This is a genomic window from Pseudoalteromonas mucoides, from assembly GCF_049257175.1.
GTDB lineage: Bacteria > Pseudomonadota > Gammaproteobacteria > Enterobacterales > Alteromonadaceae > Pseudoalteromonas.
Genome location: NZ_JBMMUC010000010.1, coordinates 115,343 through 173,013 on the forward strand (window position 1 = coordinate 115,343; position 57,671 = coordinate 173,013).

At 39.3% G+C, this 57,671-nt stretch carries 55 protein-coding genes and 1 riboswitch (2 of these 56 running past the window's edge); of the genes, 19 read left to right on the plus strand and 36 right to left on the minus strand.

Annotated elements, in window-relative coordinates:
- Together AAEU30_RS12550 and AAEU30_RS12555 are read left to right on the plus strand one after the other, a co-directional pair.
- Positions 1-1,559, plus strand: partial view of an AbgT family transporter gene (locus AAEU30_RS12550; RefSeq protein ID WP_421960793.1) — the 3' portion only. 40 nt of this gene lie to the left of the window's left edge; the window shows 1,559 of its 1,599 coding nt (coding positions 41-1,599); its start codon lies off the left edge, out of view; the stop codon is at positions 1,557-1,559.
- 188 nt (positions 1,560-1,747) lie between these two features.
- Positions 1,748-2,536, plus strand: a complete 789-nt coding sequence (locus tag AAEU30_RS12555) for a hypothetical protein (RefSeq protein ID WP_421960794.1) — start codon at positions 1,748-1,750, stop codon at positions 2,534-2,536.
- Positions 2,537-2,602: 66 nt separating this feature from the next.
- Here the strand turns inward: AAEU30_RS12555 and AAEU30_RS12560 are convergent, their stop codons facing one another.
- From AAEU30_RS12560 to AAEU30_RS12580, 5 genes are all read right to left on the minus strand, one after another.
- Positions 2,603-2,854, minus strand: a complete 252-nt coding sequence (locus AAEU30_RS12560) for a hypothetical protein (protein WP_421960795.1) — start codon at positions 2,852-2,854, stop codon at positions 2,603-2,605.
- Between the two features lie 44 nt (positions 2,855-2,898).
- Positions 2,899-3,303, minus strand: coding sequence for a DUF1761 domain-containing protein (locus AAEU30_RS12565; RefSeq protein ID WP_421960796.1), 405 nt, complete (start codon positions 3,301-3,303; stop codon positions 2,899-2,901).
- A gap of 119 nt (positions 3,304-3,422) precedes the next feature.
- Positions 3,423-3,953, minus strand: coding sequence for a response regulator transcription factor (locus tag AAEU30_RS12570; protein ID WP_421960797.1), 531 nt, complete (start codon positions 3,951-3,953; stop codon positions 3,423-3,425).
- Positions 3,953-5,176: a sensor histidine kinase gene (locus tag AAEU30_RS12575; RefSeq protein WP_421960833.1), complete on the minus strand. Its 1,224-nt coding sequence runs from the start codon at positions 5,174-5,176 to the stop codon at positions 3,953-3,955. The genes AAEU30_RS12570 and AAEU30_RS12575 overlap by 1 nt, the downstream gene beginning before the upstream one ends.
- Positions 5,177-5,212: 36 nt before the next feature.
- Complete coding sequence (locus AAEU30_RS12580; protein ID WP_421960798.1) at positions 5,213-5,617, minus strand: nuclear transport factor 2 family protein; 405 nt, start codon at positions 5,615-5,617, stop codon at positions 5,213-5,215.
- Between the two features lie 232 nt (positions 5,618-5,849).
- Here AAEU30_RS12580 and AAEU30_RS12585 point away from each other — a divergent pair, with 232 nt between their 5' ends.
- Positions 5,850-6,923: a ketoacyl-ACP synthase III gene (locus tag AAEU30_RS12585; protein ID WP_421960799.1), complete on the plus strand. Its 1,074-nt coding sequence runs from the start codon at positions 5,850-5,852 to the stop codon at positions 6,921-6,923.
- Positions 6,924-6,971: 48 nt separating this feature from the next.
- The gene (gloA2, locus tag AAEU30_RS12590) at positions 6,972-7,358 is read left to right on the plus strand and encodes an SMU1112c/YaeR family gloxylase I-like metalloprotein (RefSeq protein WP_421960800.1); all 387 of its coding nucleotides are present in this window, start codon (positions 6,972-6,974) and stop codon (positions 7,356-7,358) included.
- Here gloA2 and AAEU30_RS12595 read toward each other — a convergent pair.
- Positions 7,355-8,716, minus strand: coding sequence for a leucyl aminopeptidase family protein (locus tag AAEU30_RS12595; RefSeq protein WP_421960801.1), 1,362 nt, complete (start codon positions 8,714-8,716; stop codon positions 7,355-7,357). The genes gloA2 and AAEU30_RS12595 overlap by 4 nt on opposite strands.
- Before the next feature lie 95 nt (positions 8,717-8,811).
- Positions 8,812-9,237: a hypothetical protein gene (locus tag AAEU30_RS12600; protein ID WP_421960802.1), complete on the minus strand. Its 426-nt coding sequence runs from the start codon at positions 9,235-9,237 to the stop codon at positions 8,812-8,814.
- 94 nt (positions 9,238-9,331) lie between these two features.
- Between AAEU30_RS12600 and AAEU30_RS12605 the strand changes: the two genes are divergently transcribed.
- The 3 genes from AAEU30_RS12605 to AAEU30_RS12615 all read left to right on the plus strand — a co-directional run bounded on the left by AAEU30_RS12605 (position 9,332) and on the right by AAEU30_RS12615 (position 14,030).
- Positions 9,332-9,505: an oxidoreductase-like domain-containing protein gene (locus tag AAEU30_RS12605; protein WP_421960803.1), complete on the plus strand. Its 174-nt coding sequence runs from the start codon at positions 9,332-9,334 to the stop codon at positions 9,503-9,505.
- Positions 9,506-9,820: 315 nt separating this feature from the next.
- Positions 9,821-12,487: a TonB-dependent receptor plug domain-containing protein gene (locus tag AAEU30_RS12610; protein WP_421960804.1), complete on the plus strand. Its 2,667-nt coding sequence runs from the start codon at positions 9,821-9,823 to the stop codon at positions 12,485-12,487.
- A 100-nt stretch (positions 12,488-12,587) separates the two neighbouring features.
- Positions 12,588-14,030 carry a tetratricopeptide repeat-containing sulfotransferase family protein gene (locus tag AAEU30_RS12615; protein ID WP_421960805.1) on the plus strand — a complete coding sequence of 481 codons (1,443 nt, stop codon included), beginning with the start codon at positions 12,588-12,590 and terminating at the stop codon, positions 14,028-14,030.
- On the opposite strand, the gene AAEU30_RS12620 is transcribed toward AAEU30_RS12615, so the two are convergent.
- The gene (locus AAEU30_RS12620) at positions 14,008-14,907 is read right to left on the minus strand and encodes an alpha/beta fold hydrolase (protein WP_421960806.1); all 900 of its coding nucleotides are present in this window, start codon (positions 14,905-14,907) and stop codon (positions 14,008-14,010) included. The genes AAEU30_RS12615 and AAEU30_RS12620 overlap by 23 nt on opposite strands.
- Before the next feature lie 137 nt (positions 14,908-15,044).
- Between AAEU30_RS12620 and rlmF the strand changes: the two genes are divergently transcribed.
- Together rlmF and ltaE are read left to right on the plus strand one after the other, a co-directional pair.
- The gene (gene rlmF / locus AAEU30_RS12625; protein WP_421960807.1) at positions 15,045-15,980 is read left to right on the plus strand and encodes a 23S rRNA (adenine(1618)-N(6))-methyltransferase RlmF; all 936 of its coding nucleotides are present in this window, start codon (positions 15,045-15,047) and stop codon (positions 15,978-15,980) included.
- 9 nt (positions 15,981-15,989) lie between these two features.
- A complete protein-coding gene (ltaE, locus tag AAEU30_RS12630; protein WP_421960808.1) occupies positions 15,990-16,997 on the plus strand; it encodes a low-specificity L-threonine aldolase in 1,008 nt (335 codons plus the stop codon).
- Here ltaE and AAEU30_RS12635 read toward each other — a convergent pair.
- From AAEU30_RS12635 to AAEU30_RS12685, 11 genes are all read right to left on the minus strand, one after another.
- On the minus strand, positions 16,980-17,564 hold the full coding sequence (locus AAEU30_RS12635; RefSeq protein ID WP_421960809.1) for a thymidine kinase: 585 nt from the start codon (positions 17,562-17,564) through the stop codon (positions 16,980-16,982). The genes ltaE and AAEU30_RS12635 overlap by 18 nt on opposite strands.
- Before the next feature lie 166 nt (positions 17,565-17,730).
- The gene (locus tag AAEU30_RS12640; RefSeq protein ID WP_421960810.1) at positions 17,731-18,552 is read right to left on the minus strand and encodes a type 2 periplasmic-binding domain-containing protein; all 822 of its coding nucleotides are present in this window, start codon (positions 18,550-18,552) and stop codon (positions 17,731-17,733) included.
- A gap of 70 nt (positions 18,553-18,622) precedes the next feature.
- Complete coding sequence (locus tag AAEU30_RS12645; protein WP_421960811.1) at positions 18,623-19,108, minus strand: methylated-DNA--[protein]-cysteine S-methyltransferase; 486 nt, start codon at positions 19,106-19,108, stop codon at positions 18,623-18,625.
- Positions 19,105-20,466 carry a DNA-3-methyladenine glycosylase 2 family protein gene (locus AAEU30_RS12650; RefSeq protein WP_421960812.1) on the minus strand — a complete coding sequence of 454 codons (1,362 nt, stop codon included), beginning with the start codon at positions 20,464-20,466 and terminating at the stop codon, positions 19,105-19,107. The genes AAEU30_RS12645 and AAEU30_RS12650 overlap by 4 nt, the downstream gene beginning before the upstream one ends.
- A gap of 76 nt (positions 20,467-20,542) precedes the next feature.
- Positions 20,543-21,154 (minus strand): superoxide dismutase, encoded by a 612-nt coding sequence (locus AAEU30_RS12655; RefSeq protein WP_421960813.1) that lies wholly within the window; start codon positions 21,152-21,154, stop codon positions 20,543-20,545.
- 31 nt (positions 21,155-21,185) lie between these two features.
- A complete protein-coding gene (locus AAEU30_RS12660) occupies positions 21,186-21,692 on the minus strand; it encodes a DUF2753 family protein (RefSeq protein WP_421960814.1) in 507 nt (168 codons plus the stop codon).
- Between the two features lie 87 nt (positions 21,693-21,779).
- A complete protein-coding gene (locus AAEU30_RS12665; protein WP_421960815.1) occupies positions 21,780-22,271 on the minus strand; it encodes a GNAT family N-acetyltransferase in 492 nt (163 codons plus the stop codon).
- Positions 22,272-26,996, minus strand: coding sequence for a PAS domain-containing protein (locus tag AAEU30_RS12670; RefSeq protein WP_421960816.1), 4,725 nt, complete (start codon positions 26,994-26,996; stop codon positions 22,272-22,274). It abuts the gene before it with no gap.
- 109 nt (positions 26,997-27,105) lie between these two features.
- A complete protein-coding gene (locus tag AAEU30_RS12675; RefSeq protein WP_421960817.1) occupies positions 27,106-30,249 on the minus strand; it encodes an efflux RND transporter permease subunit in 3,144 nt (1,047 codons plus the stop codon).
- An 11-nt stretch (positions 30,250-30,260) separates the two neighbouring features.
- Positions 30,261-31,415, minus strand: a complete 1,155-nt coding sequence (locus tag AAEU30_RS12680; RefSeq protein ID WP_421960818.1) for an efflux RND transporter periplasmic adaptor subunit — start codon at positions 31,413-31,415, stop codon at positions 30,261-30,263.
- A gap of 186 nt (positions 31,416-31,601) precedes the next feature.
- Positions 31,602-31,970, minus strand: a complete 369-nt coding sequence (locus AAEU30_RS12685) for a hypothetical protein (RefSeq protein WP_421960819.1) — start codon at positions 31,968-31,970, stop codon at positions 31,602-31,604.
- A gap of 231 nt (positions 31,971-32,201) precedes the next feature.
- Here AAEU30_RS12685 and AAEU30_RS12690 point away from each other — a divergent pair, with 231 nt between their 5' ends.
- The gene (locus AAEU30_RS12690; RefSeq protein ID WP_421960820.1) at positions 32,202-33,272 is read left to right on the plus strand and encodes a PepSY-associated TM helix domain-containing protein; all 1,071 of its coding nucleotides are present in this window, start codon (positions 32,202-32,204) and stop codon (positions 33,270-33,272) included.
- Positions 33,273-33,294: 22 nt separating this feature from the next.
- Here AAEU30_RS12690 and AAEU30_RS12695 read toward each other — a convergent pair whose 3' ends face one another.
- Positions 33,295-33,822 (minus strand): hypothetical protein, encoded by a 528-nt coding sequence (locus AAEU30_RS12695; RefSeq protein WP_421960821.1) that lies wholly within the window; start codon positions 33,820-33,822, stop codon positions 33,295-33,297.
- A 463-nt stretch (positions 33,823-34,285) separates the two neighbouring features.
- Here AAEU30_RS12695 and AAEU30_RS12700 point away from each other — a divergent pair, with 463 nt between their 5' ends.
- The 3 genes from AAEU30_RS12700 (at position 34,286) to bfr (AAEU30_RS12710) (ending at position 37,602) form a co-directional block, all read left to right on the plus strand.
- Positions 34,286-36,424, plus strand: coding sequence for a TonB-dependent receptor (locus AAEU30_RS12700; RefSeq protein WP_421960822.1), 2,139 nt, complete (start codon positions 34,286-34,288; stop codon positions 36,422-36,424).
- A 229-nt stretch (positions 36,425-36,653) separates the two neighbouring features.
- Entirely contained in the window at positions 36,654-37,127 is a 474-nt protein-coding gene (gene bfr / locus AAEU30_RS12705) for a bacterioferritin (protein ID WP_087531591.1), read from the plus strand.
- A gap of 10 nt (positions 37,128-37,137) precedes the next feature.
- Positions 37,138-37,602: a bacterioferritin gene (gene bfr, locus AAEU30_RS12710; RefSeq protein WP_421960823.1), complete on the plus strand. Its 465-nt coding sequence runs from the start codon at positions 37,138-37,140 to the stop codon at positions 37,600-37,602.
- Positions 37,603-37,680: 78 nt separating this feature from the next.
- Here bfr (AAEU30_RS12710) and AAEU30_RS12715 read toward each other — a convergent pair whose 3' ends face one another.
- Positions 37,681-37,875: a (2Fe-2S)-binding protein gene (locus AAEU30_RS12715; RefSeq protein ID WP_087531593.1), complete on the minus strand. Its 195-nt coding sequence runs from the start codon at positions 37,873-37,875 to the stop codon at positions 37,681-37,683.
- A gap of 487 nt (positions 37,876-38,362) precedes the next feature.
- Positions 38,363-38,465: riboswitch (yybP-ykoY riboswitch) on the plus strand.
- 85 nt (positions 38,466-38,550) lie between these two features.
- Here AAEU30_RS12715 and AAEU30_RS12720 point away from each other — a divergent pair.
- Positions 38,551-39,111 carry a TMEM165/GDT1 family protein gene (locus AAEU30_RS12720; protein ID WP_004588795.1) on the plus strand — a complete coding sequence of 187 codons (561 nt, stop codon included), beginning with the start codon at positions 38,551-38,553 and terminating at the stop codon, positions 39,109-39,111.
- 995 nt (positions 39,112-40,106) lie between these two features.
- On the opposite strand, the gene AAEU30_RS12725 is transcribed toward AAEU30_RS12720, so the two are convergent.
- The 7 genes from AAEU30_RS12725 to AAEU30_RS12755 form a co-directional block, all read right to left on the minus strand.
- On the minus strand, positions 40,107-43,307 hold the full coding sequence (locus tag AAEU30_RS12725; protein WP_004588883.1) for an efflux RND transporter permease subunit: 3,201 nt from the start codon (positions 43,305-43,307) through the stop codon (positions 40,107-40,109).
- Between the two features lie 11 nt (positions 43,308-43,318).
- The gene (locus tag AAEU30_RS12730; RefSeq protein ID WP_002962258.1) at positions 43,319-44,575 is read right to left on the minus strand and encodes an efflux RND transporter periplasmic adaptor subunit; all 1,257 of its coding nucleotides are present in this window, start codon (positions 44,573-44,575) and stop codon (positions 43,319-43,321) included.
- A 64-nt stretch (positions 44,576-44,639) separates the two neighbouring features.
- Positions 44,640-45,857 (minus strand): TolC family protein, encoded by a 1,218-nt coding sequence (locus tag AAEU30_RS12735; RefSeq protein ID WP_008468875.1) that lies wholly within the window; start codon positions 45,855-45,857, stop codon positions 44,640-44,642.
- Positions 45,858-45,940: 83 nt separating this feature from the next.
- On the minus strand, positions 45,941-46,291 hold the full coding sequence (locus tag AAEU30_RS12740) for a hypothetical protein (protein WP_004588885.1): 351 nt from the start codon (positions 46,289-46,291) through the stop codon (positions 45,941-45,943).
- 55 nt (positions 46,292-46,346) lie between these two features.
- Positions 46,347-47,249, minus strand: coding sequence for a cation diffusion facilitator family transporter (locus tag AAEU30_RS12745; RefSeq protein ID WP_004588886.1), 903 nt, complete (start codon positions 47,247-47,249; stop codon positions 46,347-46,349).
- Positions 47,236-47,967, minus strand: a complete 732-nt coding sequence (locus AAEU30_RS12750; protein WP_004588887.1) for a transglutaminase-like domain-containing protein — start codon at positions 47,965-47,967, stop codon at positions 47,236-47,238. Before AAEU30_RS12750 ends, AAEU30_RS12745 begins: the two co-directional genes overlap by 14 nt.
- A gap of 55 nt (positions 47,968-48,022) precedes the next feature.
- Positions 48,023-48,637 (minus strand): cation efflux transmembrane domain-containing protein, encoded by a 615-nt coding sequence (locus AAEU30_RS12755; RefSeq protein WP_004588888.1) that lies wholly within the window; start codon positions 48,635-48,637, stop codon positions 48,023-48,025.
- Between the two features lie 77 nt (positions 48,638-48,714).
- Here AAEU30_RS12755 and AAEU30_RS12760 point away from each other — a divergent pair, with 77 nt between their 5' ends.
- From AAEU30_RS12760 to AAEU30_RS12780, 5 genes are all read left to right on the plus strand, one after another.
- Positions 48,715-49,104 (plus strand): Cd(II)/Pb(II)-responsive transcriptional regulator, encoded by a 390-nt coding sequence (locus tag AAEU30_RS12760; protein WP_004588889.1) that lies wholly within the window; start codon positions 48,715-48,717, stop codon positions 49,102-49,104.
- A 42-nt stretch (positions 49,105-49,146) separates the two neighbouring features.
- Positions 49,147-49,524, plus strand: coding sequence for a MerR family transcriptional regulator (locus AAEU30_RS12765; protein WP_004588890.1), 378 nt, complete (start codon positions 49,147-49,149; stop codon positions 49,522-49,524).
- Between the two features lie 102 nt (positions 49,525-49,626).
- Complete coding sequence (locus AAEU30_RS12770; RefSeq protein WP_235575552.1) at positions 49,627-50,043, plus strand: MerC family mercury resistance protein; 417 nt, start codon at positions 49,627-49,629, stop codon at positions 50,041-50,043.
- A 576-nt stretch (positions 50,044-50,619) separates the two neighbouring features.
- On the plus strand, positions 50,620-51,108 hold the full coding sequence (locus tag AAEU30_RS12775) for a hypothetical protein (protein WP_055011428.1): 489 nt from the start codon (positions 50,620-50,622) through the stop codon (positions 51,106-51,108).
- Positions 51,109-51,129: 21 nt separating this feature from the next.
- Entirely contained in the window at positions 51,130-51,687 is a 558-nt protein-coding gene (locus AAEU30_RS12780) for a YfbU family protein (protein WP_421960824.1), read from the plus strand.
- A gap of 259 nt (positions 51,688-51,946) precedes the next feature.
- Here the strand turns inward: AAEU30_RS12780 and AAEU30_RS12785 are convergent, their stop codons facing one another.
- From AAEU30_RS12785 to AAEU30_RS12820, 8 genes are all read right to left on the minus strand, one after another.
- The gene (locus AAEU30_RS12785) at positions 51,947-52,678 is read right to left on the minus strand and encodes a MauE/DoxX family redox-associated membrane protein (RefSeq protein ID WP_273605393.1); all 732 of its coding nucleotides are present in this window, start codon (positions 52,676-52,678) and stop codon (positions 51,947-51,949) included.
- A gap of 33 nt (positions 52,679-52,711) precedes the next feature.
- Positions 52,712-53,221, minus strand: a complete 510-nt coding sequence (locus AAEU30_RS12790) for a DUF305 domain-containing protein (RefSeq protein ID WP_024032683.1) — start codon at positions 53,219-53,221, stop codon at positions 52,712-52,714.
- 156 nt (positions 53,222-53,377) lie between these two features.
- On the minus strand, positions 53,378-53,896 hold the full coding sequence (locus AAEU30_RS12795; RefSeq protein ID WP_064387012.1) for a DUF411 domain-containing protein: 519 nt from the start codon (positions 53,894-53,896) through the stop codon (positions 53,378-53,380).
- 10 nt (positions 53,897-53,906) lie between these two features.
- Positions 53,907-54,395: a YybH family protein gene (locus tag AAEU30_RS12800; protein WP_008109928.1), complete on the minus strand. Its 489-nt coding sequence runs from the start codon at positions 54,393-54,395 to the stop codon at positions 53,907-53,909.
- Positions 54,396-54,417: 22 nt separating this feature from the next.
- Positions 54,418-55,326 carry a CopD family protein gene (locus AAEU30_RS12805; RefSeq protein ID WP_064387014.1) on the minus strand — a complete coding sequence of 303 codons (909 nt, stop codon included), beginning with the start codon at positions 55,324-55,326 and terminating at the stop codon, positions 54,418-54,420.
- 11 nt (positions 55,327-55,337) lie between these two features.
- Positions 55,338-55,745 (minus strand): copper resistance CopC family protein, encoded by a 408-nt coding sequence (locus AAEU30_RS12810; protein WP_004588802.1) that lies wholly within the window; start codon positions 55,743-55,745, stop codon positions 55,338-55,340.
- 22 nt (positions 55,746-55,767) lie between these two features.
- Complete coding sequence (locus tag AAEU30_RS12815; protein WP_069439208.1) at positions 55,768-56,631, minus strand: copper resistance protein B; 864 nt, start codon at positions 56,629-56,631, stop codon at positions 55,768-55,770.
- A protein-coding gene (locus AAEU30_RS12820) for a copper resistance system multicopper oxidase (protein WP_069439209.1) crosses the window boundary here: on the minus strand, positions 56,628-57,671 show its 3' portion. Its footprint extends 780 nt past the window's final position; 1,044 of the gene's 1,824 nt are visible here — the last part of the coding sequence; its start codon lies beyond the right edge, outside the window; the stop codon is at positions 56,628-56,630. Before AAEU30_RS12820 ends, AAEU30_RS12815 begins: the two co-directional genes overlap by 4 nt.

Consider the following 57,671-nt stretch of genomic DNA (forward strand, 5'->3'; position numbering starts at 1 on the left):
AAAAACAATCAGGTTTATTTAATCGTTTTTTGGCAACAGTTGAGTTTTTGGGGAATATGTTACCCCACCCTATTACGTTATTTGCCATATTCTGTGTGGCTATCATTGTTTTCAGCGGCATCGCTGACTGGTTTGGTTTAAGTGCCATAGACCCACGACCTGTTGGTTCTGCAGGTCGCGATCCTGATGGTGTAATTGAAGTTGTCAGCCTTTTAAGTGCAGAGGGCTTACAGCGTATTGTTACAGGCCTAGTAACTAATTTTACCGGCTTTGCCCCTCTAGGCACTGTTTTAGTTGCCTTATTAGGTGTGAGTGTTGCAGAGCATTCAGGTTTATTATCAGCAGCCATGCGCGGCATGGTGATGGGAGCATCAAAACGTTTAGTAACATTCATGGTGGTGTTTGCTGCTATTTTGTCAAATACCGCATCTGAACTGGGTTACGTAGTGTTGATACCATTGGCAGCAATGATTTTCCACAGCCTAGGTCGTCACCCTTTAGCGGGGTTAGCAGCTGCTTTTGCCGGTGTGTCAGGTGGTTACAGTGCAAACCTACTGTTAGGCACGATTGACCCTTTACTGGCGGGTATCACCACACCAGCTGCACAAATGATTGACCCCACCTACCAAGTAGGCGCAGAAGCTAACTGGTATTTTATGATGATATCAGTATTACTTATCGCTTTATTAGGCACATTCGTAACTGAAAAAATTGTTGAACCACGCTTAGGAGAATATAACCCTGATGAAGCCAGTTCGGACCTTGCAGATAATAATATCCAAGGACTAACTGAGATTGAAAAGTCAGGCTTAAAGTGGGCTGGTGTTTCTTTACTTGTTGTATCTTTATTACTTGCTTGGACTATCGTGCCCGCAGATGGCATTTTACGTAACCCAGAGACTGGCTTAGTGGCTCACTCGCCATTTTTGAAAGGTATCGTGGTTTTTATATTTGTAACTTTTGGTATTCCTGGTTTTGTCTATGGTCGCGTTGTGGGCACCATGAAAAACGATAAAGATGTCATCGATGCCATGAGTAAAAGTATGAGCTCTATGGGTATGTATATCGTGCTGGTATTTTTTGCAGCCCAGTTTGTGGCATTTTTTAAATGGACAAATTTAGGCACCATCTTAGCTATCAATGGTGCTGCAATGCTACAAGCACTGAGCCTTACAGGCCCTGAAGTATTTGTGTTATTTATATTTATGTGTGCTTTAGTTAACTTAAGTTTAGGCTCATCATCAGCGCAATGGGCTGTTACTGCCCCTATATTTGTCCCTATGTTAATGCTAATAGGCTATGCCCCTGAAACGATTCAAGCCGCCTACAGAATTGGCGACTCAGTTACTAATCTGATCACCCCGATGATGAGTTATTTTGGCCTAATACTCGCAGTAGCAACTAAATACAAAAAAGACATGGGAATAGGCACGCTCGTTGCGACCATGCTGCCTTACAGTATGTTCTTCTTTGTTGGCTGGGTCGCATTATTTTACTTATGGGTCTTTGTATTTGGTTTACCTGTAGGGCCTGAATCGCCAATCTATTACACACCTTAATCATTAATAAAAAATACCAGCTTAGGCTGGTATTTTTTTAGATATAAAGCAATTTAACTGTTCTCAATTTTTTGATTTTCAACACTCATCATTATTTATTTTAATGAAATTTAAACAAGGCCAGCGTATTCTTTTTATAAACAAGGATTGCTACAATAATAGATAAATTATTCTAAAAGGATTTGTTTATGAAAAAACTACTTATTTTTCTCACTTTACTCTGTAACACTGCATTTGCGTTAGAGTTTCAAAAGTACCCTGTCGTTCTTGAGTCATCACGTGGTGAGCAAGTCATCATCGTTGAAACCCTCGACAAAACTCAAGCATTGATCAAAGTTGTCGGCGTAAATCACCCTATCGATGAGGTTGTTTTTCTCACCGACCTATTACCCCATGGAAGTATTAAAGCATATAAATACATTTTCGATGGCCAACAACGTGCTCTAGTTACTCGCGAACAAGGTTATGCCTGTTGCAGCTACGCTTTGTATTTACCCGACACTCGTAAAGCCATTTATTTATCTGAGCAAAAAGGCAAACGTAATAAAGCAATATCTGAAGATACCTATGCCCAATACAAAGCTCAGCTAGCTGATAATATTCAAGCCGACTTCGCAAAATTTAACCGAGAAAAAGCAATTGCAAATTCGCTTGAAGCATTAGACAAAGCGCAGCAAAGGTTTACAAAACAGTGTGGCGGCAAAATTGAAACAACTATAAATTGGCAAGAAATCGACGACAGCTTATTACAAACCTATGCCATCGGCGCATATTGCGGACAAGTCGCTAACTCTCTTGCAAAACAATGTGAAAACTCAAGCGAATTCAAACCCGTTGCACAACAGTTTGGCAAAGTAGAATGTGAATTTACTGATGAATTAAAATTGCGTCATACAGATTCATTAATTCACTTCAAAACAGCGCCTAAAGCACCTAACCAAGCTCAGTTTGTTGAAGCCTATTTGCGCAATTTATAGCACGATAATTTTTAAGTTACTGATTGTGAAAAACATTCGTTTAAGCTAATTCATTACATCGGTATATTATTTAAAGGTAACTTTGCCACCAATCATTTTATACGCTGGGGCGCCTCGAATGAGGGTTTCGCGGGCGAAGGGGCGCTCGCATTGCGGGCAAATACAAGGGGTTGTGGTGAAGTCTTGGTTGATACGCTCTTTAAAGCATTTAACTAAAGCACCTTTCCCGCCTTTGCGGTATTTGAATAACTGGGTTTTACATTGACTGCAAAAAATATCGACGGTTTTAGTGGGGCCTTTTTTATTTGGTTTTGCCATTTTAACTACTTCTTTTACTACAAATACCTCTGTAGGGTAACAGGTTATGGCCAAAGCCCCAAAACCAGCCCCATCAGGGTGAATTGCAAAATATGATAACCACTATTAACCATAAATAGTTTTAACGGGCGTTGCTCAAACAAATAAGTGATACCATAGGCACTGCTGACCCAACAAACTCCAATAATGAATGCTGCTCCAACACTCACTCCCAGACTTGGCGCTGGCCCAACGAACAATGATAAACTAAGCGCAATAAAGAACGAGAGTAAAAAGCTGCCAATGAATACTCTTTTTGGATTAATAGTCTTTAAATCAAGCTCTGTTAATCCACACGCCTCCATCCAAATTCGTTGAAATAGTAAAGGCGAATACCAAATCCCGCCCAAGGCAAAAGAGGATAAGGCAGCAATAAACACCGCGAAAAAATTTACTTGGGAAAAATCCATATACGGCTCAATTAGGATGGTAAATTAAAGGGATATCTTTACTTTAGTAAATGAATGCTATTACGGCAAACCTCCATTGTAGCAAAAATTACAACAACCAAATTTTTATCCATCACTTTTCATTGCTTAACAGGCTTTTTTTGGAGCTTTCGCTGTAAGGTGCGTCTATGCATATTAAGTTGCCTAGCTGTTTCTGAGATATTACCTTGATTAAAGTGAAGAACTTGCTGAATATGTTCCCACTCTACCCGTTCAGCTGACATAACAGTAGTGGGGGTAGCTGTAATTTCGGCTGTTAGTTGATTATTTATATCTAAGGCTTTGACTAAAGTTGGCATATCAACGGGTTTTGTTAAGTAATCGTTGGCACCAATTCGCATTGCTTCTACAGCAGTCGCTATACTGGCAAAACCCGTCAGCAAGACTATATGGCAGCTCGGCAATAATTCCTTTATTGGTTTTATTAATAACAGCCCATTGTCATCACCTAGCTTCATATCTAACAACACATGGCTTGGTTTATATTGTTTTACAAGTTGCAATGCTTGCGCACTATTATGTGCCACTTCGCAAGTAAAACCATGTTTAGTTAAACGTCTTGCTAACGTATTCGCTAAATTTATATCATCTTCAATTATAAGCAATTTCATTATTTTTCTTCATTTAATACTGCAAGCTGTACCTTAGCAACAGCGCCCCCTTCGGGGTGATTGTAAAGTGTTAAAGAGCCTTGTAGCCGTTCAAGTGTTACGTTAGATAGCAACACTGCTAGCCCCATACCTGACTTACTAGCCATTATGTGCCCGCCTAGTTGAGTTAATTGTTCACTAGTAAAGCCCATCCCATGATCACGAATCAACAAGCTCACTTCATTATCACTTGCTTGCCAACTCAAAGCTAACTGTACTTGCTTATTTTGCAGATTTGCTGTGGCTGAGTTTTGCAATAAGTTAAGAATGGCAGGTAACAGCATTGCGTCACCTTTTACATTGACAGCTGGAGCATCACTTTGCCATATCAGTTGTTGATCCGGGTATTGTAAAAGCATACTGTCTTGGATCTGCTGCGCTAGCGCGGGCAATTCAATGTAGCCAATGTCACTGTGAGTTCTTAATTGCGCTGATAAATCTCTAAAGTTATTTAGTTGTGTTGCGCACTGCATAAGCGGTTTATGCATTTCATTAATGAGCACATTGCTAGGTTGCTCTTCTTGTAGCTCTTCAAAAAGCAATTGTAAATTTGCTATTGGGCTGGCAAGTTGATGAGTAATTTGAGCTGCTGCACCATCAAGTGTAACTAACTGCTCTGAGCGTAATTGTTTCTCGCGTACCTTTGCAATAGTACGCTCTCTAGAGTGCAATGCCCGATTCATAGTGCCAATCACCAAGGCAATCACGCTGGCACTGATGACAAAATTAACCCACATGCCAACAAAATGACTGGTCATATCCATATGATGCATACTGTGTTGTGGCATTTTGTACAGTAATAAGCTGTAAGCCGATATTGCCAGCACCGCAATATATGCCAGCCCTTTTGCACTTACGCTCACAGCAGCAATCATAATAGGTAACAGTAACAATGAGACAAATGCGTTGGTTGCGCCACCACTTAGCGACAATAAAACACTTAAAAATAAAACATCCGCGGTGAGTTGCATCAACATACCCATCTCTTTTGCTTTACTCACATTGCGATAAGCAACCACACTTAATATTTGAAATACAGCCTCTAGGGAAATAACAAGCAGTAATTCATAGAGTGGGATCTGGTGTTCCAATAAAAAATAAACCGCGATCACCGCTAAGAGTTGTATTGCAATCGCGCCGCTTCGCAGCATCAATAAGCGGCTAATTGCAGGATCTGTTTGCATTAAAAATGCCATTTACGTTATACCTAAAGCTAAGAGTTAATCTTCATCCATTGATATATTAAATACGGCGCAAGGTGTGCCTTGATGAAATACCATTTTCCACGACGCTTCACTATATCGCCAAAGCGACATCCGTAATGAATAATTAAATTCAGCACGCGCCGAACGCCTGTAAGCGGCTTGATAGCTCAATTGTACAATATCGTCACTGAGCATACGTCCTTTAAAATTTTGATTATAAAACTGCGGTACAACCTCTGTAGGCAGACGTGTTAACACTTGGTATTTATTAAACACCGTGCCATTACCAGCGATTTCTATAAACTCGTCATCCAGTAACGCGTCTAATGCTTGCTCTGACTGGCGGATCTCCGGTTCAAGTAGCTGACGTTCGGCATCAATAAGATGATTAAACAGTGATGCCTTTATTTTGCTATGCATAGCAGCCCTTACGTTTTTTCATAGCCATATTCCACCTACCTTATCAATGTAAAGATTATATAAGCATTTATTATTTTTCATGCTAGCCTTTTTTCTACTACCATTAACGTAAATTACGTTTAATTACCACTATTTACGATATAAACAAAGCTATCAACTAGTCTTATAACGGGATTTTTGGTATAAAACACGCATTGATGACAGATGTCTGACCACTATAAGAGAACCCACTATGTCTTACGCACATATAACAGGTTGGGGAAAATGCATTCCACCAGCCCGCATTAGCAACGATGAAATTAGCCAACTTGTTGATACCAATGACGAGTGGATCACTACCCGTACGGGTATCAAAGCGCGCAGAGTAAGCCACGTAAGCACAGCTGAATTAGCAACGGTTGCAGCAAAACATGCCATTGCTTGTGCCGGAGTTGATGCTAAAGACATAGATTTAGTTTTATTAGCCACTTGTACACCTTCAACCATGGTGGCAAATACTGCCTCATTGGTACAAAAAAATATCGGTGCAGTCGGTGCTGCGGCAATGGATACAAACGCGGCCTGTTCTGGCTTTTTGTATGCATTACAAGCTGCAACTGCACAAATTCAAGCTGGAATGATCAAAAAAGCAGTGGTTATTGCCGCAGAGCGAATGACTTGGTATGTAAACTGGGATCGTCGTGACAGCGCAGTACTATTTGGCGATGGTGCTGGTGCCGTTGTACTTGAAGCCGCCGATACCCCATCAGGCTTAATGGCAACTAAAACAGGTTGTGACAGCGAAGACCGTGATATTTTACACATTACCAACTTTGGTAGTGATATTGATAAGTACAGTCCAGCAGGCCCATCAGATTTATTGTTTGAGGGTCGTGAAATATTCAAACGTGCGGTAAAAGGCATGAGCGAGGCCTGTGACGATGTGCTCTCACAAGCTGACTTAAGCTTAGATGAAATCGACGTTCTGGTCCCGCATCAAGCAAACTTACGTATTATCCAAGCTATTCAACAGCGCCTTAAGGTTGCTGATGAGAAAGTAATGGTAAATATTGGCGAATATGGCAACACATCGGCCGCCACTATCGCTATCGCACTATGTGAAGCGGTTGAGCAAGGTTTAATAAAGCCTCACTCTAATATTATGTCGGCCGCTTTTGGTGCCGGATTAACGTGGGCTGCAAGTTACATAAAATGGGGCGAACGAGTGACGCCTATTAACACTAGTGATGCTACTTTACCGGCATGTGATAAAACTGGCCTAGAGCTTGTTTCAGCTGCCGTAGCTGCATGTAAAAACACTGATTAATTGCTATAGAATAAAGCGCGATTTTCGCGCTTTTTTTATTGGACAGATATGGAACTACTCGCTATTCATCACATTGCTATTATTTGTAGCGACTACCAACGGGCTAAGCATTTTTATACTCAAATACTCAAGCTACCCATAATTCATGAACAATATCGTGCTGAACGCAACTCTTATAAATTAGATTTGGCATTGCCCAATGGCAGCCAAATAGAACTATTTTCATTTTCTGGGGCGCCAAAAAGACCGAGTTACCCAGAGGCACAAGGATTAAGACACTTAGCTTTTGCAGTAAAAGATATTAGCCAAGCTAAAACTTATTTAGAAAAAAATAATGTAACAGTGGAACAAATAAGAGTGGATGAAATCACCGGGAAGCGGTTTACTTTTTTTGCCGATCCCGATGATTTACCACTAGAGCTTTATGAAGTTTAGTTAAAACGACTTGCTAAGTAATTAAATACAGCGCGAACTCCTAAAGCTTCACCACCAGCCGGGCGACCTGGTAATGAACGTAAGTTCCAAGCCATAACATCAAAATGAACCCAATCGGTGGTAGGCGCAACAAACTCTTTTAGATATAAAGCGGCTGTAATAGCACCACCGAAGGGTGTGCTCGCACAATTAGCCATATCTGCAACATCACTTTTTAGAAAACTCGTATATTGCTCAAATAAAGGAAGTTGCCATACAGGATCGCTCACATCCATACCTGAATCAACAATACCATTAGCCACATCGCGACTTGTTGAGAAAAAACCTGGTAACTCAGTGCCTAAGGCTACACGGCACGCCCCTGTAAGTGTTGCAAAATCAATCAGCAATTCAGGTTCATCGTTTTGAGCTTCAGTTAAAGCATCACACAAAACTAAACGCCCTTCTGCGTCTGTGTTATCTATTTCAACCATGATGCCTTTGCGTGTTTTAATTACATCACCGGGTCTGAATGCATTACGTGATACAGCATTTTCTACCGCAGGTACAAGCACTCGTAAACGCACAGGTAACTTGGCAGCCATTATTAATTGTGCTAAACCAATAACATGTGCTGCGCCGCCCATGTCTTTTTTCATGTTACGCATGCCTGAACTTGGTTTTAAATCTAAACCGCCTGAATCAAAACATACGCCTTTACCAACTAGGGTAATTAATGGAGCTTTTTCATCACCCCATTTTAAATCCAGTAACCGTGGTTTATTTTCACTGGCGCGCCCAACCATGTGGATTGTTGGGTAGTTTTGCTCAAGCAATTCATCGCCAACCCATTCACTAAACTCACCTTTATAAGTGATTGCTAAGTCGGCCATCACTTGTGATAAATGCTGAGGCATCATATCGGCCGCTGGCGTGTTAACCAAATCGCGTACCAAATTAATTGCACTAGCTTGCTGATCCAAGCGCTCAAACATGGCTTTATCTGCAATAGCTAATTGCGCTTTCGCAGCCCCTTTTGCCTTATATTCGCTAAACTCATAGCCACCTAACATAAACCCTAGTGCAACTTGCTCTAGCGTGTCTTCTAAGCCTTGAATCTGATAGCAACCAGCAGGGAGTTTAGTAGCCAACTCGCCGGCTAACCAAAAGTCATCAAGGCTATTAACCAAACAATATGCGTGTGCCAATGCCCCTGATTTTTCATCAACTACCAAGGCCAAGCCTTGCTTTTTAAAGTCACAACTTTGCAGCCAGTTTTGTAAGAAAATAGATTGTTGTTCCAACCAGTTAGCTAAGTCACTTTTGGTAATAAAAGATAAAGGAATTCCTGAAGAAGTATGATGAATTAATGCACTCATTAAATGACTCATTTTTTAAATAATTAGAGCTTTAGCATACCAATATCCCCAGTCAAAAGGTATAGCTAAGGCAGAGCTACTAATACAAAGTGGCATTATTTTTTTACAGATGTAACTGAAGGCTGCTGTTTCTTTTCATCTTCGGCTATTTTTTGATCTATTTCTTTTAGTGGCTTGTTAATATTAAAAGAGCTAGGTAATACCTCTACACCAACATAGCGCCCTAACTTAACAACTAAAGGGATGGTTATTGGGGCAAAAGGAAGCACCGCAAAAACACCTAAACCCAAGCCTTTGAGTATATCGACAAATTGCGCATTAGCTTTGCTTAAATCTTCTTTACTCACTTCGCCAAGCGTATAACGACGGTAGATTGTGAGCATTTCTTTTGTTTCTTGTTTTTCTTGAGCAAGTGCGATTTTTAATGCCACCATAGAACGCTTAAAACGCAACTGTTGGCGTCTTTTGCTGATTTTGGCAACCCGAAAAGGCGCGCGGTGAATTACTTTATATAGTCGCATAAGGGTATTTTCACATAGCTGGTCCCGTTAACAAAGCAGTATTTATATTTGCTGTGATATACTCGCTGTTACTCCACTGGAAATAATTACGACTATGCAGACTGACAACACTATAATAGCCTCGACAGATCAAAAAGATAAACCACAAAGACCAAGCACAGATGAATGCTGTGGCGGTGGAAGCTGTTGCCCATGTGTATGGGACGAATACCGCGAAGCATTAAAAACATGGCGGGATAAAAACGCGCAATCACCAACACAGAAGTAATAACCAAACCGGTTATACTTTGGTCTAAATCCCCCTTTTTAAAAATAAGTTACAACAATCAGTAAATTTTTTTCATTTATAAAATAGCTCTTTATGGGTAAAAAGCAGCCTTCTGCTTAAATCCACTTCAATAAAATCGTTAATTATCAAGTGGGTTAATCACATTTCATTTTCCTCTATATTAACTATATAAAAAACCAATATTTTTAACACCTTGAACAACCCATTAACAATATGTATAAATAAATAACACCATGCAATTATTAGTATTAAATTGGTGTGATTATTACAACAATTCTAACTGGGGAAATTAGAATGAATCTTAAAAACAACCTATTAAATCAAGCTGTAAAACTTGCCTTAGCAACAACAACTGCAGGCTTATTTATGTCTGGTAGTGTGTTAGCTGAGGAAGCAGAAAAAACACAAGTAAATAAACACGTCGAAAAAATTGCAGTGGTAGGTACTCGCTCTGCACCGCGCTCAATTGGCGATTCACCGGTGCCTATCGATATCATTGGTGGCGAAGAGTTAGGTAAATCAGGTAATACTGATATGCTCGAACTTTTAAAAGGCTCTGTTCCTTCATTTAATGTACATCAAAATCCAATTAGCGATGCAGCATCATTGGTTCGCCCAGCTAACTTACGGGGTCTGCCCTCTGATAGCACTCTGGTATTATTAAATGGTAAACGTCGCCATCGTGCGTCTGTTATTGCTTTTCTAGGTGGCGGTATAAACGATGGTGCACAAGGTGCTGATATTTCGGTGATCCCAAGTATTGCTTTAAAACAAGTCGAAGTCCTGCGTGATGGTGCAGCCGCACAATACGGCTCTGATGCTATCGCTGGTGTAATGAATTTTGTTTTAAAGGATGCCTCAGAAGGCGGAAGCTTTGAAGTTCGCCAAGGTGAATACTACGAAGGGGATGGTGATACCACACAAATCTCAGGCAATATTGGCTTACCCTTTACTGATAACGGCTTTGCTAATTTAAGCTTTCAATATAAAACAGCCGATGCAACTAGTCGTTCTGTACAGCGAGCTGATGCAGCTGCGCTTGCCGAGGCGGGTGTGCCTGATGTTTCACCATTAGCGCAAGTATGGGGGGCTCCCGAAGTTAATGACGATATTTCAATATTTGGTAATATTGGTTTAGAGCTAACCAACGACTCCGAGTTCTATATGTTCGGTAATTACTCTGAACGTGACGTACGTGGTGGCTTTTATTATCGTAATCCAAATACACGCCCAGGGGTTTACGGTGTTCAATTATATGAACTTGACGGCACAGGTTCACCAGTACTAGATGCAAATGGTGATCAAGTACCACTAACCGATGCAAACGGTGCTAATCGATTTGATCGCTTAGTCGCAGACATGACCGGAGACTTTTCCGGCAACTGCCCTATTACTGATGACATGAATCAGGGAGGCCTTGATATTAATGACACACAAGGCTTGCAAGATGTCATAAATAACCCTGATTGCTTTGTATTTAACGAAATGCTACCAGGTGGGTTCACACCTAACTTTGGTGGAAATATTACTGATACATCACTTACAATAGGTACTAAGGGTGAATTCACCGGTGGCTACCTAAAAGGTGCATTTTATGACTTAAGCGGTACTGTTGGTTTAAATGAATCCCGCTATTTTATCTACGACACAATCAACGCCTCTCTTGGTGCAGAAAGTCCACGAGACTTTAGTCCTGGTAAATATTCACAACTTGAGAAAAACTTCAATTTTGATTTATCAAAAGGCTTTGACTGGGGTTTAGCGTACGATGTGAATATAGCAGGTGGCCTCGAATGGCATGAAGAAACCTTTACTGTGACTTCTGGTGATGAAGCTTCATTTATTGCAGGACCACTAACCGAGCAAGGTTTCAGTATTGGCTCAAATGGCTTCCCAGGTTTTAAACCTTCGGATGCAGGGGAATATACCCGTCGTAACTATGCAGCCTATGTTGATGTTGAAGCTCCATTTACTGAAGACTTTTTGATGGGCTTAGCGCTTCGCTTTGAGGATTATGATTCATTTGGTTCAACCACTAATTATAAGTTAACGGGTCAATATCACGTAACGGAAGATCTCAATATTCGTGGCTCAATCAGCACCGGGTTTAGAGCTCCTACCGTAGGCCAAGCAAATGTTAGTAATGTACAAACTAACTTAAGTAGTGGTGTATTAGTCGATTCTGCATTATTACCACCAACCAACCCAATTGCTGTGCAGTTAGGTGGTACAGAGCTTGAGCCAGAAGAGTCACAAAGTTATACCTTTGGTGCGGTATACACGATTGGCGATTTATTCTTAACGATTGACTACTATAATATTCAAGTAGAAGACCGTATCAGTCAGTCAGATAAAATTGAGCTCAGCCAAGCAGACAAAGATACTCTGGATGCGGCGGGTGTACCGAATGTACAAAGTCTAGCGCAAGTCAGCTTTTTCACCAATGACTTTGATACTACAACCCAAGGTGTAGACTTAGTTGCGAATTATGCGGCTGATTTACTCGGTGGTAGCTCTACTTTTAGTTTTGCGTATAACTGGAATGACACTGAAGTAACCCGCTCAAGTGATATTACGGGCGCGTTCAAAGTAAGTCGATTGGAAAACGATTTACCAAACCATCGTGCAACTTTAAGTTGGGCACAGCAATGGGAAAGCTTTTCAGCGTTTACCCGCTTAAATTACTATGGTGAATATCAAGGTGTGCACGTAGATTACGATGCGACTGCAAAAACCGCTGATGCCGCAGTGACATTAGATGCTGAAATTACTTACTTCTTAAATGAAGAGATCAGTTTCTCGGTCGGCGCGCAAAACTTGCTAGACCAAGATGCTGAAGAATTAGACTTTTTTGATAGCACAGATATTCCTAATAACAATTGGGGTGGTAAATACTACGAAACATCACCTTACGGCATAAACGGTGGTTTTTACTATGTAAAAGCAACGTATACGTTTTAAGCGTCGCTAAGCAATAAAAAGATAGGCGAAATGCTCAAGACATTTCGCCTTTTTCGTTTTATATTAACTTAACTGAGATAGCTAAAAAATACAGTGACGTATGCTACTTGAAAAAGCCAATCAATTACTTGCTCAAAACCACTTAAAAGAAGCAGAATTTCATTTTAAAACTCTGCTCAAAGCAGATCCTAACAACGGCCATGCACTTTTTGGCTTAGGCAGAATTGCACTACGACTAGAGCGATTCGATGCAGCAGTTTATTTATTGCAACGAGCCTGTGAATTTTTACCTAATATGTTAGAGCCATTGCATGCTCTGGCTGATGCATTCAATGGGGTAAATTCACCAGAAGATGCACTTACTGTGCTGGAATACGCTAAATCACTGGCGAGTAATAACCCTGAGCCTCACTACTACCTCGCGCAGCATTATCTGACTCATGGAGAGCTTGATAAAGCACATACTACGTTTGCTCAAGCTTTAAGTATCGGACTTTATCCAGTCACAGCTTATATTCTTTACGAGCTAGTACAATTAGGCCGATTTGATGAGCAACATAATTACCTAAGCAATTTGCACCACTTGCTAACCCAAACCAATAATTTACGTTTAAAAATGGTTTGCTACTATGCCTTAGCCAAAAGCTATGATCAACTTAACGATATCGAGCAAGCAAGTGACTATTATATTTTAGCGAACAAATTACAATTGCAGTTAACTGATTTTAAAACAGTTCAACTTACTGATTTTTACTCAAAATTAAAGAAGTATAACTCTCCAGAGTTACTCTCAAAGAGCCAACAAGGCTTTAATAGTACAGTTACGCCATTATTTATTATTGGTATGCCGCGTAGTGGCTCAACCCTACTAGAACAAATACTGGCCAGCCATAGCAACTGTGCAACGATTGGCGAAGATAATACTATAAGTCGCGATATAGTCCCTTTTATTGAACATAAAACTAAACTTCCCTACCCTGAGTGCTTAACTGCCTTAACACCCCAACTTATAACCCAAGCACGCGAGATATACACCCACAGACTCAAACAAGCTAAGCCGGTTCGCCCGTTTATGGTAAATAAATTACCAGCTAATTATCAATCAATGGGGCTTATCAAACTACTTTATCCCAACGCCAAGTTTATCGATATGCAGCGTAATTTTGATGCCACAGCCTGGTCGGTCTTTACCAATTATTTTGCTGAAAATGAGCCATACTTTTGCTCATTGCCTGAATTTAAAACGTATTACAACTTATACAAAAACCTAATGCAGCATTGGCATGCGGTATTGTCAGGCTCAATTTTCACATTACAATACGAGCAACTAGTAGACCAGCCTAAAGAAACCCTACAACAAGTATTTCAGTTTCTAGGGTGTGAATATGAAGCAGGTTGCTTAGATTTTTATTCATCGAAAAAACCTGTTGCTACGCTCAGTAAAGGGGCTGTTCGAAAGCCGGTAAACACGGATGCAACAGAGCGTTATAAACGATTTGAAGCAACATTACGTAAATTAGTTAATGAGTCGCAAACCAATTAACTAGATCAGTAAATTGGTCAAGCTTTGCACTTGGGTGAGTCAGCATATTAATATGGTCGTAGTCATATTGATGACCATGTTTGCGACCATAAACTTGTAACTTTTGTATGCCTTTACCTGATTCATCGATAAATTTTTGTATATCAATAGGCTGAGCAAGCGCTTTATCTTTCACTCCCGCAATATGCAGCGTTGGCGGTAACTGTAAATTTTGCACCATTTTAGCGTAATCAAAACCATCATCAGAGTCTAGCCAAGGCCGCCTTTTTGCCCACTCCATACTTTGGTAATGCGATTTTTGTGTTTCATCATCACTGCCCCACTTTAGACGCTTTGCCGGTAAGTAGCCGTGCTTTCTCGCTAAAATAGGCGCTAAGAAATACCAAATAATATTACCTTGCAGATATTTTTTAGGGTGATGGTTGTACAATGAACGTTTAGTTCCAAAATAAGCACAGGCTTTAACATCATTAATATAGTCTGGGTAGCGAGCAAATACACTATTCATTAATACGCCCCCCCAAGAATGAGCGACCCAATATTCAGGAGCTTTGCCTTCCAGCTCTGTAATCTTGGTTATAAATGCCGGAATATCTTCAACAATTGCCTCTGTTTGACCATATTTCGAGTGTTTTGAAATAGCTGGTTTGCTATCGCCGCGACCGCGTAAATCAGCAACGTAACATACATAACCTTGTTCGGCTAAATACGGGGCCAAGCCTTTATTACTATGAGTGTAAAAAATTTTGCCATTTTCAACAGCACCATGTAAAAATAAAACCGCAGGGCCACTTTTTTCATTGTTATAAATGCGACGTAAATGCAATGTTTGTTGCTCGCTCAGCTGAATATAGATGGATTCTTGCTTAATTTTCATAATATAGCTCGTTATTATTATTTTCGTTACCTCACTCATCCTACCAGTAACTTATATAATATGGCAGTTTAAAATTACCCTGTGTTTATTAATCTGTTAAACTAACGGCTTATATGCTTAGCACGTCGTAATCAATAATGAAATCCTCGCCAAACAAATCAAAATTGCACCCTCGTAATCGCCATAATCAAGGCTATGACTTTACGCTTTTAACTACTAAAGAGCCCGCATTATCTGCTTATTTAGTCGAAACACCTGCAAAACAACAAAGTATCGATTTTAGTGATAACAAAGCAGTAAAAACGCTTAATCAAGCACTACTTAAAACATATTACGACGTTGATTTTTGGGATTTACCCGAACATAACTTATGCCCCCCTATTCCTGGGCGCGTTGATTATATTCATTATCTAGCTGATTTATTAAGTGCTGATAATCAAGACAATATTCCCACTGGAAAACAAGTAAAGGTGCTAGATATCGGCACCGGAGCGAGCTTAGTGTATCCACTTACAGGCAGTGCAGAATATAACTGGGCATTTACGGGAAGTGATATTGACCCTGCATCTGTGAAACTTGCCAAACAATTAGCACAATTTAATAATCGAAAAATAAGCATAAAGTTACAAAAGCAACCGCAGCAAATATTTCACGGGATTATTACCGCTAAAGATTTATTTCACCTCACTTTATGCAACCCTCCTTTTCATGCCAGCGCAGAAGCGGCATCACAAGGCAGTGAGCGCAAATGGCGCAATTTAGGTAAAGCACCTAAGTCAGATTTAAATTTTGGTGGCCAAAATAATGAGCTGTGGTGTGAGGGAGGTGAAGCCCAATTTATTTCCACCATGATCAAAGAAAGTGCCGACTTTGCAGAGCAATGTTTGTGGTTTACATCCCTCGTATCAAAAAAAGAAACCTTACCTTTTTTAAAGCAAGAGCTGAGTAAATACCCAGTAGCAGAGGTTAAAGTAATCGACATGGCACAAGGTCAAAAGATCAGTCGTTTCATCGCTTGGAGCTATTTTGATCAAGCCACACGTGAAGAAATTTGCCAAGAGTTTAATAAATAGGGGCACACCATGATTGATTTTCGCTCGGATACCGTAACCCAACCATGTATAGCTATGCGCGAGGTGATGCACAACGCACCGCTAGGAGATGATGTGTATGGCGATGATCCTAGCATTAATGCGCTCGAACAATTTGCAGCAAAGCGCCATGACTTTGCCAGCGCCTTGTTTTGTAGCTCAGGTACGCAAGCCAACTTACTTGCCCTGATGGCCCATTGCGAGCGAGGTGACGAGTATATTTGCGGTCAACGTGCCCATAATTACCAATTTGAAGGAGGTGGAGCAGCCGTTCTCGGTTCAATCCAACCCCAGCCGATTGAAAATGAAAAAGATGGAAGCCTTTGCTTATCTAAGGTAAAAGCAGCCATTAAAGCCGATGATTTCCACTTTGCAAAAACCAAGTTAGTCAGCCTTGAAAATACCATTGGCGGTCAAGTATTGAGTTTGGATTACCTTAAATCTGCTCGCGACTTTGTTGATGAGCATCAACTTTCACTGCACCTCGACGGTGCTCGGGTTTATAATGCAGCCATTAAACTTAGAGTTGATATTAGGGAAATTACGCAACACTTTGATTCTGTATCAATCTGCTTATCTAAAGGACTTGGTGCACCGGTTGGCTCTATTCTACTTGGTAATGAAGCCCTGATAACAAAGGCTCGGCGTTGGCGTAAAGTGCTTGGTGGCGGCATGCGACAAGCAGGTATGTTAGCAGCTGCTGGGCAATATGCGCTTGAACATAATACAAAGCGATTATCAGATGATCATAACAATGCACAGTATTTAGCGACTCAACTGAATACCCTTTGTGGTTTTCATGTAGAGCCTGATAGCGTTGAAACCAATATCGTTTATGCTACTGTTGATAATGAGATTGATCTAGTCGCAATCAGTCAACGCTTAGCAACTCAAAATATACTGTTTTCGCCAGGTGTACCACTTCGTTTAGTGACACACTTGGGTATCACTAAAGAGTCTATCGATACGTTTATACAAACATTAGCGGCTGAGATTTAACGCCGCTTTATAGTGCTTACGGCACACTGAGACGTAGCGATTATTACCACCAATTTCCACTTGATCGCCATCTGCGATTGCTTCACCGTGTTCATCTGTACGCAACACGTGGTTCGCTTTACGTCCGCAATGACACACTGTTTTTAGCTCAATGAGTTTATCTGCCCACGCTAAAAGATACTGTGAGCCAGTAAATAACTCACCTCTAAAGTCATTACGTAAGCCGTAGCATAATACTGGAATACCCAATTCATCCACCACGTCTGTTAACTGTAATACTTGCTGCTTAGATAAAAACTGACACTCATCAACCAAAACACAGTGGCGCTTTTGCTCAGTATTAAGTGCCTTGATCAGTTCAAACACATCTTTTTCTGCATCAAATGTATGTGCATCAGCTTGTAAACCTATACGTGATGCTACTTTACCGACTCCAGCTCTGTCATCAATAGCTGCTGTTAATATAACCGGTTCCATACCGCGTTCACGGTAATTAAATGCCGATTGAAGTAATGTGGTTGATTTACCTGCATTCATTGCAGAGTAATAAAAATACAACTGAGCCATTTAGTTACCTTGAACTGATCACTATAAAAAAAGAGCGAGTATGCTAGCGCATATTTGCTCTTTCATCACTCATTTTATTGCTGTTAATTGCGCATCTAAAATAAATCGCTATAAAATATGGCATCTATAAAAGCTAACTGTAATGCCCCTTTACAGTTAGCTTTTATTAGCGATTACTAGCTGTTAAAGAGTGATTAATGCGGGGTTGAGTTAAGTATTCAATCAACATTTTACTACTATCTAATGAGGTTATTTTTTGCCAAATACTCAAACTCAGTTCTTTATTTTGTTGATAAAATTGCCGTGAAAACACCAGATAACCATGGCTCAACTCATAGGGAGGATAAATTGCTTGCACATCTTTATTGGTATGAGGAAAATTGGTGATTTCAATATCACCAATTTTACAAAGCTCAACAGTAGCATCAACAACTCCCTTATCAACAAGTTCAAAGGCTTTATCACGAGAGTGAGTGTAATGAATAAAAAAAGGTTCTTGTTCGAGTGTTTTGGATAAACCATATCCACTTGGTAGTGCGAGAGTAAATGCCCTTTGCTGAAAAATTTCTCGTGTGCGCCACTTATCTCTAAATTTATTGCCACCGACTAAGCAACTACTAAATTGGTTAAATGCTCTACTAGGATCTGGAGTTTTATTACTGGTACTAGGAAACACAGCAAAACTCTCTCGCCCTTTACGGTAGCTTGCAATAACAGCATCAACATTATTATTCTTTAAATCATTTAAACAACGTGACCAAGGCTTACGCTGATAACTTATGCTTAATCCATCCAGTTTTTTGTCGAGCTGCCTTAGTAATTCAATAGATGCGCCCGGATTTTGAAGTGGTATTTCTTGGCCTGTTCCAATGAACATAGGCGCAACATTTTTATCTTCATAACAGAACCTAAGCTCTGTCTTGGCAAAGAGCTGAAAACTAAAGAAGTATAAACTAACTAAAATCACACCATTGAATGAGCTTTTCATTTATCACTCACCCTCCTTTTAAACAATGTTCCCCTTTAGTGTAGACGCTAAAATAAAAATTTAGCTAGTTTTATAAAATCTCTTCATGTTTTAATAACCACTCTTTACGCTTTAATCCTCCAGCATAGCCGGTTAATTTACCACTGGCACCGATAATACGATGGCAAGGAACGATAATACTGATTGGGTTTTTACCATTTGCCGCGCCCACAGCTCTGACAGCTTTGGGATTTTTTAAAGCAACAGCGATATCACTGTAGCTTTGGGTTTGACCAAAAGGCACCGCCATTAACGCCTGCCAAACGGCTTGTTGAAACTGGGTTCCTTGGGTATCTAAGGTTAATGAAAAACTCTGTCGCTGTTTATTAAAATATTGATCAAGCTGTTTAGCACATTCAATAATATGAGGGTTAGTAACTTGCTCAATGTTGATTTCGCGGCAGTGTGCCGGTGGGTAAAAGCCAACATAACTTATTCCTTTGTCGGTCGCTTGAATAATGACATTATCAAGTGGACTATCGATCTGCGTTTGAATTGTGTGTGTTGCTTTGTTCATACAAGTTGTTGCCATAATTGAAAAGTTAAATAACTACGAAATGGAGAGCATGCCTCGCTATCAAAGCTCGCTGCATTTGCTTGTGCTTTTTTAACGCCTAAATCACCATCAAGTAAAATGTCAGGCTGGCTTTGACCCCGTAACTTAGCGTAATTCACTGTCCACGGGCCTATTCCTTTTAATGTCAGCCATTGCTCTAAATCGACACAGTCAGGATGTTGTTGACAAAAATTTGCTAAATTTCTCAATGCATTTTTACGTGCCTGAGGCATTTTAAAAAAGTCTAAATCACTGTCAGCAACTGCTTGAGGTGTCACAAAGTATGTCCGCTCATCGTTAGTTACCCCTAGCTCATTCACTAACTGCGTCACTAAATTATGCGCTGCAGTTACACTGACTTGCTGACCAAGCACAGCTCGGATCCCCGCTTCAAAAGTTGACCAAATACCTGGTAAACGTAAACCTTCGGTCAATGTAAAGGCACCGCTAACATGACATTCTAAATGTTCTTCTATCATCGTAGTATCTGCGTCTAAATCGAGTACCCGGCGTATATTAGATAAAATAGGCTGTAACAAGCGTGGTTCATTTATGTCGATTGCCACTGAAAAGTAATGCTTATCTTCAACAAACGTCGCTGTAAATTGCCCTTGGCAATGATCTGTATTAAAACTGCGCCCATAGCTAGTATCAGTTAACCATTCGATTGGTGTAATCAGCCTCTTTGCTAAAAACTGCCGCAGAGCCTGCCAATTGTAAGGCGGTCGAAATGGCAATTTTAAGGTTATGGTTGAAGTTACAGGCTTTACGCTGGTTCGCATTTTACTTGGACAAATATGTAATTGATTCAAAAACGCATCATTAAAGCGTCGAATACTATGAAACCCTGCTGCAAAAGCAATATCAGATATAGGCAGGTTGGTTTCTTGTAGCAGCTTTTTAGCAAAATGGCATTGATTAAATAAACGATATTGAGTCACTGAAATACCAAAGTATTGGCTAAACAAGCGACGTAAATAACGACTTGTTACCCCTAAACGTTCAGCTAACTGTTCGCAGCTTTGTCCTTGAGAAAAGTTATTATCAATTAACTGTTTTGCGCGCAGTGCAGTGGTTTTAGTACCTAGCCAAGCGCTACTGCCTGGTGCACTGTCAGGTCGACAGCGAATACAAGGTCTAAACCCTGCTTGCGCTGCGCTGTGAGCATACTGAAAATACTCTACGTTATGTTCTTTTGCGGTTGGGGCGGGACAAATTGGCCGACAATATATACCTGTGCTTTTTACGGCAATAAAAAATACCCCGTCAAAGCGATGGTCGCGACTTTGACGGGCACGTTGCCAATGACGAGTGTCCATAAATTAATGCTCAAACTAACTGTTACTTACAACTAGGTTACGCGAAAAAATACAGTTTACTAGCCATTTTCGGCACTTAACCTATTGCTGCAAGGTAACGGCGCTGCACTTCATCCCAATTAATTACATTATAAAATGCGGCAATGTATTCAGGGCGGCGATTTTGATACTTCAAGTAATAAGCGTGCTCCCATACATCTAAACCTAAAATAGGTGTATTACCATGCATCAATGGGCTGTCTTGGTTTAGGCTGCTTTCTACTACTAGTTCTTTATTAGCTGTAACACTTAACCATGCCCAACCACTGCCAAAACGACTAACGGCAGCATTGGTAAATTGTGTTTTAAAACTGTCAAAATCATTAAATGCCTTATTCATTGCCTGAGCCAGCTCGCCTTGCGGTTCACCGCCTCCATTCGGGCTCATTATTGTCCAAAACAAAGCATGGTTGTTATGTCCACCGGCATGTTCTTGCACAGCTTTTTGCAGTGACTCTGGCAGGGTATTTATTTTGCGCAATAGGGTCTCTGTATCTTGCTCAGCATAATGCGTATCTTCAAGCGCTGCATTGGCTTTATTAATGTAAGTTTGATGATGCAGGGTATGGTGAATTTCCATGGTTTTTGCGTCTAAATGTGGCTCTAGTGCGTCATATTCGTACGGTAACGGGGGTAATGTATATGCCATGATTGCTCCTTTAAGGCTTAAGGTTTATTGATCAATGCAAGGTCGCGGGTTGATCTGCTGAATAACTTAAGGTGTGATTTATTTTTTCAATCAAGTGCGGGTGTTGGCTATGCAACTTAGCAAATTGGACAAGCTCTAAATAGGTTTTATGGTGATGGTGAACAACAACCGTACGCACTGTATTGCAAGGATGTTTTATTAAATCACTCAAGGTAAGATGAACATCACACAACCATTTGCATGCTTGTTCACATTGATTCATTGCTCTGTACGTGTCTGCTAAGTTATGTGCGGCAACAACCAGTGCTGGGCAACAATGCTCTATCGCACCAATCACCGATTGACATACTTTTGCTCGACTAAATTGACTTAAAAGATGGGCTGCAAGTGTATGCGCTGTGGTGTACTTATCTCGAGCTTCGAGTAGAGCACCGCGTTCAAATGCATAATTACCAGCCATTATATTTGATTGCCAAGGGCTAAGCGCTTGATCGACTTGCGGTAAGTCTAAGCTATCATTCAGTTGAGGACGTGCCATTCGATCACCTGCACAAAATTATATTGATGCATTTAATCTACACACCAACACAACTTAATGCAAATGATTTTTATTTATATTGTTGTTTTATTTATTGGCAAAATCGATTAACTCTTGCCCTGTTAATCTGTATATAATCCATTCATCTTGGGGCTTTGCATTAATGCTATTGTAAAAATCAATCGCTGGTTTATTCCAATCCAAAACGACCCATTCGAAGCGGCCACAATCTTTACTAATTGCTTGGCGAGCTAAGTGCTTCATTATTAATTTGCCTGCTCCTTTACCTCTGCTATCAGGACTGACGTATAAGTCTTCTAGATACAAACCATTTTTACCTAACCATGTAGAGTAGTTATAAAAATAAACAGCAAAGCCAATCGCTTCTTCACCATCAAAGCAAATTAAACTGTGTGCGGTTGCCCCTTCACTAAACAAGGTTTTTAAAATTGCTTGCTCATCAGTTTTTACTGCATCAGGCTCTTTTTCATAAATTGCTAACTCAGTAATAAAGTGCAAAATGGTTGCTGCATCAGATGGCTGTGCATCTCTGATTGTGATTGTTTGTGTATTATTCATTTAATATTGCTCAAGTTTATCTTTTAATATATCCAATTGAATTGGTTTAGCTAAATAGTCATTCATTCCTGTCGCTAAACAATATTCTCGGTCTGTATCCATCGCATTAGCCGTTAACGCGATTATCGTAATATCTTGATGCTTGTAACCTGCATCACCTGCACGAATTGCACGCGTGGCATCAAAGCCATCCATAATCGGCATTTGGCAATCCATTAACACCAAGGCAAAATGACCACCTGCAACTTTTGACAATGTCGCTAATGCTTGCTGGCCATTTTCAGCTAATGTAACTTGGTAATTAAGCTTGGTTAACATTAACTTAGCTACCTGTTGATTGATCGGATTATCTTCAACAAGTAATATGTGATTACTGTGCCTTTTACTGCGTAATGATGAAATATAACTTGAGGTTACAAGGGGTAAATCGACTACCCCATTCTTGTTAGCAATCACAGCCATTGCTGAAATCAAGTCTGCGGTGGTAATTGGTTTTGGAAAATAAGCCTGAAAACCAGCGTCGCTGTATCGCTGCGCACCCTCCATCCCTGCAATGCTGGTCATCATCACTAATGGCATCACTTTAAATGCGTCATCTGCTTTTAAGATACGGCATAACTCAATACCATCAATGTCTGGCATTTGCATATCAAGCACACCAATATCATACAGCGGTAAATTGTTACTTACGCGGCTTTTGCATAAGCTAATTGCTTGGTGTGCGTCGCAGGCAAGCTCTACTTTTGCCCCCCAGTGTTCAAGTTGCTGGCTAATAACTATTCTATTAGTTTCATTATCATCAACCACTAAGATGGTCAGTTGCTTCATATCAATACTGGGAATGCTCTGCTGACTTTCGCTACCCGCAAGTAGCATTACGCTGGCAGTAAATTCACTGCCTTTACCCACCTCACTTTTTAAACTAACAGAGCCATCCATCAATTCGCATAGCTGCTTACATATAGCAAGGCCTAATCCTGTTCCGCCGTATTCTCGTGTTGTAGACGCATCCACTTGTGAGAATGGACTAAATAAGTCTTTTTGTTTTACGCTATCAATGCCTATCCCTGAGTCTTTCACTGAAATTGTTAACTTATAGCGCTCATCTAATGGCGCTAAATGTGCGGTAATCACTACCTCACCTTGTTGTGTGAATTTTACTGCGTTACTTATGAGGTTAGTGAGCACTTGGCGGATCCGTCCAGGATCCCCTTTGAGTTCTGCTGGTACAACCCCCACTACATCAAGGATAATCTCAATGTTTTTTTCTTGCGCGCGCAATGCTTGTGATTCAGCAACTTGCCCTAGCAAATCACACGCATTAAAGTTAATGCTTTCAAGTTCAATTTTCCCCGCTTCTACTTTAGAAAAATCAAGAATGTCGTTAATTACAGATAGCAATGAATGGGCACTATTTTTAGCAATTGAAACTTTTGTTTGTATCGGCTTATTAAGAGGCTCTAGCTCTATGAGTTCTAGCATACCTAATACACCGTTCATTGGTGTGCGTATTTCATGGCTCATGGTTGCTAAAAATTGACTCTTGGCCAATGCCGCGTCATTTGCTTTTGCTAGCGCAATTTTTAGTTCTTCCGCTGTTTCTTTTTGATTTTGCGACATAACGACACTGCCAACCAGTGTGGCCAGTGATCGTAGGTAAGTTTCTTCATTTTGGCTCCATGCTCGGTATTCACCGACACTTTCAGCACAAAGCACCCCTAAAATCCCATCACCTGTTGAAATAACGGCATCAAGAATCGACTTAATATTTAAAGGTTGGGTGTAATCTTTAATAAACTCAACTGTTGCAGGGTGAGTATTAACATTATTAATTGCTAACAAACCTTCAGCAAAAATAGTTTTATAGTAACTCGGGTACTCGGCAACTTTTAGAGAAAATGTTTGCTGTTGTACGCCCTCCTGTGCAATATATAAACTCATACAGTTCATTTCTTGGCTATCAACATCAAATAGCCATACAGATGCACGTTGAACATTTAACACTTCGCACATTGATTGTACGACTAAATCTTTTACCTTATTAAAATTACCAGACAGTATTTGCGGCGAAACCGTTAAACTAGCTAGGTTTTTATTGTATTGATTTGCTTTTATGCTTTCTAATTCGAGTCGCTTATACGTATCTACATTTTGAAAAGAACCATAGACCCGTATACATTTACCGCCTTTAAACTCAGCTTGACCGATAGATTTTACCCAACGTTCCTTTCCTGTTTTAGTGACGATAATTAGCTCTACATCCCAACTATGTCCTTGAGATATCGCCTCTTCAAATAGTTCGCTTATTTTATCGCGATGCATTCCCTCTTTATAAAAATCGAGAGCTTTTTCTATCTGTGGCTCAAAACCTTTAGCAACTTCGTGTATCGCTTTAACTTCTTCTGACCAATACATTTTATTATTTTCTAAATCAACCTCCCAAGCACCGATTTGTCCTTGCTTACTCATGGTTTCAAGCAAGTTTTGCTGACGATACAACTGAGCTTGGGTGTTGTATTGCTCGGTAATATCTAAGATAAAGCCATCTAAATAAAGTATTTCTCCTGTAGGATCAACAACAGCTTGGCCTTTATCATGAACCCAGCGAATACTGCCATCACGTGCAACGAGTCTATATTCAACTGACCATGGCTGCTGCTTTTGTACATCCGCTGTTATACTCTCTTCCACAAGTGCTGTGTCATCAGGGTGAATAACTCCAGCGAAATCAAGGTGGTAATTATTAACGAAATCTAGAGGATCATACCCAGTAATTAACTTAGTTTGATCACTCATGTAAAGCATGGTCCAGTGTTTATCAAATTTACAGCGATACACAATACCCGGTATATTTTCAACGAGCGAAGCGAATCGATCCCGCCCTTGCTGTAATTGTGTTTCAATCTCTTTTCGTTCAGTTATATCTAAATGGGTACCGATCATGCGTTTTGGCGTGCCGTCAGTATTCCACTCAACAACACGACCGGTGTCTAAAATCCACACCCACTGGCCACTCTTATGCTTCATTCTTGATTCAGCAACATAGTAATCTGTTAGTCCACAAAAGTGCTCTGTGAGCTTTTGTTCTGACACAATTAAATCATCAGGGTGTGCATTATCTTGCCAAGTATTAATACTTGTTGGTTCTAATTCAGTTAAGGTATAACCAATAATTTCAGCCCAGCGATTATTAAAATACACTTTATCGGTATCTATATACCAATCCCAAACCCCAACAGCGGTGCTGTCGAGTACAAGCTGTAATTGGGTTTTGTGCTGTTCAAGCTCAAGCTCTTGATGTTTTAATTCTGTAATGTCGGTGCGTACTGCAATATAACTTTGAGCGCAGCCTTGTTCATCGAAAAAAGGTAAAATCGTTGTATCGACCCAGTAAAATGACCCATTTTTTGCCTTATTGCATATTTGCCCATGCCACACAGTGCCTTGTTTTAAAGTTTTGTACATGCCTTTAAAAAAGTTTTTTGAGTGACAACCAGAATTCAGAATACGATGATTTTGGCCAAGTAACTCATCTTCGCTATAACCGCTTATTTCACAAAATTTGTTATTAGCAAATGTAATAGTTCCTTTAATGTCAGTAATAGCCACAATTGCGTGCTCATCTAAAGCATTTTTTTGTTCCGTCAATTCTTTTAATGCCAGTTTTAAATCATCACTTTGCTGTTGCAAACACGTTTGTTGCTGTATTTTAGTGTTTACTAGTTCTTCTAAATCTACAGATAACTGATATAACTCAGTACTGTCTGTTAAAATTGGGATATGCTCTTGCCCTCCCTTCGTTATGTTTTCTGTCGCTATTGCTAACTGCACTAAAGGACGTGATAACCGACGTGCAAACCACCAGCACAGCGCAAGTATGGTTATAAATGCAATACTACTGGTTATTACTGCAACCTTTTTATATTGACTGGCACTTTTAAACATCACTCCTGCGGGCTTTTCAACAAGTAACTGCCACCCTTGTGCGTCTGCAAACTTGAGATTAGTTAAAATGGCATAATACAACTGACCGTTGTTTTTGCTGTAACTAAACACCTCATTATTTATAGCGCTATCAACAACGCTGAGCTGCTCAAAGCTGCCTTCTATCACGCTGTCTTTAACGAGGTAAAAATTCAGTGTCGGGTTTGCTTCATGAATACTTTGCAAACTATCCAACAGCCCCTGAAAATTAACATCAACCAACACTATAGAGACAAGTTCACGCGACTCATTGCGTATAGGCACTGCAATAAAATGATGAATATCTGGTAACGAAGTAGAAATAAATACGCTTTGCGCCCCTTGCTCTAATTTAGCAAGCATTGGAATAAAGCTATCTTGATCTAACTGAGTAAAATTGTCATTGCTAAGCGGGTTTGGTGTATTTAGAGGGTCAAATACAATATGAATATTACGAACAAAATCATAGCGAGCTATAAACTTATCAATAAACAATTGTTTTTGTAGCGGGTTATAAATGAGTTGATCGTTTAGTAAGTAGATATCTTTAACATGATCGGTAAACCAAATTTCGGAAAATTGCTTACCTACGTGGCTTAATTCGCTAAGCTCAACTTCTGCTTTGTTTTTTAGTGACTGCGTAACATGATTAAAACTAAACCATGAAAGCAAACACAGTGGCACCAACGAAATAACAATAAATGTAACTATCAACTTGCTGCGGATGGATTGGCCTTTATGGTTAAACTGTTCTTTTTGCATTATTATTTTTGACCAATACCTTTTTCATTTATATCCTATTAATAATGCACTAAATACCACAGGACGCAAGTTTATACGCTTGTGATATATAGTGCATAGTAACAAAAAACTAAAGGTCCCTGCTATTTGCCTGTTCGGCTAAGTGTTTACTGAATTTAGGGTAAAGTGTAGGCAGCACAAATAGAGTTAAAAATGTTGCAGTAAATAACCCACCTACAATCACCGTGGCTAATGGTTTTTGAATTTCAGCGCCAATACCAGTAGACACCAGCATAGGTATTAGCCCTAGCGCGGAAGTCAACGCCGTCATTAATACCGGGCGTAGCCGCGTTAATGCCCCGTTAAATGCAGCATCGTCTAAGCTATCACCACTTTTAACACGGCTATTAATACTCTCAACCATCACGACGCCATTTAACACCGCAACCCCAAACAAGGTTATAAAGCCCACGGAGCTTGGCACTGATAAATATTGCCCTGACATATAAAGAGCAACCACCCCACCAATAACAGCTAATGGCACATTAACCAAAATAAGTAAGGCTTGGGCTATAGAGCCAAATGCAAAATAAAGCAGTAATGCGATTAGCGCCAACGAGATAGGAACGACAATGGATAAACGCTGCTGAGCACGCTGCTGGTTTTCAAACTGCCCCCCAATATTTACACCATAACCTGGTGGTAATTCAACCTGCTCGGCAATAGCAGTACGGATATCCGCCACTACTGAGCCCATGTCTCGTCCTTGTACATTCGCTTGGATAACAACACGTCTCTGTACGTCATCACGGCGCACTTGTGGCGGGCCAGATTCAAGATTTACGGTTGCCACATCACCGACTCGAACCAAGGCGCCTGACGGTGATGCTAAGCGAAGATCGGCGATAGCCTCTGGTGTATTACGAAATTGCTTTGCTATACGTACATAAATGTCATAACGCTCGTTAGCATTTATAATTTGCCCGGCGTATCTACCGCCAATGCCATGTTGCACCACCGACATTAAATCGCCAACCGATAAACCATAACGTGACAGCGCTAAGCGCTTGGGTTTAATAACCAATTGTGCTTCACCCGCAATTTGTTCCATTGCGACGTCTTTTGCTCCTGTAACACTTTTTACTGCCTGCTCAATAGCTTGCCCTTTACTGACTAATACATCTAAATCAGCCCCAAACAATTTAATTGCCAACTGTGCCTTAACACCAGATAGCAACTCATCCACACGGGTCGCTATCGGCTGCGAAAAGTTAAATAACAAACCTGGGAACTGTTCTAGCTTTTGCTCCATCAATACTTGTAGTTGTGCTCGAGTTGAGGCTGAACGCCACTCATTAACCGGTTTCAGTCCGAGGTAAATTTCTATATTGTTAACTGGCTCAGGATCACCTCCCACTTCGGGACGACCAACACGACTCAGCGCGTATTCTACCTCTGGAAATTGTAATAGGATGGCTTCAAGTTTCGGTGCAACTGCAACTGCGGTCTCTAAACTAGCAGAAGGTGCTAGCGTAACACGCAAATTAATAGTGCCCTCTTCAAGCTCTGGTACAAACTCAGTCCCAAGCTTTGGAATTAAAAAAGCTGCAACTAGCACTAATGCAGCTGCGAGTGTAATAACAATCTTGGGCGATGACACAGCCCAGCTTAAACATAGCTTATATGCTTTATCTAAAGGCTCTAACACCACTCTACGGCGCAACGTAACACCATTAGCAAACAAATACACAGCCAGCGCAGGCACAATTACAAGAGCTACAGTCACCGCGGCAATAATTGCTAACATGATGCTCACTGCCATAGGCTGAAATAATTTTGCTTCAACACCTTCAAAACTAAACAACGGCATAAATACCACAAGTATAATCAACGCGGCAAAAAATACAGGGCGAGCTACTTCTTGTGCAGCTAACTTAATTCGCTCACTAAATTTTACTGATTGACTGTTTGATTGCGTTAAATGGCGAAAAATATTTTCTACCATTACTACAGAGCCATCAACCAACATACCAATTGCAACAGCAATACCACCTAATGACATTAAATTGGCTGACAGCCCTAACCATGCCATCACGCATAAAGCTAAGCCTATAGAAATGGGTATCGATAAAAGAACCAGTAAAGTTGCCCGTAAATTCATTAAAAACAATGCTAACACCACCACAATAAACACAAATGCCAATAACAATGCATCCACGACGGTATCAACCGCTTTGCTGATTAAATCAGCTTGGTTATAAAGTGGCTCAAACGATACGCCATCAGGTAAAGCCTGATTAATTAAATCAACGCGAGAATTTATACCATCAATGGTTTGCTTCGTGTTTGCTCCAATGCGTTTTAGCACCACGCCCGTAACCACTTCGCCAAGAGCAATGATCTTACCTTGAGCATCTTTTTTGCTCATGGTTGCCGCACCTTGGCGGATCTCACTGCCTAATGTTACTTGAGCAACATCACCGATAGTAACTACGGAACCATTTATTGATTTTAAAGGCGTTTGTGCAATTTCTTGCAAGCCTTGGGTACCTGCATTAAACCAGCCCGTACCCCGTATCACCAATTGCTCTTGGCCACGGTTCATATACCAACCACCCACGTTAGTATTGTTTTGTTCAAGTGCTGTCACAACCTGTTGTTGACTCAACTGATAAGCAAGTAATTTGTTTGGATTTAAATTAACTTGGTACTGGCGTACATCGCCACCGAATGACAAAACCTCGGTAACACCATCAACAGGTAGCAGTAATAGCTTTACAATCCAATCGTTTAAACTGCGCAGCGCCATAGTATCAATACCTGACTCAGCAGAAGCAGATAATAAATATTGATACACTTGTCCTAAACCTGAGGTATTTGGCCCCATTTCTGGCAAACCAACGCCTTGAGGAATTAACTCTTTAGCGGCTTGCAAGCGCTCAAATACCAGCTGCCTAGCAAAGTAGATATCGACCCCTTCCTTAAATACCACTGTCACACCAGATAAACCGGTTTTTGATATCGACCTTACTTGCTCAACATCCGGTAAGGCATACATCACGGCTTCAATGGGATAGGTGATCAATTGCTCAACCTCAACAGCCGCTAAACCCGGTGCTTCAGTATTTATAGCCACTTGAACATTTGTCACATCAGGAAACGCATCAAGGTTTAATTTTGGGATCACCACAAGGCTCATCGCAACCACGATACACAATGCTAAAAGCACAATTAATCGATTCTTAACAGCAGCATTCACTATTTTATCAAACATAGTCGTCGATCCTAATGGTTATGCGGATCAAAGCCGCCTTTAGCTTGCTCTGATGCGACAAAAAATGCCCCTTGAGTCACCACTTTAGTCCCCTCTGTAAGCCCTTTAATTTGTTGTAACCCGATAAACTTAACACCAAGCTCTACTTCAGTTGCAACAAACTCACCTTCGCCGTTGACTACGAATACCGCCCAATCACCATCCTCTGTTCTCACTAACGCTTGCTCTGGTACAGCCAACAGTTGCTCTGAAGTTGGAAACGAAAAATACACATCGCTAAACATACCCGGATGCAACTGGTGCTGATTATTTTCAACATTCAATCTGACGATTCTAGAGCGGGTAACTTGGTTAATTGTGTGTGCTTCTTGTGACACGGTTGCAGGGTAACGCTTGCCATTAACTTGAATTTGTACATGAGCGCCTTTGGCTATTTTTACTGTTTGATTTGCCGACAATTGTGCTTCAACCCAAAGGTTACTTTCATCAGCAATGAGCATCAATTGTGCACCGGAATCAACCCGCTGCCCTTGAGCAAAGTCATCACTTAAAACTACGCCGGAAGTCTTAGCATATAAAGTGTATTCACCCAACTTTTCAGGTGGTGCTTGAATCGATTGCTCAATATCTTTTTGGATCAAGCCAAACGCTGCAAGCTGGCTATAAGCCACTTCGAATTCAGCTCTTGCGGTTAACGCGTCTTTTTCACTCACGGTACCTGGCGCCATCTTTTTTAACCGTTGCCATTGTGCTTGCGCCAAACGATAGTTCGTTTGTGCAGTCGCTACATCAGCACTAAATAAAGTGACTAGAGATGTATTTTTAGCTATATGTTGTCCTAATGTGGCATAACGTTTTATCACAATTGAATCAACACGCGGTGACAATAAATAACTGGTGTATCCGTTAGCTTTGATCTCCCCGGGTGCATAAATTTGAGACTGATAAAACTGCTTTGTCAACGGCGCTATCTGGATATCAGCCATATTCAATTGTTCTTGTGTTAAACTAAGCCCTTCTGATTGCGCCTCAGAGCCATGCAGTTCATTTGCTTCATGCTGATGCTGCTCGATTTGCTCACCTTTCATAGCTACAGCGCCTACCGCTTTGCCCATCCAGTAAGTAGAAAAAATAATAATTAACGTAATAAAGTAAAATTGCTTCATCTTGGATTTCCCATAATAAAGAATCTTCAATAGCTTTAAAACAACCCAACAGAGCAGTGACATTGTGCTAATTCGCACGTCTTTTACAACAAGCATTGCATCAAAGACACTGCAAAAAGTTACAGGTTAATAAAGGTTTGATAAATTCTTAAACTAATAAATTAATGACCAATTAGGTCGAATTTTTTAACTTATTAGTGAAGGGATAGGAGGTCTTAAATCTGGAACAATAAGGCGCGACTTAAAGCGAATATCTGCCAAGCTAATGGATTCGTTTTCAATTGCAGAAACAGAGTAATGCCATATATGACTATAAAGTGCTGACACATGGCAAACATGACAATGACTATCTTCTAGCGCATCAGCAAGTGCATTTGCAAGCTGAAGATGATCAGCCTGATGGGTATTATGATCATCACTTTTGATACAATGTGCATCTAATTCAGATTGTTGTATCAATAAAGTAGAAGCCTGTTTGATAGCGCCGTTATAATCAGCCACATCAAAGCTATCCAACATTGGTTGGATTAACAATAGAGCTAAAAGTAACGCCACTGAATGCTTCAAAAACAAATTTACCTAACAGTCTGAACTGCCTAAACAATAACAGATCTTATTTGAGCGGCAAAGCCTTATTGTATGCATTTCAGAGATTTCCTAACTGTCTCTGTCGATCAATGGAACAGCCTAGGCAATACCATAACCGTAGCTATATATTGAATAACGCACTTATTATCATTTATACTCATCGCCTGCTGTTAACTTTAATACCTGTCAGGTGAGCTGTTGAAACTGTGGTTACGTCGTACTCATTTACTACTTACGTTGATAAGTGGAATATTTCTAATATGTTTAAGCGTTACAGGCGCAATTTTAATTTACGCTAAAGATATGCAACGCCTAATTAACCCCGAGTTATGGACTGTAGAACCAAAAGCAACGGTATTGGCGTACCCTGAACTTATCAATACAATCACATCACATACCCAACAAGATCTCAGATTGCTTATGCCAGAGCAAAACCGCGAATATGCCTGGCAAATACAACTAGCTGATAAACAATACGCCAGTGTGAACCCTTATACAGGTGAAATACTCCTGCAATACGATTTTTACAGTACACTTTATGGCTTTACCATGTCGTTGCATCGCTGGTTGCTTTATCAAGATAGTGAAGGAAATAGGACACTTAGAAACTGGGTATCAATCTCAGCACTCATTTTCATTATTAATATGTTAATTGGCGTGTATTTATGGATAAAACCAAAAAATCGTTTGAAGCGTTTAGTCATTAAACCCAAAGCTAAACTACGTATTTTACTTTATCAACTGCATACAGTTTTAGGGATGTATGTCTTTTTAGTGTTAATTTTAATCGCTTTTTCAGGAATGGCATTCAACTGGAAAGATCAAACTAAAGCCGTACTAGAATTCACTACACAAAGCAACGTTGAGTCACGGCCGAAACCACCGATTCTTACAGTGCCAACACAGGCGAATTCCGATAATTTTGAGCTAGCTTTAAAAAATGCTTTAAGTGCGTTTCCACAAAGCGCTCTGTTTCGTATTTATTTCCCTAAGCAGGCGTCAGAACCACTCGCTCTCAGGGTTAAAAATCCAGGCGAGAGTCATGCTTACAGCTGGGTTTGGGCTAATCAATACACAGGCCAAGTTCTGCAAACATATGATGCATCAAAAGCCAACTTAACCACACAAGCTTGGAACTTCAAATATAAGTTTCATATTGGTGATTTTGCTGGCTCTTTCATACAGCTACTTTGGCTTTTGATAGCCTTATTACCAATGTTTTTTACCTTGTCTGGTCTGTACTTTTGGTATAAAAGGCACTACCGCTAATATAAGATTTAAAGGGTTATGACTAAAATGTTGCCGTTACATTGGTTGCAAATGGCTTGATTAACTCCTTAGCTTTATTACCTTTTTTGTGTGAATCGGTATGAACAACAAGCACCCACTTGCCTGATCGGGTTGCGTTTCTTACTTCATTAATCAAAGGGTCATGATCTGGACGAATTGACACAAACCCTGCTACCAGCAACGCAATAAAAATACATACAGTGCTTACACCTGCGTAAGTTTCTAGTACAAAACTTTGCATAAATTCAACATCAATGAATAAAAATACACTGCTTATTATTAGCCCAACACCAAGCCCTAGAACACCAAACAAAAGGTGAGTTTTGAGTAAGGTCTTCCCTATGTTTTTATCTTCAGGCTCTATTTTTTCATCAAAGCGTTGATCGTGTGCTGAAATAATTTCGATATTACTTTGTTCAAACTCTTTGTCTTCACTTAAGCTTGAAAAAGCATTGTCTGCGCGATCTTTACTATCGAATATGCCTGCGACTTTTGTTGCGAATTCTTCATTATTTAGCGACGTAGCCATGATTTTCACCTCCAAGTGAATATTAAACTTAATTTGCGTTGTAAGCTAAAACCCAATCTGCAAAAACTAACTGTTGCAATAAAATACGTGCAAAAAAAATACCGACTATCACTTAGTATTTATCCCGAAAACAAACGTCCGATCTGACAAACAGCAATAAAAATAACCTCTTGATTTATAAGTTATAAAACAAACAATTTAAACGAACGAGTAAAAAATTATAGCAACGCTTATTCGCGCCGGTTTTATCTGCCTACAACTGTAAAAACTACACAATGCAGTAAATGTTTCAGCTTCGTTATCGAGCATTACAAGTAGGCAGTAATCCATTACAACAAACAGCCATTAATACACTCAACGACTAACCTAATAAAAACAATTATCATTAACCTTGCCTTTACAGTTCTTTACATTTACCATACCGCCCATCAGATACATCTCCCATTAAATTTAAGGACTTCTTATGTTCAAAACTTCTCTTACCTTTTTAGCACTTAGTGTAAGCGCCTCAACATTTGCTGATGAAACAATTAACAAAAATCAACTCACAGAAGAGCAAATGGAGCGAGTTGTTGTATCTGGTAGCCGAATTTTTGAAAGCATTGATGAAGTGCCAGCATCAATCACTATAATCAATCAAAAACAAATTGAAGAGCACTTAAAAGTAAACCCTGAACTGCAAAGCTTGTTAGCGCAAATGGTACCGGGCCTCGCTCCTGACACAGGTAGCTCAAGTAATACAGGGCAATCTTTACGTGGTCGTGCCCCGCTTGTAATGATTGATGGCGTGCCGCAATCTACCCCGCTGAGAAACGGCTCCTTAGGAGTAAAAACGCTCGACCCTAGTGCAATTAGCAGAATAGAAGTCATTAAAGGTGCAACCTCTATTTACGGTAACGGTGCGTCAGGCGGTATCATTAACTACATCACCAAGCAGGCAACAAGTGATGGAAAAACCCAAGGTGAAATTAGCTTATCAAGCCGTTTTAGTGCAGTAAAATTAGAAGAAAGCGCAGGTGCAAGACTCTCAGCTGCGATAAATGGTCGTGCTGACAAATTTAGCTATTTAGTAACAGCAAGCTATGAAGAAAATGGTGTACAACGTGATGCTGATGGCGACATTCTTGGTTTGCAATATGGCTTATCAGATGCGGTCACGCAAAATTACTTCACCAAGCTTGGCTATGACTTTGATGACGAAAAACAACTACAGTTTAGTTATAACTATTTTAGTTCACAGCAAAAAACTGACTTAGGTGATGTCCCGGGTGATATCAGTTTAGGTGAAAAAACCTACGCAATTCACGTCCCACCGGAACTGCAAAAGCAAGGAAAACCTCAAGGCCCAGAAGGAAACGAAAATATAACCTTAAAATACACCGACTATGCGTTATTTGAAAACACCCAAATGACCTTAGACTTGTACATGCAAGATATTGAAAATGTATTTTTCTTCTCACCTAATCTTGCTAACCCCGATGAAAATTACGATGGCGGCCAATCTATAATTAGCTCTGATAAAAAAGGCGCCCGTGCAACATTTAATACTCAAGTAGACTTTGACTCAATTGAAGCTTCATTCATTTATGGCATTGATGCGTTAAATGATGTGACATCACAACCGCTGGTTGATGGGCGAGTTTGGGTGCCAGAAATGGATATGAAGAGCATTGCAGGCTTTTTACAAACCAAATGGGTTATTGCAGATGATTTAATTGTAAAAGCAGGTGTTCGTCAGGAATCTATCGATTTAACTGTTGATGATTACCGCACTCTAAAGTTATGCATAACAGCAACACAATGCTCTGTGCCTATTAATGTAAAAGGCGACACCATTGAATATGACGCCACAACCTATAACGTGGGCATTAAATATAACCTAAACGAAAAATTCAGCCCATTCTTTAGTTATTCGCAAGGTTCTGATATCTCAGATGTAGGACGCTTACTACGTGCTGCAACGGTAAATGATATTGGCCTTATTCAAACCCAAGCGTCGATAATCGATAACTACGAAGTTGGCTTTAATTCACAATTTGAAAACTTGCGCATCGAAGTCGCCGCTTATCGAAGTACATCAGAGTTTGGCACTACAAACTCATTTAACGAAGTAACCGGTGTGTATGAGCCAGTTCGTGCACCGCAAGAGATTTGGGGCTATGAAACAGCTTTAAACTACACCATTACGCCAAGCGTGAAATTACTCGCTACGTACAGTTATGTTGAAGGCAAAGATACACAAGCCGATACTTATTTGGGTTCAAGACAAATCAGCCCGCCAAAAGCCACTGCAAACATAAATTGGCAGCCAAATGATGACTTGTCAGTAACATTAAGCTATCTCTATGTCGGTGATAGAAAACGTTTTGAGGCAAACGATGATGGTAAATATGTTGGCGATCAAGGGCCAGTCGAAAGCTACAACGTATTTAACTTAAGTGGCCAATATCAATTTGCTGCCAACTGGCAAGGATTTATGGGAATTGAAAATTTATTTAATGAAGACTACTTCCCTGCCCGCGCGCAATCGTATACATATGGCGGTTACAACATTAAAGGCCTAGGTACAACCGCTACTGTCGGTGTTAAATACCAGTTTTAATACTCTGCTTTTCTAACTCGTTCATTACACAGAGTAATGAACGAGTAAAATTGAACCTTGAATCTTGTACCTTGAATATAAATAACAATCTGTTCATAAAGCAACCAACAATGCAAACTTAAACGAGAATCACAATCAATAGTAACCGTCTGATTTATAAAGGAAAAACTTGCAATTGTTGATTTTTATACTACACTAGCCACATTGAGTTTTATAAAAGGCCACCGTTATGAAAGGTAATCAAAAAGTTATCGACAGCTTTAACAAGTTGTTAGCCAATGAACTTGCTGCCATTGATCAGTACTTCATCCACTCTCGCATGTATGATGACTGGGGTTTAGATAAACTTTATGTGCGCTTAAATCATGAAATGGAAGAAGAAAAAGATCACGCGGATTGGCTGATCAAACGTATTTTATTCCTCGAAGGTGTACCAAACATGACTAAACGCCGCGACCTAATTATTGGTCACGACGTAAAAAGCATGATGCAAAACGATTTAACGCTTGAGCTAGAGGTTGTTGAGTGTGTTAAAGAAGTTATTGCAGTATGTGAACAAGAAAAAGACTATCAATCACGTGAAATTCTAGAGAAGCTGTTGTTTGATACAGAAGAAGATCATGTTTATTGGTTAGAGCAACAACTTGGCTTAATTGATAAAATTGGTAGCCAAAACTATCATCAATCACAAATGGGTGAATAGGAGCTAAAGCATGAAAGGCGATAAAGACGTAATAGCAGCACTTAATAAAGTTTTAGCGAACGAACTAGTCGGTATCAACCAGTACTTTTTACATGCACGTATGTTTAAAGACTTTGGTTTTAGTGTACTAGATAAAGCCGATTACAAAGTATCGATTCAAAAAATGAAAAATGCTGACCGTTTGATTGAGCGTATTTTATTTTTAGAAGGCTTACCAAATTTGCAAGATCTTGGCCGTTTACGCATTGGCGAAAATAGCGAAGAAATGATCGATGCAAATATGAGTTTTGAGCTAGACACGCTTGATGATCTAAAAGATGCAATTAAACTTGCCGAAAGTAAAAAAGATTATATTAGCCGCGAAGCGCTAGATAATATTTTAAACGAGCAAGAAGAACAAATTGATTGGCTTGAAACACAGCAGTTGCTAATTAAGAGCACAGGTATTGAAAACTACCTTCAATCACAAATGTAACTTTTCGTTATTACTAAAAAAGCAGCCTAGGCTGCTTTTTTTATGCGTAATTTTTCAAAGCAAGCTCAAACAACAACTTTAAGCAACTTGATCTGTAATATCCGCAATTTCAATAAGTTTACGATTGAGGATCTTTTTAGTACAGCAGCAGCACTTGCCACACTGACTTCCGACTTTCAGCTCTTTACTCAGCTCACGCATCGTAGTTGCACCTTCGTCAATTGTTTGTTCAATTTTTTTATCTGTCACACCGTGACATAAACAGATATACATAAATGAAAAACACTCTCAATTAGATTTGAGCTTGTATATTAATCTAAACGTAAACGGTTCGCAATTGATTATTGCATAAAACTGAGAATTATTTTTATTTGTGATCAGTGCCACTTAAATCGAGAATTCACGGCGCGTTGAGAACTTATTGATTTATAATAAAATATGGCACTTAAATTGAGATTTATTAACTTAATTACACTCTAAAAATAATTATGTTTTTTATTAGGTAAATTTCTTAAACAACGAGAAATCGCTTACAAACATCTATTACCGTAAGTGATTTGAAGCGGTAATTAGCCTAGTTATTAAAACGTATACTTTTTGCTTTAAACATATGGTCGAAAATGAGATGCCCTGATGAAAATTAACGGTTTTGACTTAATATGCTTGTGTAGTGGCAGCGTTAACTTGTCCAACTTTATAGATGCTCATCGGTAAAACTTATAATTAAATATTTACTGGTATTTTACTTTGTGGGAAAATAGCCACCCTCTTAGGGGAGTAGCCTGCTCATTAGTGAGTAAACTTATCAACATAATTGCACCTTATGTGCATGGTAAGTTTGTAATGTTGTAGCAAGCATTATCGGCAAGACCTAGGTAGACACTATCCTCATGGCGGGAGATAGTTGTTTGCCTCGGTTTAATATTTCCCGCCAAAAGACTAAAATTTATGGATATTTTCTTAACCTCTACCGTTACTGTCGCTCTTGCTGAAATAGGCGATAAAACCCAACTTTTATCTTTACTCTTAGCAGCCCGCTTTCATAATAAAATAGCGCTTATTCTAGGTATTCTCGCTGCAACAATTATTAATCATGGTTTATCTGCTTGGTTTGGTGATTGGCTAAGTGGGAACTTTGTCGTGGAATACTTACCTTGGATAGTGAATTCAAGCTTTATTGTAGTGGGTCTTTGGCTACTTATTCCAGATAAGGATGAAGAAGTGAGCCACAAATATGACTGCTATGGCGCGTTTGTAGTAGCTTTAATCTTATTTTTTATTGCTGAAATTGGTGACAAAACACAAATCGCAACCGTATTGCTTGGTGCGCAATATCAATCAGTACTATGGGTTACCATAGGGACAACGTTAGGAATGTTAATTGCTAATGTCCCTATTATATACGTTGGTAAAGCTTTGTTACAAAGAATTCCACTAAAAACAATAAGAGCTATTGCGGCCAGTGTTTTTGTGATATTGGGTATTCATGGCTTAATGACGATATATTGATAAAGTAACGTTGAAATCAAGCGCAAACGCTTACATAACACTATACAAGTGACTGTAAGCGTTTTAATAGTGTCAATTGTAAACAACTTTAATACTATATTAGTCCTTAAATTTTCGTAATTTCAGATCATAGTGGCATTTAATAAAATAGCCAATGTTCAAAACTTGTTATTTAGAGCCTAAGCAACAGCTAAAACCGCCACCTGGTAACATGGAATCCAACACATTAAAACCCGATTGTAGCGTTTGTGCTGACTTATTTAAGCTGTACCTCTTTAATGTGTTATTTACAGACTACTATCTTTGGTTTATCTTGAATTACATGAAGCTACCATAGGTGAAAAATGAAAAATTATATTTCTTCAATATTTCTATTCTTTCTGACCTTCACTGCAACCGTTTATGGCGATACCATTCATTACATCGACGCATCCTCACTAAGGCACACCCCAATAATAAGTACTTTATTGAGGTTCTGACAAAAGCCTTAAAAACATCAGAACCCGAGTTTGGAAAATTTAATCTAAGCCCAATAGACACCCTAATTAGCCAAGTGGACTTCCCAGCTTTGACTTGACACCTGCTTAGAACCTTAAAGTGCAAAACGGAAGCAAACTTCCGTTTCTAGGGCTTCGTAGCTAGTTCTCAGAAATATACTTCTGTTTTTTGAAAGCGTTAACTTAGATAGCTTTATGAGCCACTATAGGGGTCTTATTTGAGCGAGAAGCAGACGACCACTCTAGCGCGTTTTTGGACAAAAATGAGTTAGAGCCGAAGGACGGCTCTGTGCCATAAGCCGACCTTGAGACACATAAAGATTAAGACTGCAAAGATACGAAAGCGGAAGTTAGCTTTGGCCTGTTTAACGACAAATATTCCGACAAAGCAGTCATGACTATTAGTTTATTGTTAAATCTAATCTTTCTTTTCGTTCATCTACTCAATAACCCCACGCTAAACGTGACTTTAGCGTGGGGTTAGAGTTCACAGTCATTTTATCTGGATAGCTCTTTTATTTTTTTCTCTGAAAACCAGCGATATAAAACAGGTAAAACAAATAATGTTAACAGTGTTGCAGTTACCAAGCCGCCAACAATAACACTCGCTAAGGGGCGCTGTATTTCTGCACCAACACCATTAGACATTAACATCGGTATCAAACCTAAAGCTGATGTTATAGCAGTCATAAGTACAGGTCTTAATCTTGAAGTAGCGCCTTCAAAAACGGCTTTAGATGCTTCTAGACCGTCTTTAATACGTTGGTTGATACTTTCTACCATAACGACCCCATTCAATACCGCTACACCAAATAAGGTAATAAAGCCAACGGAGCTTGGTACAGACAAGTATTGTCCAGATAAATATAAGGAGAAAACTCCGCCAATTACAGCAAGCGGCACGTTGACCAATATCAGCATAGCTTGACCAACAGAACCAAAGGCAAAGTAAAGTAGTAGTGCGATTAGTGCTAACGATAAAGGTACAACTATAGCTAACCTATTTTGAGCACGTTTTTGACTTTCGAACTGGCCGCCAATCGAAACAGAATAACCTGAAGGTAAGTCAACCTTTTCAGCAATTACCGTTCTGATATCGGCAACCACGCTTCCCATATCTCGATTTTGTACATTTGCTTGGATAACGACTCTTCGTTGTACATCATCGCGTCTAACTTGTGGTGGGCCTGACTCAAATGAGACTGAGGCTACGTCACCCAGTCGCACCCAAGCACCAGTAGGTGATTGAAGCCGAATATCAGCAATAGCTTCTTTGTTACTTCGGTACTCTTCCTCTATGCGAACGTAAATATCATAACGTTCATTACCATTGATTATTTGTCCGGCTTCAACACCACCAATACCATCACGCACAACCTCCATTATGTCACTCACAGACAATCCAAAGCGCGATAGTTCTTGCCTGTTAGGACTTATCACCAATTGCGCTTCACCAGCAATTTGCTCCAATGCAACATCCCTTGCACCTTCAATGTTTTTAATTGCTGTTTCTATTTCTTGACCTTTAGCCGCCAGTACCTCAAGTTCAGGCCCAAACAACTTTATCGCCAACTGAGCCTTAACACCAGATAGTAGCTCATCGACACGAGTCGCAATAGGTTGAGAAAAGTTGAGTAGCAACCCAGGGAATTCTTCTAAAGATCTCTCCATTTTTCCTTGAAGTTCATATCGATTAGATGCACTGGTCCACTCAGAAACAGGCTTCAACCCTATGTAAATTTCGATGTTATTCACAGGCTCTGGGTCTCCACCTATTTCTGCTCGACCAATTCGGCTTAATGCATAGGTTACTTCAGGGAAAGCCATTAGTTTTTCTTCTAGAATTGGTGCCACAGTGAGCGCGGTATCTAAACTGGAAGAAGGTGCAAGCGTTGCTCTTAAGTTTATCGTCCCTTCTTCTAACTCAGGTACAAATTCAGTACCAATTAATGGAACTAATGCAAAGGCAGAGAAAACTAATATAAGTGCGGCTGAAATGACTAATTTGGTGCGTTTTAGTGCGAATGTAAGCCCTTTTCTGTAGAGTTTGTCTAATGGCCTAAGAACAAAGCTTTCCCTCTCTTTTACACCTGACTTAAATAAATAAGTAGCTAAAGCGGGTACAACAAACAACGCAACCACAATAGCAGATATAACAGCTAAAATGATGCTTATTGCCATAGGTTGAAATAACTTTGCCTCAACACCTTCAAAGCTAAATAAAGGCGTAAATACGACTAAAATAATAGAAGCTGCAAAAAATACGGGACGAGCCACTTCTTTACCCGCATTTTGAAGACGTAACTTAATACCATGCTCATCTTGTTCTACATCATGTGGATCAGTATCAGCACTAGGCACTCTTTCTTTTACAGTTTTTAAATGGGTAGAGTCTGGTCTATTTAAATGCTTAAACATGTTTTCAACCATCACGACTGAACCATCAACTAGCATACCAATGGCTACGGCAATGCCACCCAATGACATAAGGTTTGCAGAAATGCCCCACCAAGCCATGATCATTAACGCGATACCAATTGAAATTGGAATAGATATTAGGACAAGGAAGGTTGCACGTATATTCATTAAAAATAGTGCTAATACAATACAGATGAAAATAAATGCTAGTAATAGTGCATCAACTACTGTATCAACGGCTTTTTCAATCAAATCAGCCTGATCATAAAATGGTTCAAAGCGAACACCTTTAGGCAATGCTTGATTAATCAATGGGATTCTTGCATTGATACCATCAATGGTGGCTTTAGTATTAGACCCCATGCGTTTTAAGACAATGCCAGAGACAACTTCACCTAAATTTTCGACTTTACCGTCTTCGGTTTTGCGCGTCATTGTGACAGCACCTTGACGAATTTCACTGCCCATTTCAACTTTAGCAATATCCGAAACCGTCACAACTGTCCCATCAACTGTTTTGACGGGAACTTGTTTGATATTACTAATACCAGCGTCACCACTTTCAAACCAACCTGCACCTCTAATAACAAGCTGCTCTTGCCCACGGTTCATATACCATCCGCCAACATTGGCATTGTTGTTATCTAGGGCACCAACAACGTCTTCTTGCGTTAGGTTATAAGAAAGAAGCTTAGATGGATCTACATTTACTTGGTACTGCCTAACAATACCTCCAAAGGAGAGTACATCAGTAACACCATCGACAGGCATAACGAGTAATTTTACTACCCAATCATTGAGACTCCTGAGTGCCATAGCATCATAGCCTGCATCTTTATCTGAAATAAGAAGGTACTGAAATACTTGGCCTAGCCCTGAGGTGTTTGGCCCCATTTCGGGTGTGCCGACACCTTCTGGTATCAGTTCTTTTGCGGCTTGAAGACGCTCAAATACAAGTTGTCTTGCAAAGTAAATGTCGGTGCCTTCTTTGAAAACAACCGTGACGCCAGACAAGCCTGTTTTAGAAATTGAGCGCACTTGTTCTACATCAGGTAAGGCATACATGACCGCTTCAATGGGGTACGTAATGAGTTGTTCAACTTCTTCAGCAGCTAGTCCTGGCGCTTCAGTATTTACAGCAACTTGAACATTAGTAACATCAGGAAAGGCATCTAAATTTAGTTTTGGTATAACCATAATTGCGCCGACAATTGTGGCAAACAGCGCAATCAAAATCAGGAGTCTATTATTAACAGACCAATCTATTATTTTATTAAACATAGTCTTGCTCCTTAGTGGTTATGCGGATCAAATCCGCCTTTAGCGATTTCAGAAGCAACAAAAAATGCGCCTTTGGTTACAATTCGCGTCCCACTATCAAGGCCAATGATTTCCCTAAAATCACCTAAGGCTCGGCCTAGTTCTACTTCTACAGCTTTAAATTCTCCAGGGTGGTCTTCGACAAATACGGTCCAATCACCATCTGCGCTGCGGATCAATGCTTCTTCTGGCACAGCCATCACTTTCTGCTTTGTGGCAAACTGAAAGTAAACTTTTACAAACATACCTGAATGAAGGTTATCATCAGCATTCTGTACCCCCAATCTAATAATTCTTGTACGAGTTACGGGATCAATTGTATGGGCTTCTTGGATAACTTTGGCATTGTAACTCTGGCCTTCTAATTTAAGTACCGCAGGAGAATCAATTGATAAATTTAGCTTTTTATTTGGAGAAACTTTTGCTTCAACCCATAGTTGTTTTTCATCAGCTAACAACATGACTGAATCCCCAGCATCAACACGTTGCCCTTGGATAAAGTCGTCTTGAAGCACGACACCTTCACGGTGCGCCGTTAATGCATATTGTCCAAATGCTTTAATGTCTTTGTTAGAAATACCATTTATTGCTTTTTCAGTTAACCCTAAAGCAATGAGCTTGCCATAGCTCGCATTGTATGTTGTTTCAGCTTGTAATAATCGACTTTCACTCACCGTCTTATTACCCAGCTTTTTTACACGTTGCCATTCGGTTGAAGCGATTAAATAGTCAGCTTGTGCTTGTGCCATTGCTTCACTAAATAATGTAACTAACTTCTGACCTATTTCTACATACTCGCCAAGCGCTGCATGGCGACTGATAATGACTGACTCTGTACGTGGTGATACCACATAACTTTTATAGCCATTAGCTTTTATTTCGCCAGGTGCATATACGGAGCTAAATTGATATTCAGGCTTAACACTTTCCACTTTAATGTTAGCAAGCGACATCTTCTTTGGATCAATAGTGATACCTTCTTCATGTCCTTCTTCTCCCTCTTTATTACCACCTTCATGGCCGTGCTCGTCATGGTCACCTTTATCTTCTTCATGTCCCTTTTCGTGTTCATGCTCATCTTGATGTTCTTTTTCTTCTTGTTTCGAAACGTTTGTGACAGAACCAGTTCCATCTGACGACTGTGCAAAAGCATCATGATTTGTAGTAAACCCAACTAACAGGCAGCTAATTACTACGGCTAAAAATTTTTTACTAATTACTGTATTCATTTTTGTAACCTATATTTTTAATAAATTTAAGATTTCGTTTTTCGCTACTGAAAAAACAAAGCGCTCAAATCTCAAATTTGGATAACTGACCCATACTTAAAATGAAGGATATTTCTGCAAGCTTGAATTGATTTTCCAAACGTATTCCTGCATGAAGCCCTTCCGCACGTTGATTTAATGCAAGTAAGTAGTCAGAAGTATTAATGTCACCAGCTTCCCAGCGCTTATTTAATAAGTTTTCGCTGCTATCTAATCTGCCTTTTGTCAGTTTTTGCCATTGCTCATAATATTTTTTACTGACAATAAGCGATTCATAATTAGCTTTTGCTTCAAATGACTGCTTTCGATAAACCGACCGAAAGTTAGCCTCTGCTGCAATTGCTTCTGAATAAGCGGCTTTAACAGTATCTGAATAGTTATTTCTGATATTTAAAGGCATTGAGAAAGTCACGCCAATCAAGTCTTCATCTCCACTTTTCCCTGCGTTAACTCCAATGGTTGGATTGGCTTTAGATTCCATAGTGGTTAGTTGAGCTTTAGATTGTTTTATCTTCCATTGCGCTCTAGCGAGTTTAACTTTTGGATGTTCCTCAACCCACTGAGAGTTAAATGAATAGTTTGTTGCTCCAAAAGTAAATGAAAACAAATTGGTAGTATTAGGCGTCCAATCAGGCAATAACTCCTGAACATTTACCTCTGCATTTTTCAAAGCAATTTGCGACTCAGATATTTCACTGAAAACTTGGGACAAGTTTAAATAAACCAGTTCAGCGTCAAGTGGCTCTAAAAGTCCTGCTTTTCGCTTATCTTCAATAATTCCAACGAGCGTTTGTAATTGATTTTCTCTTACTGAAAGTAACTGAGCCACCTTTTTTGCTGCTTGCCAATTAACTATTGCAGTTAAAGCGTTAGCCTTTTTAGAATCGAGTAGAGATAACAATTGTTGCTGGTTTGCATAAACACCAATTTCACCAATGCTTTTATTTGCTGATTGCTTATCCCAAAAATCAATCGTTTGACTGATGCCAATAGAATAATTATCAAAATCACCCTCTTTTTCATAGCTTGCTTCAAGCTCTGGGTTATATACGGCTTTAGTTAAGCTCTTGGCTCTATGATTACTTGCATTAAGTAACTCTTTAGCCGCAACAACTTCGGGATCTTTATTTATTTGACTATCTAGCCATGAAATACTTTTCTGTTTGGCATAAGTGGCAACTGAAAAACTCACAGCCATACATAAAGACAGGACTAAACCTGCATTTTTTAAATATATATACATAAAAATTCTTAATTTTAAAATTAATAAACACGAAACCTTTATCCATTATTAAAGGATAAATAGGTCATTAAAAATTAATCTAATTAAGAAATAGGCGGACGAAGTATCGCTTCAAGAAAGGTACTTGTTTGATCAATTTGATAAGGCGTTTTATTGATAATGTTTAGTTTGCCCGTGGTATTTGAATTACTGACTAAAATCCAAGATAAGTGGCTGCCACTGCAATGTCCGCAGTGATGACAATCTTTTTCATTATGCTGCTCATCACCTACATTATCATTTGAGACATTTCGATCATCTGCATGATCATGTTGAATTTGAAGGTGCTCTATATCTATTTGGTGATTCTCAGGTGTTGCGGATACAACAGCAGTTAACGATTGCAAAACAATCGAAACGACTAATAGTATTTTTAACGCAACATTGAATTTCAAAATAAACACCTACTTAAATATGAAAAATTATAATATCAAAAAAAGGTTTTCTAAACTAGCCATGCGCATGTTTTTCATGCTCGTCACGGCAAGTTTCTTGAGGAAACTCAAACTCAATGGTTGTATGAGATAAATTATAAGAAGAAAGTTCCTTAGCCACTTGTTGTTTTAGCCTAATTAATTTATCAACCTCAAAGTTATGGGCTAACTCTAGGTGAGCAGTTAATACGTGACTTTCCCCGTCTAATGACCAAAAGTGCATATGATGAATCCCATTAATTTCAGGTATAGCCTTTATCGCTTTTTCAATATTATTCTGCACTTCTTCATCAGGTGTAGCTTGAAGAAATAGTGCCAATGTTGTTTTCAGGTTTTTCAAAACGTTAAACAATATAAACAGTGTAAAGCCTATAGAAAGCAAAGGATCTAATATTGGTAGATCTACAAAAAGCAGCACGATAGAAACAATTAGGACTGCAACCCAGCCAAGTACGTCTTCAAGCAAATGCCACGTAAGTACTTTTTCGTTCAGCGTTTTACCCGCTTTTAGTTTAAATACTGCATACCCATTAACAGCAACCCCAAGTAATGCAAGACCCAACATTCCTTCAGCCATTGGCATTTCAGGATTAGATAATCTTGGTATTGCTTCAAATAGCACCCAGACAGAACCAATAACTAATACAATACTGTTAATTAATGCGCCAAACAGGGTAAGACGACGATAGCCATAGCTAAATCTATCGGATGCTTCTTTATCCGAGAAACGACTCAGTATCCAAGCGAATCCTATAGATAAACTGTCACCCAGGTCATGTACAGCATCAGCCATAATAGCGGTACTGTTGGTTAGCCAACCACCAATAAATTCGATAATAGTAAATGAAACATTAAGGAAAAATGTCCAACCTATACGGTCGTCTTTTCCATGCGAATGGCTATGGCTATGATTGTGCATTTTCCACCTCAAGAACTTTTAAATTTCTTACATTGACTACGTTAAAATTGATAAAGTGACGGATCACTCGTTGATACATCCAACGTTTGATTCCTGATAAGTTAGTTCCTTTTTCGAGATAAAACTCATCAGGGGAATTATAAACACCAAAATCATCATGAATACCTTCTTTTTGTATATAGGTATCTTGACCACGCCAATCTGTATCTGGCGAAGAGAAACACTTTGTTGCAACACCATAACCACAAAATTCGTTTTTTATTTGACTAAATTTGTGCTGTAGTGAACTTAAATATTGTTCATCTAATATAAAGCCTTCTAAGTTTATCCAACGATCCTTGAAATAAACTTCAATCCAACTATGAATGATATATTTAGGTGCTAACCAAAATACATAAGTTGGAATAGCTCCTTTTTGTAATCGCTGCTCAATAGTAAAGCCGTGAAAACGACATTGAATACCTAATCCTCGTAACAAAGCCATCAGCAAGTTACCCTTGGTATTGCATTGTCCGTAACCATCGGCTAAAACACTGCTTGCTGAAATATCATCACTCTCATTGTAACCAAATAATATTTCATCTTTAACAAATTGGTAGGCTGCACCAATTTTGTTGAAGTCATCGAGTTCTTGCCAATTACGCTCAGAAATTAATGATTGAATTGTAGAGTGTTCAAAATTTACTATCTTGGTTTTTTCTAGATATTTGCTATTCATTGATGTTTCCTTACTTTGAACAACCAAAGGTTGATTGTTTATCTTCATTTGGTGTTTAACGTGTTTTCTCAGCAACAGCTAATTCTTGTTTAGCATCGCTTAGTATTCGGTAAGCGCCTCGAAGAATTAACATTGAAATGATGCTACCAATGACGATATCAGGCCAACGCTGTTTCAGCACCATAACGAGTATGCCTGCGATAACGACACCAAGATTTGCAATTACATCATTCGCTGAAAATATCCAGCTAGCTCTCATATGTACTTCATCGTTGTTGTGCTTTCGAATAAGGATGAGACAAATCACATTTGCAACTAAAGCAACCATGCCTACGCCAATCATAAACCAAGAGTGAGGCTCACTTTCACCATACAGCCTTCTAGCAATATCCATTAGAATTAGCACGCCTAACCCCAGTTGGAAATAGCCACTCACTAAAGCAGCATTAGCCTTATGTTGGATTGACTTTCCCACCGCGTATAGTGCAATTGCATAGACGATTGCATCCGCTAGCATGTCTAACGAATCTGCAATTAAAGCCGTTGATTCTGATAACCAACCAAAGCCAATTTCAAAAACAAACATCGAGGCATTGATAGCCAGAAGCCAATAAAGCACCGTTTTTTGCTGGTTATCTTTTAGCTCAACTTCACACCCACAATCGCTCATTTTCATCTCCGATTAACTTGTATGCTCTAACTATAAATCCTATAGTGACTATAGGGTCAAGTTTATTTGGAAATTTTATGAAAATTGGTGAGTTATCGAAAACATCGGGGTATTCAGTACAAACCATCCGATATTATGAAAAGGAGGGCTTGCTGTCAGATCCTGATCGCACTGAAGGGAATTTCAGGTTGTATTCTAATAAGGCATTTAAAGAGCTAGAGTTCGTAAAGCATTGTCGAAGTTTAGATATTCCGCTTAATGATATTAAGCGACTCATTGAATTAAAAAACAAGCCAGAGGAGAGTTGCTCTAGTGTAAATGCATTAATTGATCGGCAACTAACTTTAGTTAATCAACGAATGAAGGAATTGAATGCACTCAAAAAAGAGTTAAAACTAATGGCAAGCTCTTGCGGGTCTGACGGTACAATTGAAGTCTGTGGCATTATCAAGTCATTAGATAGTTGAACTAAATATAACTTTAGATTAGTAGTATTCACAAAGGCAATAATGAAAACCATTGGCAAATTAGCACAATCATTAAATTTAAATGTAGAAACCATTCGTTTTTATGAACGAGAAGGACTGATTACACAACCTGAAAAACCAATATCTGGTTATAGACAATATGACGAATCAATAGCAGGACAACTTAGGTTTATCACAAAAGCCAAAGCGCTCGGCTTTACGTTAAGAGAAATAAAATCGCTAATGTCTATGGACAGCAACTGCGCTCAAGTTGAGCTATTAAACCGACAAAAGTTAGCAATCATTCGAGACAAAATTAATGACCTTCAACGTTTAGAGAAAGTAATTGTGGGTATGACAAATACCTGTATGCAAAACGAAGATCCAACACATTGCCCCATAATTGACTCATTAAAATGATTGACTCCGTACTTGTATACGGAGTTTAGAATGATGGTAATATCAACCAATAGACTTTCAAATGATAAATAAAATATTAGACAGAGTAGGCTCTAGTGGCGTTTGGCTAGCGGCACGGCCTGCCTCCCTGCATTAAGGTCACTTGCATCGGCATTAGGACTAGGCTTCTTCTCTCACTTCGAAGGAATAGCTGTAAATACGCTTTTACCTATTTTTGCATCTTTGGAACTATTGGTAAACTTATACAACTGGCACAAAAATAAAAACCATACCAGAGCTGTCTTCAGCATTCTAGGGCCTGTAGCAGTGCTATTAACGCTTTATCCTCTTTGGCTATATGATTGGAGCACATACCTATTTTACTTTGGTATTTGCTTAATGGTCGTTATGTCGGTTTTGGATATCGTAAAACCAGTAAGGGAGCAAACATGCAACGTATGGCTAATTGCCGTCGTTGAAACGATTAACGGTCAATGTCTGCTTTTCGCTCAAATAAGACCCAAAAAATGGCTCATATAGCTATCTAGGTTAACGCTTTCAAAAAACAGAAGTATATTTCCGATAACTACCTTTGAATCCCTATAAACGGAAGTTTGCTTCCGAAATATAGCAATATTGGGTTAGAAACCGGAAGTTTACTTCCGTTTTGTACTTTAAGATTATAAGTAGGTATCTAATGAAAGCTCGGCAGTCCAACTCGTTTTTGCCCCAAGACGAGTTAACGTAAATACTCTAAGGACAGCTTTGAGCGAAGCAGGTATTCAAAGTATTAATGAATGAATAAATAATCAATTCTTGTTATGTAATATAATTAGCTTCTCGTTAAAATTTTCATAAAATTTAAGTTGTTAATTTCAAAGCTATTTTTTATGCGTGTTTTCGTAATGTACTTTTACCCATTCTCGAATAAGTAAATTCTCGGTTATAGGAGAGTCTAAAAAAATTGTAATTCCTTTAGGCTATGTGTAAGTTATTAATAATTAAATTAATAAAAATCGTATTTTGATAATTCTGGAAATTGACACATTGAGTGTTAACGGGAATTTTCGGTAATACGCCGTTAGGCTTCACGGAGAAAGGTGTCAAATTTTGAGCATGGAAAGTGTCATTTCAATAATCGGATCTATCGCTTCAATAGGTGGTGCTGTATGGGCATTTGTCGAAGCTAAGAAATCGGTAAACGCAGCCAGTAAAGCAGAAAAGCTTCGTGATGAACTTATAAGCCGTAGAAAAATGGTTGAAGTATCGCAAGTTCACTCCGAAACAAAGCGTGTTTTATCTGTTGTGTCAAAAGTCGGTCCTTCATGTAATGCCAAACTTCTCAAGGGAGTTAACTGCGCTGATATTGCAAAAGAAGTTGAGGTGTATGCTAGTTTCATTTTTGAACAAAGCGGTCATTTCACTGATTTTTTTGAGAACAAAGCAAAAGAACTTTGTAATGATTTAAAAGATGACATTGAATCATTGTCTGAAGCAATTAATTTTGAAGACAAAAAAAATTATGGCAAAAGTATCTACTACAAAATTCAAAACTTTATGCCCTTTGTTAAACAGCTTTCCGATGAAAAAAAAGAACGGGCTTAAGGAAAAAGTAAAGGAAAAACTATGAAATTATCAGACGGCGAAAAATTAATTGTTTTAATGCTTAGCGAGCTTTATGAAAAATTAGATGTTAAAGGTGAAATAGAACCAGATTTTATTAAATCAGCTATTTTCAGTGATCAACTATGGGGCGTAAAATGGAAATACAGTGGCATTCCATTTGAAGAGTCGGACGATCCTGAAATTGTTAAAGAGGTTGTTGATATTTTAGATATGTGGAGCTTTATAGAACACGCCTATAGCAAGCTGAACGAAGAAGAAAAAGCCAAACTAGAATCTGACGTTCCTTATTTTGGTAAAGACCCCAAATTCATTGGTTTTGATGGTAATAATGAAACTGAGTATATGGGAACAGCAATGTTTCTAGTTAACGAATTGGAAAGATTTCAAGAGTTTAGTGGTCGGAGCTTCAATAGTCATTGCCCTTCAATTGACGGTCATAAAAGAATGTTAAGTGCATTTGAACTAATAAGACAAACTTTGTCTTATGAGCCGTTAAACCTTGCGCAATTGACTACTATATTGAAAGAAAAAGTTCACCCTAGTCGAAGAGAATCCTAACAAACGCTTCAACAAAGGACGTTACTGATTAGATACTCTAACGTATTTATGTCCAAAAACGAGTTTGTATGGACGTCTGCTTCTCGCTCATAGCAGTCTGCCTGATGAAGTCTAAACTTATTCACTTAAACTGTAAGATCTGATATGAGCTAGTACAGCTGATATGCTATTTACGACAAAGTCGCTCGGTAATTAGAGCGACATAATCCCTTGGTAATCACACTAGTACATCATCATGTTTTTAAATTAAAGCTGTTGTTTACTTAACAAACATCCAAATACCGGCAGCGATCATAAACAGGTTTTCTGTTAGGGAGATAAACCCTAGTGGTACGTTACTGTCACCGCCTACACACGCACATTTTAACTCTCGTTTATCTATATAGACTGCTTTTATCACTGAAACAGCACCAACCCCACCTATGAACAATGAAATAGGGGCAATAATATAGGCTGGTAATCCGGCTATCATTCCAATGCCAACAAATGCTTCTAAAAATGGGTAAACATAGGCGTACCTGACTACTTTCATAGCGACTAAGTCATAGGTTATAAATGAATTAGTAAAGCTAAATAAGTCTTGAAGCTTTTGTATTGCTAACACTGCCATTGTTAGGGCTACAAACAGTTCAGCGGTTTGCATTGATAATAAGCTATTATTCGCTGCAAAACTAAATGCCACACTAAGCAAAAAACTAACCGAAAAAATCGCAATCACGGGCGTGTAAGTTGTACCTTCTTGCCCAGCTTTTGGCTTATCAAAGTAATCGCGTAAGTCGTCATAGCCACCTATACGTTTATTATCAATAAATGTTTGAGGTGTAGTTTCTACACTGTGTTGTTTTTTAAATTCATCTGTTTGCTCTCGAGAAGTTAATAGCTGATCATCAACTGTATATCCCTCTCGCTCTAGTAGGTCTTTTGATTTTAAACCAAACGGACAAATATGCTCATCTGTGGCCATTCTAAAAAGTTGGGCTGATTTACTCATGTTTAGCTCCATTTTATGTATTGGTATAAAATTTTACTTAGCATTAAAATCCGGTACGGTCCTAGATTGTGCTTGCTCCTGAGTTTCTGCTAGGCCATTTTTCTCTATATCCTTTAGTAACCACTGCATTTCTTTAATCTCACGACGCTGTGCCTCAATAATATTTGTTGCAAGCTCTTGGACTCGCTTATCTTTGATTTTTGCCCTTTCACTGGTGAGTATTGCAATTGAATGATGTGGGATCATCGCCGACATCCATGAGCTATCATCAACAGTCGCTTGTGATCGAACTAAAAATAAACTTCCCGCAAATACGGTAACACTAGCAATGAGTACTGTTATATTTTTCTTTTTATCTTTATACATATTGAGCATGAAAAGTAGCATTATCACTGCCATCATGGCTCCCATATAAAGCGCCATATAAGTACGAGTTTCACTAAAAAAAACATGACTTAGCTGATAAGTATTCAAATACATCAGTACAAACATGACTAATGTTGATGTGGCTATCATTAAGAAAAACTTTAAATACTGCGACATTAGATGGCTCCTTTCTATCATTTACTTTGTATATCATTTACTTTGTATATCATTTATACCAATGGGTAATTCTTACAGGTTATTAGGCGTAAACCCACTATATATTTAATCATTGAATCAATGTTTAATATTACATCAAGAGTTGTGCCATAAGTGTTAAAACTGCTCAGCGTATTTGCTAATATGCTTATAAGTATTCTGCTGTAAATCGTGCGTAAGCATTTCAATATTATATTTATAAAAGCGATCGCCCATTTCCATACCTGGCGTACCAGCAGGCATAGAGGGAACAGAGAGCCCTATCGTCTTTTCAGGATGTTGTTCAGCTAAAAACTGTTTTATATGTTTGGCGGGAACATGACCTTCAAATACAAATCCATCGGCTGAAACGGCTGTATGGCATGACCGCATATTTGGTTTTATTTGATACTGAGATTTAATCGTCCCCATGTCATTGACGTTAATTGCTTTTGTTTGAATATTGTTTTCGCTCAAATGAGCAATCCACTTATTACAACATCCACAATTTTTACTTTTATAAACGGTAAGCTCAATTTTAGGTTTTTCTGAATTCTCATAAGTTATTAATGCTTTATGTTGTTTTTCGATACTTATCGCCGAAAATGACATAGTTAATGATAAAAATAACGCTGAGGTAATGTAGATTACTCGCATTGTTAACTCCTTAATTTGACCAATGAATATGAGTGATTTTCCAACCTGTATCGGTGTTTTTTAATGTGATTGATTCCATTCCCATAGACTTAATATCTTTTCCTTTGTACTTTCCTTGAGTTTTACTTCTTGAAATTGAGTAAGCTATGTCTCCATTTGTGTAAACTTGATGCTCTAGTAGTTCACTATTAACAGCACTTAAGAATTTCATATCCGCTATCATATGATGTTTCGCGTATTCATCTGCAGAACGCTCAACACTTCCGCCTTCAAAAATGATGACATCGTCGGCCAGTAATTTACGTGCAGCTTCGCGATTGCCTTGTTTTAGAGATGCATGAAATAGGCTGACTGTTTTTGCAGCCTCGCTATCAACATTGACAAAGGCCTTGCCTTTTTTTGAATATTTTTCATCGTCATGTGCACTAACAGTAAAAGAACTAACAGTGCTAAAAATTAGTAGCAATAAAATTTTTAAATTAAAGGATTTAATTAACATACGTTTCCCTTTTTATTAATCGTTAAATAGGCGGACCAACAAGTGTGGTAAATACACTTGTTGTAATAAGTACAAACAGGGCAATTACTATTTCAACAGTAATCGAGCGTTTTAATATACTTATATGGTGTTGTTGAGTGATTTGCGGGACTAAAAAAAGCTTATGCCATGCACCTAGGAACAGCATCGCGCTGACGAGTAACAGCTTTAATAAAATTAGTTGCCCATAATCTGATGTAAACAATGCAGAAAATGACTCTAGGTACCGCAGGAGCAGAGTTAAGCCCGAAATAAGTAGTACAAATACAATAACAATAGCGAGTTGACCAAAGTAATGCATTAACCGCTTTACTTCACTGGTAGGTAGTAAAGTGCAGCTTTTGTAAAGCGGCCACAATGACCCTAACCAGCTCGCAATGGCAATAAGGTGAAAGGTTAAAATACTTTTCACTAACCCATTTTCGTTTGCACTGTGCCCAGTAAAAGTGAAGCTATAAGCGATAAACCCAAGCATGATGAGTATAACGGCACCGTTTTTATAACCTGCTACGTTATCATCTGATTCCACATTCCACATACATGCGCTAATTAGAGCAATAATAAGCGCTGGTATTCTAAACCTTGCTTGGTCACCTATGACTGATTGCCAAACAATTTCAAGCATAAAGGGGTCAAACATTCCCATAAAGCCTGATTCAGCCATTGCTCCAGCTTCTATAGGTACTTGTAAAAGTGCAGCAATACTACCTGTAACTACACACGTAATTTGCCAACGTTTTAAGAACTGATGAAAGCTAATTAAGTGATGCTCTGCAACATTGCTGTTGCCACACATAAAGCGCATTAATAAAGTGCCCGCAAGCCCTACAATTGCTATATAGCTTGCTAGTTTTAATAATAGTAAGAGCACTGACCATTCACTTAATTGCATGATGTTGCTACTTAATGATTATGTTTGCTGTGGGTATTAGATTGTTCTTGCATCATCTTATGCGATTCATTTTTATGTACCATAAATCTAAACGTGCCAGTCATTTTATGTCCATCACCACCCAGTGCTGTCCATTTAACCGTGTAAGTGCCTTGGGCTAGGCTCGGTAATGACCAATTAAAGTCTGTGCTTGGGGTGGCGCTGGGTTTGAAATCAAAGTTTATTGTTTTATTTTTTTCATCTTTGATGATGACTTTTGCTAGCCTTACTTCACCACTAAAAATTAACGAAAGTTCCTCTGGTCCTTGCATTAACATGGCTTCTTGTGCAGGTATTGATTGCTTGAGTGATATATGCGCTGATGCGGAAAATGTAAGCACTAAACCTAAAATGGCTACTGCAGAGTTAAAAAACTTCATAATTACCTCTTATTTAAAATGATTAAAACCAAAATTTAATACCCGCAACAAATGCAGTATTGTTGCTACTTTGTCCACTTGATGTGGCATAGTCGGCGGTATTGCCAAATTTATTGCTCCATTCAACGCCAATATAGGGCGCAAACTGGCGTGTAAATTCATAACGAACCCTAAAGCCAATCGCGCTGCTTGATAGGCCACTTCCAAGCTCGTTTTGTTTATCGTTTTTGCCATAAAGTGTAATTTCGGCTCGCGGTTGTATAATTAGCTTTTGCGTGAGTAGTAGTTCGTACTCTGCCTCTAACGTAAATGCGGTATTGCCTCGCTCACCTACGTATGCTGTCATATCAAGTTCAAACCAATAAGGGGCTAAACCTTGTAAGCCAAAAGCCAACCATTGCCGATTTTCACCTTCTTTATTGTAATCAAGATGAACACCTGCTTGAGTATCCCAATATGCTGATACGGCATGACCCCATAAAATATCGGTTTGGTTTTCTTCAATACTTCCTTCGCTGAAATCACCCTCGGTTTTAATTACCAATCGATCAAAGGTAGTGCCGTACCATGCTTGTAAGTCAAATACACCTGCGTTTGCTTGCTCGTTATATTCAAGACGATCGCCTAGTAATGCGTAAAATGGATGCTCATCAGCGAGTGTTAATCGCTCATTGCCCTCAAGCGCATATGGGCCTTCTGTTAAAGTTGTTCCCGCAGAGTAAGCATGGGGGTCTCTTGCATCTTTAGGTGCACTTCCTCCTTGTGGTTGCATCTTAGCGCTATTCATTTGTGCCATTTCACTTTGCGCTAATAAAGGGAAACTAATTAATGAAGCCCCAGTTAACATTAATAAACTAAATGATTTAGATAGTTTTAATTGTTTCATGATACGACTACCTCTCTAAACATGCCGGCATCCATATGGAATAATAAATGGCAATGCCAAGCCCAGCGCCCTACATCGTGAGGGGTGGTTAAAAAGCTGATTCTTTGTGCGGGTTGAACAGGTATTGTATGACGTCGCACTTGCACATCACCTTGCTCGTTTTCTAAATCACTCCACATACCATGCAGATGCATAGGGTGCGTCATCATGGTATCGTTTTGTAAAATAACTCTTAAACGTTGGTTATGCTTCATATGCACTGGCGTGCTTTTACCAAATTCTAAGCCATCAAATGACCAGCTATAACGTTCCATATTTCCGGTTAAATGCAACTCAATTTCAGCTTCTGGCTCTTGCTGGTTAGTGATCCCTTCAAGTGAGTGTAAATCTGCAAGTGTTAAAACACGGCGACCATTTTTACGTAAACCAATACCAGGATCATCAAGATTTGTTCTAGGCATATCAACGCGCATATCAACTGAAGCTCCATACTCCGTTTTGGCATGACGCACTTTAGGGCTGGCAACTGCCAATGGGTTTTCAGACATACCATGTTTGCTATGATCCATCGCCATTGCACCGTGCTCCATAGCGCTATGATCCATTTCTTTAGAGTTCATACCTGACATGCCAGCCATACCTGCCATTGCAGAATGCTCACCGCCGTGGGTCATATTGCCCATCATATCGGTCATCGTTAACCATTCAACAGGGTCAAGTGCAGGTACTGGCGCATCAATATTAGGCGAGCTTGATAAAGTTCCTTTTGCGTAACCAGAGCGATCCATACTTTGAGCAAAAATCGTATAGGCATCATTTTTAGGCTCAACAATTACGTCGTAGGTCTCACCAGGGCCGAATCTAAATTCATCAACTGTCACTGGTTCAACGTTTTGCCCATCAGCTTGTACAACTGTTAGTTTTAGTTCGGGAATACGAACGTCAAAAAAAGTATTGCTTGAGCCATTAATAAACCTAAGTCTTACTTTTTCTCCAACTTTAAACATTCCTCGCCAATTTGACATTGGCGTACTACCGTT

Excerpts from the sequence above, each read along its gene's own strand:
- AAEU30_RS12555 (WP_421960794.1), top strand. The coding sequence starts at position 1,748 with ATGAAAAAACTACTTATTTTTCTCACTTTACTCTGTAACACTGCATTT.
- AAEU30_RS12560 (WP_421960795.1), bottom strand. The coding sequence starts at position 2,854 with ATGGCAAAACCAAATAAAAAAGGCCCCACTAAAACCGTCGATATTTTT.
- AAEU30_RS12565 (WP_421960796.1), bottom strand. The coding sequence starts at position 3,303 with ATGGATTTTTCCCAAGTAAATTTTTTCGCGGTGTTTATTGCTGCCTTA.
- AAEU30_RS12570 (WP_421960797.1), bottom strand. The coding sequence starts at position 3,953 with ATGAAATTGCTTATAATTGAAGATGATATAAATTTAGCGAATACGTTA.
- AAEU30_RS12575 (WP_421960833.1), bottom strand. The coding sequence starts at position 5,176 with ATGCAAACAGATCCTGCAATTAGCCGCTTATTGATGCTGCGAAGCGGC.
- AAEU30_RS12580 (WP_421960798.1), bottom strand. The coding sequence starts at position 5,617 with ATGCATAGCAAAATAAAGGCATCACTGTTTAATCATCTTATTGATGCC.
- AAEU30_RS12585 (WP_421960799.1), top strand. The coding sequence starts at position 5,850 with ATGTCTTACGCACATATAACAGGTTGGGGAAAATGCATTCCACCAGCC.
- gloA2 (WP_421960800.1), top strand. The coding sequence starts at position 6,972 with ATGGAACTACTCGCTATTCATCACATTGCTATTATTTGTAGCGACTAC.
- AAEU30_RS12595 (WP_421960801.1), bottom strand. The coding sequence starts at position 8,716 with ATGAGTGCATTAATTCATCATACTTCTTCAGGAATTCCTTTATCTTTT.
- AAEU30_RS12600 (WP_421960802.1), bottom strand. The coding sequence starts at position 9,237 with ATGCGACTATATAAAGTAATTCACCGCGCGCCTTTTCGGGTTGCCAAA.
- AAEU30_RS12605 (WP_421960803.1), top strand. The coding sequence starts at position 9,332 with ATGCAGACTGACAACACTATAATAGCCTCGACAGATCAAAAAGATAAA.
- AAEU30_RS12610 (WP_421960804.1), top strand. The coding sequence starts at position 9,821 with ATGAATCTTAAAAACAACCTATTAAATCAAGCTGTAAAACTTGCCTTA.
- AAEU30_RS12615 (WP_421960805.1), top strand. The coding sequence starts at position 12,588 with ATGCTACTTGAAAAAGCCAATCAATTACTTGCTCAAAACCACTTAAAA.
- AAEU30_RS12620 (WP_421960806.1), bottom strand. The coding sequence starts at position 14,907 with ATGAAAATTAAGCAAGAATCCATCTATATTCAGCTGAGCGAGCAACAA.
- rlmF (WP_421960807.1), top strand. The coding sequence starts at position 15,045 with ATGAAATCCTCGCCAAACAAATCAAAATTGCACCCTCGTAATCGCCAT.
- ltaE (WP_421960808.1), top strand. The coding sequence starts at position 15,990 with ATGATTGATTTTCGCTCGGATACCGTAACCCAACCATGTATAGCTATG.
- AAEU30_RS12635 (WP_421960809.1), bottom strand. The coding sequence starts at position 17,564 with ATGGCTCAGTTGTATTTTTATTACTCTGCAATGAATGCAGGTAAATCA.
- AAEU30_RS12640 (WP_421960810.1), bottom strand. The coding sequence starts at position 18,552 with ATGAAAAGCTCATTCAATGGTGTGATTTTAGTTAGTTTATACTTCTTT.
- AAEU30_RS12645 (WP_421960811.1), bottom strand. The coding sequence starts at position 19,108 with ATGAACAAAGCAACACACACAATTCAAACGCAGATCGATAGTCCACTT.
- AAEU30_RS12650 (WP_421960812.1), bottom strand. The coding sequence starts at position 20,466 with ATGGACACTCGTCATTGGCAACGTGCCCGTCAAAGTCGCGACCATCGC.
- AAEU30_RS12655 (WP_421960813.1), bottom strand. The coding sequence starts at position 21,154 with ATGGCATATACATTACCCCCGTTACCGTACGAATATGACGCACTAGAG.
- AAEU30_RS12660 (WP_421960814.1), bottom strand. The coding sequence starts at position 21,692 with ATGGCACGTCCTCAACTGAATGATAGCTTAGACTTACCGCAAGTCGAT.
- AAEU30_RS12665 (WP_421960815.1), bottom strand. The coding sequence starts at position 22,271 with ATGAATAATACACAAACAATCACAATCAGAGATGCACAGCCATCTGAT.
- AAEU30_RS12670 (WP_421960816.1), bottom strand. The coding sequence starts at position 26,996 with ATGCAAAAAGAACAGTTTAACCATAAAGGCCAATCCATCCGCAGCAAG.
- AAEU30_RS12675 (WP_421960817.1), bottom strand. The coding sequence starts at position 30,249 with ATGTTTGATAAAATAGTGAATGCTGCTGTTAAGAATCGATTAATTGTG.
- AAEU30_RS12680 (WP_421960818.1), bottom strand. The coding sequence starts at position 31,415 with ATGAAGCAATTTTACTTTATTACGTTAATTATTATTTTTTCTACTTAC.
- AAEU30_RS12695 (WP_421960821.1), bottom strand. The coding sequence starts at position 33,822 with ATGGCTACGTCGCTAAATAATGAAGAATTCGCAACAAAAGTCGCAGGC.
- AAEU30_RS12700 (WP_421960822.1), top strand. The coding sequence starts at position 34,286 with ATGTTCAAAACTTCTCTTACCTTTTTAGCACTTAGTGTAAGCGCCTCA.
- bfr (WP_087531591.1), top strand. The coding sequence starts at position 36,654 with ATGAAAGGTAATCAAAAAGTTATCGACAGCTTTAACAAGTTGTTAGCC.
- bfr (WP_421960823.1), top strand. The coding sequence starts at position 37,138 with ATGAAAGGCGATAAAGACGTAATAGCAGCACTTAATAAAGTTTTAGCG.
- AAEU30_RS12715 (WP_087531593.1), bottom strand. The coding sequence starts at position 37,875 with ATGTATATCTGTTTATGTCACGGTGTGACAGATAAAAAAATTGAACAA.
- AAEU30_RS12720 (WP_004588795.1), top strand. The coding sequence starts at position 38,551 with ATGGATATTTTCTTAACCTCTACCGTTACTGTCGCTCTTGCTGAAATA.
- AAEU30_RS12725 (WP_004588883.1), bottom strand. The coding sequence starts at position 43,307 with ATGTTTAATAAAATAATAGATTGGTCTGTTAATAATAGACTCCTGATT.
- AAEU30_RS12730 (WP_002962258.1), bottom strand. The coding sequence starts at position 44,575 with ATGAATACAGTAATTAGTAAAAAATTTTTAGCCGTAGTAATTAGCTGC.
- AAEU30_RS12735 (WP_008468875.1), bottom strand. The coding sequence starts at position 45,857 with ATGTATATATATTTAAAAAATGCAGGTTTAGTCCTGTCTTTATGTATG.
- AAEU30_RS12745 (WP_004588886.1), bottom strand. The coding sequence starts at position 47,249 with ATGCACAATCATAGCCATAGCCATTCGCATGGAAAAGACGACCGTATA.
- AAEU30_RS12750 (WP_004588887.1), bottom strand. The coding sequence starts at position 47,967 with ATGAATAGCAAATATCTAGAAAAAACCAAGATAGTAAATTTTGAACAC.
- AAEU30_RS12755 (WP_004588888.1), bottom strand. The coding sequence starts at position 48,637 with ATGAGCGATTGTGGGTGTGAAGTTGAGCTAAAAGATAACCAGCAAAAA.
- AAEU30_RS12760 (WP_004588889.1), top strand. The coding sequence starts at position 48,715 with ATGAAAATTGGTGAGTTATCGAAAACATCGGGGTATTCAGTACAAACC.
- AAEU30_RS12765 (WP_004588890.1), top strand. The coding sequence starts at position 49,147 with ATGAAAACCATTGGCAAATTAGCACAATCATTAAATTTAAATGTAGAA.
- AAEU30_RS12775 (WP_055011428.1), top strand. The coding sequence starts at position 50,620 with ATGGAAAGTGTCATTTCAATAATCGGATCTATCGCTTCAATAGGTGGT.
- AAEU30_RS12780 (WP_421960824.1), top strand. The coding sequence starts at position 51,130 with ATGAAATTATCAGACGGCGAAAAATTAATTGTTTTAATGCTTAGCGAG.
- AAEU30_RS12785 (WP_273605393.1), bottom strand. The coding sequence starts at position 52,678 with ATGAGTAAATCAGCCCAACTTTTTAGAATGGCCACAGATGAGCATATT.
- AAEU30_RS12790 (WP_024032683.1), bottom strand. The coding sequence starts at position 53,221 with ATGTCGCAGTATTTAAAGTTTTTCTTAATGATAGCCACATCAACATTA.
- AAEU30_RS12795 (WP_064387012.1), bottom strand. The coding sequence starts at position 53,896 with ATGCGAGTAATCTACATTACCTCAGCGTTATTTTTATCATTAACTATG.
- AAEU30_RS12800 (WP_008109928.1), bottom strand. The coding sequence starts at position 54,395 with ATGTTAATTAAATCCTTTAATTTAAAAATTTTATTGCTACTAATTTTT.
- AAEU30_RS12805 (WP_064387014.1), bottom strand. The coding sequence starts at position 55,326 with ATGCAATTAAGTGAATGGTCAGTGCTCTTACTATTATTAAAACTAGCA.
- AAEU30_RS12810 (WP_004588802.1), bottom strand. The coding sequence starts at position 55,745 with ATGAAGTTTTTTAACTCTGCAGTAGCCATTTTAGGTTTAGTGCTTACA.
- AAEU30_RS12815 (WP_069439208.1), bottom strand. The coding sequence starts at position 56,631 with ATGAAACAATTAAAACTATCTAAATCATTTAGTTTATTAATGTTAACT.